The organism is Klebsiella grimontii (assembly GCF_900200035.1).
Lineage (GTDB): Bacteria > Pseudomonadota > Gammaproteobacteria > Enterobacterales > Enterobacteriaceae > Klebsiella > Klebsiella grimontii.
In genome coordinates this window covers 1-55,739 of the sequence record NZ_FZTC01000003.1, presented here as the reverse complement: position 1 = coordinate 55,739, position 55,739 = coordinate 1, and the positions used below count along the sequence as shown (strand labels likewise).

The 55,739-nt window shown below is 56.4% G+C and carries 57 protein-coding genes, 1 pseudogene and 1 other annotated feature (1 of these 59 running past the window's edge); of the genes and pseudogenes, 34 read left to right on the top strand and 24 right to left on the bottom strand.

Translation table 11 applies throughout. The annotated features are described in order from the left end of the window. The 3 genes in view from nanK to KOSB73_RS01135 are tightly spaced (at most 50 nt apart) and all read right to left on the bottom strand, a layout consistent with a single transcriptional unit that may run on beyond the window. Window positions 1-751: the 5' portion of an N-acetylmannosamine kinase gene (gene nanK / locus KOSB73_RS01145; RefSeq protein ID WP_049087039.1), read on the bottom strand. The gene continues 125 nt to the left of window position 1, outside the view; 751 of the gene's 876 nt are visible here — the first part of the coding sequence; its start codon is at window positions 749-751; its stop codon lies off the left edge, out of view. Next, complete coding sequence (locus KOSB73_RS01140) at window positions 748-1,437, bottom strand: N-acetylmannosamine-6-phosphate 2-epimerase (RefSeq protein ID WP_004871839.1); 690 nt, start codon at window positions 1,435-1,437, stop codon at window positions 748-750. Before KOSB73_RS01140 ends, nanK begins: the two co-directional genes overlap by 4 nt. A gap of 50 nt (window positions 1,438-1,487) precedes the next feature. After that, window positions 1,488-2,978 (bottom strand): MFS transporter, encoded by a 1,491-nt coding sequence (locus KOSB73_RS01135; RefSeq protein ID WP_064343360.1) that lies wholly within the window; start codon window positions 2,976-2,978, stop codon window positions 1,488-1,490. Window positions 2,979-3,304: 326 nt separating this feature from the next. On the opposite strand from KOSB73_RS01135, the gene KOSB73_RS01130 reads away from it, so the two are divergent. Together KOSB73_RS01130 and KOSB73_RS01125 are read left to right on the top strand one after the other, a co-directional pair. Beyond that, complete coding sequence (locus KOSB73_RS01130) at window positions 3,305-4,186, top strand: MurR/RpiR family transcriptional regulator (RefSeq protein ID WP_004871837.1); 882 nt, start codon at window positions 3,305-3,307, stop codon at window positions 4,184-4,186. Window positions 4,187-4,333: 147 nt separating this feature from the next. Further along, window positions 4,334-5,230 (top strand): dihydrodipicolinate synthase family protein, encoded by an 897-nt coding sequence (locus KOSB73_RS01125; protein ID WP_004871836.1) that lies wholly within the window; start codon window positions 4,334-4,336, stop codon window positions 5,228-5,230. A 57-nt stretch (window positions 5,231-5,287) separates the two neighbouring features. Here KOSB73_RS01125 and KOSB73_RS01120 read toward each other — a convergent pair whose 3' ends face one another. From KOSB73_RS01120 to KOSB73_RS31445, 7 genes are all read right to left on the bottom strand, one after another. After that, a complete protein-coding gene (locus KOSB73_RS01120; RefSeq protein ID WP_049087038.1) occupies window positions 5,288-5,695 on the bottom strand; it encodes a GNAT family N-acetyltransferase in 408 nt (135 codons plus the stop codon). Between the two features lie 133 nt (window positions 5,696-5,828). Further along, window positions 5,829-7,193 (bottom strand): tRNA uridine-5-carboxymethylaminomethyl(34) synthesis GTPase MnmE, encoded by a 1,365-nt coding sequence (gene mnmE / locus KOSB73_RS01115; RefSeq protein WP_024360546.1) that lies wholly within the window; start codon window positions 7,191-7,193, stop codon window positions 5,829-5,831. 93 nt (window positions 7,194-7,286) lie between these two features. Continuing rightward, window positions 7,287-8,933 carry a membrane protein insertase YidC gene (gene yidC / locus KOSB73_RS01110; protein ID WP_004871833.1) on the bottom strand — a complete coding sequence of 549 codons (1,647 nt, stop codon included), beginning with the start codon at window positions 8,931-8,933 and terminating at the stop codon, window positions 7,287-7,289. Between the two features lie 2 nt (window positions 8,934-8,935). Then, complete coding sequence (gene yidD / locus KOSB73_RS01105) at window positions 8,936-9,193, bottom strand: membrane protein insertion efficiency factor YidD (protein WP_004871831.1); 258 nt, start codon at window positions 9,191-9,193, stop codon at window positions 8,936-8,938. After that, window positions 9,157-9,516 (bottom strand): ribonuclease P protein component, encoded by a 360-nt coding sequence (rnpA, locus tag KOSB73_RS01100; protein WP_004871829.1) that lies wholly within the window; start codon window positions 9,514-9,516, stop codon window positions 9,157-9,159. The genes yidD and rnpA overlap by 37 nt, the downstream gene beginning before the upstream one ends. 15 nt (window positions 9,517-9,531) lie before the next feature. Beyond that, window positions 9,532-9,672, bottom strand: coding sequence for a 50S ribosomal protein L34 (gene rpmH / locus KOSB73_RS01095; protein WP_004871828.1), 141 nt, complete (start codon window positions 9,670-9,672; stop codon window positions 9,532-9,534). Between the two features lie 218 nt (window positions 9,673-9,890). Then, window positions 9,891-9,971, bottom strand: coding sequence for a hypothetical protein (locus tag KOSB73_RS31445; protein WP_418271147.1), 81 nt, complete (start codon window positions 9,969-9,971; stop codon window positions 9,891-9,893). 324 nt (window positions 9,972-10,295) lie between these two features. On the opposite strand from KOSB73_RS31445, the gene dnaA reads away from it, so the two are divergent. The 4 genes from dnaA (at window position 10,296) to gyrB (ending at window position 16,456) form a co-directional block, all read left to right on the top strand. Continuing rightward, the gene (gene dnaA, locus KOSB73_RS01085) at window positions 10,296-11,696 is read left to right on the top strand and encodes a chromosomal replication initiator protein DnaA (protein ID WP_004871826.1); all 1,401 of its coding nucleotides are present in this window, start codon (window positions 10,296-10,298) and stop codon (window positions 11,694-11,696) included. 4 nt (window positions 11,697-11,700) lie between these two features. Beyond that, window positions 11,701-12,801 (top strand): DNA polymerase III subunit beta, encoded by a 1,101-nt coding sequence (dnaN, locus tag KOSB73_RS01080; RefSeq protein WP_004107206.1) that lies wholly within the window; start codon window positions 11,701-11,703, stop codon window positions 12,799-12,801. 138 nt (window positions 12,802-12,939) lie between these two features. After that, entirely contained in the window at window positions 12,940-14,013 is a 1,074-nt protein-coding gene (recF, locus tag KOSB73_RS01075; RefSeq protein WP_024360547.1) for a DNA replication/repair protein RecF, read from the top strand. Between the two features lie 28 nt (window positions 14,014-14,041). Then, window positions 14,042-16,456 carry a DNA topoisomerase (ATP-hydrolyzing) subunit B gene (gyrB, locus tag KOSB73_RS01070; RefSeq protein ID WP_024360548.1) on the top strand — a complete coding sequence of 805 codons (2,415 nt, stop codon included), beginning with the start codon at window positions 14,042-14,044 and terminating at the stop codon, window positions 16,454-16,456. A 33-nt stretch (window positions 16,457-16,489) separates the two neighbouring features. Here gyrB and KOSB73_RS01065 read toward each other — a convergent pair whose 3' ends face one another. Continuing rightward, entirely contained in the window at window positions 16,490-17,425 is a 936-nt protein-coding gene (locus KOSB73_RS01065) for a LysR family transcriptional regulator (protein ID WP_024360549.1), read from the bottom strand. A gap of 109 nt (window positions 17,426-17,534) precedes the next feature. Here KOSB73_RS01065 and KOSB73_RS01060 point away from each other — a divergent pair, with 109 nt between their 5' ends. From KOSB73_RS01060 to KOSB73_RS01020, 9 genes are all read left to right on the top strand, one after another. Continuing rightward, entirely contained in the window at window positions 17,535-18,560 is a 1,026-nt protein-coding gene (locus KOSB73_RS01060; protein WP_024360550.1) for a zinc-dependent alcohol dehydrogenase family protein, read from the top strand. Window positions 18,561-18,674: 114 nt separating this feature from the next. Then, window positions 18,675-19,487 (top strand): sugar-phosphatase, encoded by an 813-nt coding sequence (gene yidA / locus KOSB73_RS01055; protein WP_004871821.1) that lies wholly within the window; start codon window positions 18,675-18,677, stop codon window positions 19,485-19,487. Window positions 19,488-19,730: 243 nt separating this feature from the next. Then, complete coding sequence (gene dgoR, locus KOSB73_RS01050) at window positions 19,731-20,420, top strand: D-galactonate utilization transcriptional regulator DgoR (protein ID WP_004126932.1); 690 nt, start codon at window positions 19,731-19,733, stop codon at window positions 20,418-20,420. Next, on the top strand, window positions 20,417-21,292 hold the full coding sequence (locus tag KOSB73_RS01045; RefSeq protein WP_024360551.1) for a 2-dehydro-3-deoxygalactonokinase: 876 nt from the start codon (window positions 20,417-20,419) through the stop codon (window positions 21,290-21,292). Before dgoR ends, KOSB73_RS01045 begins: the two co-directional genes overlap by 4 nt. After that, window positions 21,276-21,893 carry a 2-dehydro-3-deoxy-6-phosphogalactonate aldolase gene (locus KOSB73_RS01040; RefSeq protein WP_004871815.1) on the top strand — a complete coding sequence of 206 codons (618 nt, stop codon included), beginning with the start codon at window positions 21,276-21,278 and terminating at the stop codon, window positions 21,891-21,893. Before KOSB73_RS01045 ends, KOSB73_RS01040 begins: the two co-directional genes overlap by 17 nt. Then, window positions 21,890-23,038 carry a galactonate dehydratase gene (dgoD, locus tag KOSB73_RS01035; protein ID WP_098140173.1) on the top strand — a complete coding sequence of 383 codons (1,149 nt, stop codon included), beginning with the start codon at window positions 21,890-21,892 and terminating at the stop codon, window positions 23,036-23,038. Before KOSB73_RS01040 ends, dgoD begins: the two co-directional genes overlap by 4 nt. A gap of 94 nt (window positions 23,039-23,132) precedes the next feature. After that, window positions 23,133-24,443: an MFS transporter gene (locus tag KOSB73_RS01030; RefSeq protein WP_004871812.1), complete on the top strand. Its 1,311-nt coding sequence runs from the start codon at window positions 23,133-23,135 to the stop codon at window positions 24,441-24,443. 14 nt (window positions 24,444-24,457) lie between these two features. Further along, window positions 24,458-25,402 (top strand): 2-hydroxyacid dehydrogenase, encoded by a 945-nt coding sequence (locus tag KOSB73_RS01025; RefSeq protein ID WP_004871811.1) that lies wholly within the window; start codon window positions 24,458-24,460, stop codon window positions 25,400-25,402. 59 nt (window positions 25,403-25,461) lie between these two features. Next, the gene (locus KOSB73_RS01020) at window positions 25,462-26,688 is read left to right on the top strand and encodes a YidR family protein (RefSeq protein ID WP_049087036.1); all 1,227 of its coding nucleotides are present in this window, start codon (window positions 25,462-25,464) and stop codon (window positions 26,686-26,688) included. A gap of 1 nt (window position 26,689) precedes the next feature. Here the strand turns inward: KOSB73_RS01020 and KOSB73_RS01015 are convergent, their stop codons facing one another. Further along, window positions 26,690-27,022, bottom strand: a complete 333-nt coding sequence (locus KOSB73_RS01015) for a YceK/YidQ family lipoprotein (RefSeq protein ID WP_004871809.1) — start codon at window positions 27,020-27,022, stop codon at window positions 26,690-26,692. 298 nt (window positions 27,023-27,320) lie between these two features. After that, window positions 27,321-27,396: a sequence feature (ROSE (Repression Of Heat Shock gene Expression) occurs in the 5'-region of heat shock genes and acts as an RNA thermometer to modulate expression.), on the top strand. On the opposite strand from KOSB73_RS01015, the gene ibpA reads away from it, so the two are divergent. From ibpA to KOSB73_RS00995, 4 genes and pseudogenes are all read left to right on the top strand, one after another. Continuing rightward, a complete protein-coding gene (gene ibpA, locus KOSB73_RS01010) occupies window positions 27,390-27,803 on the top strand; it encodes a small heat shock chaperone IbpA (protein WP_004126917.1) in 414 nt (137 codons plus the stop codon). Its footprint overlaps the feature before it by 7 nt. 118 nt (window positions 27,804-27,921) lie before the next feature. Further along, entirely contained in the window at window positions 27,922-28,350 is a 429-nt protein-coding gene (gene ibpB / locus KOSB73_RS01005; RefSeq protein WP_004126915.1) for a small heat shock chaperone IbpB, read from the top strand. Between the two features lie 138 nt (window positions 28,351-28,488). After that, window positions 28,489-29,286 (top strand): annotated as a pseudogene (dinD, locus tag KOSB73_RS01000) (DNA damage-inducible protein D). A 101-nt stretch (window positions 29,287-29,387) separates the two neighbouring features. Then, window positions 29,388-31,049: a putative transporter gene (locus tag KOSB73_RS00995; protein WP_004126911.1), complete on the top strand. Its 1,662-nt coding sequence runs from the start codon at window positions 29,388-29,390 to the stop codon at window positions 31,047-31,049. Here KOSB73_RS00995 and KOSB73_RS00990 read toward each other — a convergent pair. Continuing rightward, window positions 31,017-31,763, bottom strand: coding sequence for a GntR family transcriptional regulator (locus tag KOSB73_RS00990; RefSeq protein WP_004871803.1), 747 nt, complete (start codon window positions 31,761-31,763; stop codon window positions 31,017-31,019). The two genes, KOSB73_RS00995 and KOSB73_RS00990, sit on opposite strands and share 33 nt — an antisense overlap. Before the next feature lie 341 nt (window positions 31,764-32,104). Between KOSB73_RS00990 and KOSB73_RS00985 the strand changes: the two genes are divergently transcribed. From KOSB73_RS00985 to KOSB73_RS00965, 5 genes are all read left to right on the top strand, one after another. Further along, window positions 32,105-33,727, top strand: coding sequence for an alpha-glucoside-specific PTS transporter subunit IIBC (locus KOSB73_RS00985; RefSeq protein WP_004871802.1), 1,623 nt, complete (start codon window positions 32,105-32,107; stop codon window positions 33,725-33,727). Further along, window positions 33,724-35,046 carry a 6-phospho-alpha-glucosidase gene (locus KOSB73_RS00980; RefSeq protein ID WP_049087034.1) on the top strand — a complete coding sequence of 441 codons (1,323 nt, stop codon included), beginning with the start codon at window positions 33,724-33,726 and terminating at the stop codon, window positions 35,044-35,046. The genes KOSB73_RS00985 and KOSB73_RS00980 overlap by 4 nt, the downstream gene beginning before the upstream one ends. Window positions 35,047-35,226: 180 nt before the next feature. Continuing rightward, window positions 35,227-35,574 (top strand): YidH family protein, encoded by a 348-nt coding sequence (locus KOSB73_RS00975; RefSeq protein ID WP_004126880.1) that lies wholly within the window; start codon window positions 35,227-35,229, stop codon window positions 35,572-35,574. After that, a complete protein-coding gene (locus KOSB73_RS00970) occupies window positions 35,564-35,926 on the top strand; it encodes a DUF202 domain-containing protein (RefSeq protein ID WP_049087033.1) in 363 nt (120 codons plus the stop codon). The genes KOSB73_RS00975 and KOSB73_RS00970 overlap by 11 nt, the downstream gene beginning before the upstream one ends. Then, window positions 35,923-36,453: a radical SAM protein gene (locus KOSB73_RS00965; protein WP_004871787.1), complete on the top strand. Its 531-nt coding sequence runs from the start codon at window positions 35,923-35,925 to the stop codon at window positions 36,451-36,453. The genes KOSB73_RS00970 and KOSB73_RS00965 overlap by 4 nt, the downstream gene beginning before the upstream one ends. A 53-nt stretch (window positions 36,454-36,506) precedes the next feature. On the opposite strand, the gene dsdA is transcribed toward KOSB73_RS00965, so the two are convergent. Both dsdA and dsdX read right to left on the bottom strand, forming a co-directional pair. After that, entirely contained in the window at window positions 36,507-37,835 is a 1,329-nt protein-coding gene (gene dsdA, locus KOSB73_RS00960; RefSeq protein ID WP_049099785.1) for a D-serine ammonia-lyase, read from the bottom strand. 17 nt (window positions 37,836-37,852) lie between these two features. After that, on the bottom strand, window positions 37,853-39,190 hold the full coding sequence (gene dsdX / locus KOSB73_RS00955; protein ID WP_004126868.1) for a D-serine transporter DsdX: 1,338 nt from the start codon (window positions 39,188-39,190) through the stop codon (window positions 37,853-37,855). A gap of 223 nt (window positions 39,191-39,413) precedes the next feature. On the opposite strand from dsdX, the gene dsdC reads away from it, so the two are divergent. Then, on the top strand, window positions 39,414-40,343 hold the full coding sequence (dsdC, locus tag KOSB73_RS00950) for a DNA-binding transcriptional regulator DsdC (RefSeq protein WP_098140172.1): 930 nt from the start codon (window positions 39,414-39,416) through the stop codon (window positions 40,341-40,343). A gap of 50 nt (window positions 40,344-40,393) precedes the next feature. Here the strand turns inward: dsdC and KOSB73_RS30760 are convergent, their stop codons facing one another. From KOSB73_RS30760 to tisB, 5 genes are all read right to left on the bottom strand, one after another. Then, the gene (locus KOSB73_RS30760; RefSeq protein WP_158414270.1) at window positions 40,394-40,570 is read right to left on the bottom strand and encodes a hypothetical protein; all 177 of its coding nucleotides are present in this window, start codon (window positions 40,568-40,570) and stop codon (window positions 40,394-40,396) included. Window positions 40,571-40,588: 18 nt separating this feature from the next. Beyond that, complete coding sequence (emrD, locus tag KOSB73_RS00945; protein ID WP_024360558.1) at window positions 40,589-41,773, bottom strand: multidrug efflux MFS transporter EmrD; 1,185 nt, start codon at window positions 41,771-41,773, stop codon at window positions 40,589-40,591. Between the two features lie 177 nt (window positions 41,774-41,950). Next, window positions 41,951-42,784 carry a DMT family transporter gene (locus KOSB73_RS00940; protein ID WP_024360559.1) on the bottom strand — a complete coding sequence of 278 codons (834 nt, stop codon included), beginning with the start codon at window positions 42,782-42,784 and terminating at the stop codon, window positions 41,951-41,953. 70 nt (window positions 42,785-42,854) lie between these two features. Further along, complete coding sequence (locus tag KOSB73_RS00935) at window positions 42,855-43,301, bottom strand: GNAT family N-acetyltransferase (RefSeq protein WP_004133098.1); 447 nt, start codon at window positions 43,299-43,301, stop codon at window positions 42,855-42,857. 70 nt (window positions 43,302-43,371) lie between these two features. Next, entirely contained in the window at window positions 43,372-43,461 is a 90-nt protein-coding gene (tisB, locus tag KOSB73_RS00930) for a type I toxin-antitoxin system toxin TisB (protein WP_064362772.1), read from the bottom strand. Window positions 43,462-44,043: 582 nt separating this feature from the next. Here tisB and ivbL point away from each other — a divergent pair. From ivbL to ilvN, 3 genes are all read left to right on the top strand, one after another. Further along, window positions 44,044-44,139, top strand: a complete 96-nt coding sequence (gene ivbL, locus KOSB73_RS00920) for an ilvB operon leader peptide IvbL (protein WP_004107123.1) — start codon at window positions 44,044-44,046, stop codon at window positions 44,137-44,139. Between the two features lie 102 nt (window positions 44,140-44,241). Further along, entirely contained in the window at window positions 44,242-45,930 is a 1,689-nt protein-coding gene (gene ilvB, locus KOSB73_RS00915; protein WP_049087029.1) for an acetolactate synthase large subunit, read from the top strand. 3 nt (window positions 45,931-45,933) lie between these two features. Next, complete coding sequence (gene ilvN, locus KOSB73_RS00910; RefSeq protein WP_004107116.1) at window positions 45,934-46,224, top strand: acetolactate synthase small subunit; 291 nt, start codon at window positions 45,934-45,936, stop codon at window positions 46,222-46,224. Between the two features lie 52 nt (window positions 46,225-46,276). Here ilvN and KOSB73_RS00905 read toward each other — a convergent pair whose 3' ends face one another. After that, window positions 46,277-47,149, bottom strand: coding sequence for a DUF6708 domain-containing protein (locus KOSB73_RS00905; RefSeq protein ID WP_024360561.1), 873 nt, complete (start codon window positions 47,147-47,149; stop codon window positions 46,277-46,279). 301 nt (window positions 47,150-47,450) lie between these two features. On the opposite strand from KOSB73_RS00905, the gene uhpA reads away from it, so the two are divergent. The 5 genes from uhpA (at window position 47,451) to KOSB73_RS00880 (ending at window position 53,073) form a co-directional block, all read left to right on the top strand. After that, complete coding sequence (gene uhpA, locus KOSB73_RS00900) at window positions 47,451-48,044, top strand: response regulator transcription factor UhpA (protein WP_004107112.1); 594 nt, start codon at window positions 47,451-47,453, stop codon at window positions 48,042-48,044. Window positions 48,045-48,061: 17 nt separating this feature from the next. Beyond that, complete coding sequence (gene uhpB / locus KOSB73_RS00895; protein ID WP_162685357.1) at window positions 48,062-49,543, top strand: signal transduction histidine-protein kinase/phosphatase UhpB; 1,482 nt, start codon at window positions 48,062-48,064, stop codon at window positions 49,541-49,543. 9 nt (window positions 49,544-49,552) lie between these two features. Further along, a complete protein-coding gene (gene uhpC, locus KOSB73_RS00890) occupies window positions 49,553-50,872 on the top strand; it encodes an MFS transporter (protein ID WP_004133107.1) in 1,320 nt (439 codons plus the stop codon). Between the two features lie 145 nt (window positions 50,873-51,017). Continuing rightward, entirely contained in the window at window positions 51,018-52,409 is a 1,392-nt protein-coding gene (gene uhpT, locus KOSB73_RS00885) for a hexose-6-phosphate:phosphate antiporter (RefSeq protein WP_004126843.1), read from the top strand. A gap of 211 nt (window positions 52,410-52,620) precedes the next feature. Next, window positions 52,621-53,073, top strand: a complete 453-nt coding sequence (locus KOSB73_RS00880) for a DUF1198 domain-containing protein (RefSeq protein ID WP_049087028.1) — start codon at window positions 52,621-52,623, stop codon at window positions 53,071-53,073. A gap of 84 nt (window positions 53,074-53,157) precedes the next feature. Here KOSB73_RS00880 and KOSB73_RS00875 read toward each other — a convergent pair whose 3' ends face one another. Then, entirely contained in the window at window positions 53,158-53,481 is a 324-nt protein-coding gene (locus KOSB73_RS00875; RefSeq protein ID WP_004116613.1) for a helix-turn-helix domain-containing protein, read from the bottom strand. After that, window positions 53,465-53,824, bottom strand: a complete 360-nt coding sequence (locus KOSB73_RS00870) for a type II toxin-antitoxin system RelE/ParE family toxin (RefSeq protein ID WP_004133114.1) — start codon at window positions 53,822-53,824, stop codon at window positions 53,465-53,467. The genes KOSB73_RS00875 and KOSB73_RS00870 overlap by 17 nt, the downstream gene beginning before the upstream one ends. A 212-nt stretch (window positions 53,825-54,036) precedes the next feature. Between KOSB73_RS00870 and nepI the strand changes: the two genes are divergently transcribed. Beyond that, window positions 54,037-55,218, top strand: coding sequence for a purine ribonucleoside efflux pump NepI (gene nepI / locus KOSB73_RS00865; RefSeq protein WP_004133116.1), 1,182 nt, complete (start codon window positions 54,037-54,039; stop codon window positions 55,216-55,218). Window positions 55,219-55,336: 118 nt separating this feature from the next. Here the strand turns inward: nepI and KOSB73_RS00860 are convergent. Next, window positions 55,337-55,739 (bottom strand): carbohydrate porin (locus tag KOSB73_RS00860; RefSeq protein ID WP_165774975.1); only part of this gene is annotated, 403 nt, incomplete at its 5' end.

Here is a 55,739-nt window from a genome sequence, read left to right as displayed (position 1 = left end):
GGAGATAGCCGGGCGCCAGCCCGATGCTGCCGCCCAGTACGGCACACTGGCAGTTAACGCTGGCCTTCATGTCGGCAATCAGCCGGGCGATGGTTTGCGCCGAACGGTGGACTAACGACGTTGCCTGCGGATGGCCGCTCTGCGCAAGAGCAAAAATGGATTTGGCCGTCATCCCCTGCAGATCGTCCGTCGCCAGCGCGGCGATCCCTCTGCCGGAGGCAATAGCCTCTACGCAGCCGGTGCGACCGCAGCCGCAGCGCGGACCGTGCGGATCGGCCAGCGTGTGGCCGATATGCCCGGCCAGCCCTTCGTTCCCGGACAGGAGCCGACCGTTGCAGATGATACCGCCGCCCACGCCCGTTGAGATGGTGATGAATACCATCTCGTCGGCATCGACAGACAGGGCGTGATATTCGGCCCAGGCCGCCGCCTGCGCATCGTTCACGACCAGGCACGGTCGCCCCGTCAGCTGCGCCAGCGTCTCCCGCAGGGGAAACTGCGCCAGTCCGCCAAGGTTATCCGGGTTTAACGCCGTCAGTACGCCGTGACGAATGATTCCCGTCGAAGCGGCCGCTACCCGCCGGGCCCGCCCCGCGAAAGGCGCGACCAGCGCGCTCAACGCCTCCGTCAGCGCCGCCGGCGTTTTGCTGGCGGGCGTCGGCAGCGCTCGTTTCTCCAGCACGTGATGCTGCGTGTCAATCAGCGCGGCGGCCAGCTTGGTGCCGCCGATGTCTATCGCCAGCGTTGTCATAGCGCAACCTCAGCCAGCGCATCGCGGTACCACTGGCAAATGTGTTCAATACGCGTAATCGCGGAACCGACGGTCACCGCCCATGCGCCTTGCTTTATGGCCTGTGCCGCCAGGGCCGGAGAGTTGAACCGCCCTTCGGCAATGACCCGGTATCCTTTGGCGCTAAGGGCCTGCACTAGCGGGAAATCCGGCTCATTGGGTACTGCTTCCGTGGTATACCCGGACAGCGTAGTGCCGATAATTTCTGCGCCCAGAGCGTGGCAGCGAGTACCGTCTTCAAGGTTCGAGCAGTCTGCCATCGCGACGCAGCCCTGCTGATGAATGCGCTCGATAGTTGCCTTCACGCTGGCCGGACGCGGGCGATCCGTGCCGTCAAAGGCGATAATATCCGCACCTGCCTGCGCCAACGCGTCCACATCCTCAAGGAACGGCGTGATGCGCACCGGCGAGTCCGGCAGGTCGCGCTTGATGATGCCGATAATGGGTACTGAAATAAGTTCGCGCGTGGCCTTCAGGTTATTAATGCCTTCAATACGTACCGCGACCGCACCCGTCTTGACCGCCGCCAGCGCCATCGCCGCGACGATTTCAGGCTTATCTAACGGGCTGCCCGGCACCGGCTGGCACGAGACAATGAGTCCGCCCAATTCTTTAACCTTCACATCCAAAGTATCAAATAAAGACATAGCGCTATCCCTTACTTCCGTTTGCGCCCGACAGCGCCGGGCGCATGAATTTAATGTTTACTGCAAAGCGGTGCGTCCGCTTTGTCGTGACGAACCTTTGCCCCACTGAATGGTTTGCCATCAATGGCGTCATGGGTTCGCAGCGCTTCCGGGCGAATCCAGCGCTGCACGCGGGACGGCATATCGAGGCCAATCAGCAGGATCACCACAAACGTCAGTCCGAAGGAGAGCGACCCCAGCGCCGTACCCAGATGCATATGCTGTGCGACCAGCGCGCCGAGGACCGGCGCCGCCGCCCCGCCCAGAGCGCCGACGTTGTAGGTGAAGCCCAGACCGGCAGCGCGCTGATCGGTGTCGAAGTAACCACCGATCAATTTCGGTAGTATTCCCGCGATCCCCTGGCCCAGCATCTGCTGGAAGAAGAGCAGGAGACCCAGGCCCCACAGGCTGGCGCCGCCGATGGCGAAAACAGGGATAATCAGGACCTGCGAGGCCAGCAGGCTGTAAACATAGGCTTTACGCGTACCCAGCCAGTCGCCGAGGAACCCGCCGACGATGCAGCCGACGGCCGCGCCGAATCCGCTGAAGAAAAGCACCTTCGCCACCGCTGCCGGATCGTATGCCAGCTCGGTTTTCAGGTAGGTCGGCAGCAGCGCCTGGATAGGCCAGGAATAGAGGAAGGCGAACAGAACGACAACCATCAGCATTACGCCGGTCGGCCAGCGTTTTCCGCTGCTCTGTACCATAAAGCTGATGAAAATAACGGTGCAAACGAGCGCCAGCGCAATCACTACCAGCGGGTTGTGCTGATTACCTGCGAAGCAGAACCACAGCGCCGCCGTTGCGATCAGCGTCGTTGCTATATTCATGGCGCGGTATTTACCGCGATAGAGGATATCCACCATCGTCCGTACTGGCGCTTTCTTCGTCTGCCGCTCTTTCCAGTCTTCCGTTTCCGGAATATTTTTACGCAGCCACAGCGCGAAAATAATCGGCAGAATGCCAAGGAAGAATAAGGCGCGCCAGCCCCAGAGGGGCACCACCAGGCTGTAAACCTGCGCCGCCACAACGGCGCCGACGGAAAAGCCGGATATCAGGAAGCCGCTGGCTTTGTTACGCAAATGTTTTGGCCAGCTTTCAATAACATAGGTTGCGCTGGAGCCGTACTCGCCGGCCATCCCCATTCCGATCACCATTCGGGCAATAAACATCGAGGTGTATCCCGGCGCAAAGCCGCAGGCCAGCGTACCGACGGAGAAAAGAATAATACTGCTGACCATCGCCAGGCGGCGGCCATAACGGTCGCCCATCGCCCCCAGCAGCAGGCCGCCGAACCAACGGGAGATAAACGCCGCGGAGATAATACTCGCCGCCTGGACCGTGGTGAGCTGAAATTCGCTTTGTACTTCGGTGAGCACCAGAGCGATTAAAACGAAATCAAAACCATCCAGTAAATAGCCCAGCCAGGCTGCAGAGAAAGCCCGCCATTGGGACTTATTGAGGTGCTTATACCATGGTTTGGTACTTATTATTTCACTCATATGCTCTCCTGTGATGAGCAGCGTTTTTATGCTGTCGGGCCTAAAACAGCAGGGAGGCGCACAGCCAAATGAAGTTAAACTCCATTTAATATATTTTTTAGAAGTTAAACACCACAAGAGCATTTCATGAAATGTGTGAACAAGATCATGGACACAGAAGAGGAGAAACGAAAAAAGGCGATCTGACTCACGCCATGAGACGTACAATGTTTGCGCCGCTCAGGATATAGCCGCGGCGTCACGGCGTTTTTAAAAATCCATATTGCCTGGTGATGCGCTGTACTCCATCATTAGCGCCTGATAATCGCGTAAACAGTAGGGAAGAGATGACGACTCCGACTTCGCCGGTCAAAGCCGGGAAAATACTTGATACCCTGGGAGCGATGCAAAGCAGTATGACCCGCGTCGGGAAAAGCATTGCGCAGTTTGTGATGACTTCCCCCCACAAGGTGACGCAGCTTTCCATCGCCGACCTCTCAGAGGAAGTGAACGCGGGCGAAGCGTCGGTGATCCGTTTCTGTCGACAGCTGGGCTATAAAGGCTTTCAGAATTTCAAAATGGAGCTGGCTATTGAGCTGGCCATGACCGATACCGATGACAACAGCACGCTTCTGGAGGCTGAAATTCAGAAAGCCGACGATGCGCACACCATTGGTCTCAAGCTCCAGGGCGCTATCTCGACTGTTCTCTCGGAAACGCTCAACCTTCTGGATATGGAGCAGGTTGAACGGGTCGTGGAGGCGCTGCATAGCTGCAATAGCACCTTTATTTTCGGCGTCGGCGCCTCCGGGCTGACCGCCGAAGAGATGAAGCACAAGCTGATGCGAATCGGGATGCGCGTCGATGCCTTAACGAATAATCACTTTATGTATATGCAGGCCGCGCTGCTCAAGGCTGGCGATGTCGCTATCGGTATCAGCCACTCCGGGCATTCGCCGGAAACCACCCACGCCCTTAGTCTGGCAAAGCAGGCCGGAGCCGTCACTGTCGCCTTAACGCATAACCTCGGGTCGCCATTGAGTAAAGTCGCGGATATTACGCTGATTAACGGCAACCGCCAGGGACGCCTGCAGGGCGACTCCATTGGCACCAAAACGGCACAGCTTTTCGTACTGGATCTCATTTATACGCTGCTGGTGCAGAAAGACCCGGAAGCCGCCCGAGCCAATAAACTGCGCACGATGGATGCCCTGTCCACGCTCAAATAGAGCGAGTTTTGTGCGATTCATCACAATCTGCTACTCCCGTTTTCCTCCCTGCCGGTATCCAGTTGCAACCGGCATGGTTACCTTTTAGAGTGGAGTAATACTTCAAAATAAATTTATTTAAGAAGAAAAACACCACTAGAGGTTTACATGACAAAGCTAACCGGCCTTATTGCCGCTCCCCACACGCCTTTTGATGCTAATGGCGAAGTCAACTATCCCGTTATCGATCGAATCGCCGAGCACCTGATTCGCCAGGGCGTTAAAGGCGCTTACGTCTGTGGGACAACCGGAGAAGGTATCCACTGTTCTGTTGAAGAGCGTAAAAAAATCGCCGAGCGCTGGGTCGCGGCAAGCCAGGGACAACTAAGCATTACGCTACACACCGGGGCGCTCAGCATCGCCGATGCGCTGGAGCTGAGCCGTCATGCTGAAACCCTGGATATTTTTGCCACCTCGGTCATCGGCCCGTGCTTCTTTAAACCGTCTACCGTCGACGATCTGGTGGAATATTGCCGCATTATCGCCGCCGCGGCGCCGTCAAAAGGCTTCTATTACTACCATTCCGGCATGTCGGGTCTAAGCCTCGATATGGAGCAGTTTCTGATCGCCGCGGCGGATAAAATTCCGAACCTGTCCGGTATGAAGTTTAACTCCGCGGATATGTATGAGTTCCAGCGCTGCCTGCGCGTCAACAATCGCCAGTTCGATATTCCGTTCGGCGTGGATGAGTTTTTACCCGCAGGCCTGGCCTGCGGCGCCGTCGGCGCAGTGGGCAGTACCTATAACTACGCGGCGCCGCTCTATCATCGTCTGATCGAGAGCTTCAACCGGGGGGATCATCAGGACGTTGCCGCCTGTATGGATAAAGTCATCGCGATTATTCGCATCCTGGTTCAGTACGGCGGCGTGGCGGCCGGGAAGCTGGCTATGCAGCTGCACGACATTGACGTCGGCGATCCGCGCCGCCCGCTGCGCCCGATGACCAGCGAGCAAAAGCGCGTCGCGCTGGAAGCTTTTCGCGCTGCCGACTTTATTAAATCCTGATAGCATCACCGGCATCCGGGAGACGCCGCAGCCCCGGATGCTTCTTTACCAGCGAAGTTAATTCCAGACCTTCGCCATACCCTCACTTTCCGGCCTGACGCTGGAAAACCCAAATTTTGCGTACAGCTCGGGAACATCCGCCACCAGCGAGACGTATGCCCCTTTAAACGCGTTGCCATCAAGCCAGGCGACGATTTTCTGCACGATCTGGCGACCGAGACCTTTTCCCTGATGGGCCGGGTCCACGGCGACGTCGACGATTTCAAAGTTCAGCGCGCCGTCGCCGACGATGCGCCCCATACCAACGGGCACGCCCTCATAGAGAATATGCACGCCGTAGCAGCTACGCGGCAGGCCAGCACGGGCGCCTTCCAGCGGTCGCGGCGACATACCTGATATGACGCGCAGGCGGCAAAAGTCTTCTGCAGAAGGAACGGTATCAATAAAGGTGTAATCGATGGTCATGGTTGCATCCGGTACGTTAAGAGCGGCGATGCCGATAAGGGTAATAAATAAACCAATCTACCGTGAAGATGATAAATAAAAACCCGCTTTAACAGGATGTTAAGGCGGGTTAGTCAATGCTCACAAACGGAGCTTACTTACCGATACAGAAACTGGAGAAAATGCGCCCCAGCAGGTCATCAGAGGTAAACTCGCCGGTGATTTCGCTCAGGTTCTGCTGGGCCAGGCGCAGCTCTTCCGCCAGCAGCTCGCCAGCCCAGGCGCCCAGCAGCTGCGCTTTCCCCTGCTGCAGATGCTCTGCGGCGTCCGACAGCGCCTGCAGATGGCGGCGGCGCGCCAGAAAACCGCCTTCCATATTGGTTTCAAAGCCCATGCTCTGCTTGAGATGATTGCGCAGCACGTCTACGCCCTCGCCGGTACGTGCCGAAAGGCGAACAAGTGAGTGGTCATTTACTTCGCTCAGCCCCAGCGTTTCGCCAGTGATATCCGCTTTGTTACGCACGACGGTAATCGGCAGGTTTTTCGGTAGACGGGCAATAAAGTCCGGCCAGATATCCGCCGGATCGGTCGCGTCGGTGGTGGTGCCATCGACCATAAACAGCACGCGGTCGGCCTGTTCAATCTCCTGCCAGGCGCGCTCGATACCGATGCGCTCAACCTCGTCGTTCGCATCGCGCAGGCCGGCGGTATCGATGATGTGCAGCGGCATACCGTCGATATGGATATGCTCGCGCAGCACGTCGCGGGTGGTACCGGCAATATCGGTGACGATAGCCGCTTCCCGGCCCGCCAGCGCGTTCAGCAGGCTTGATTTGCCGGCGTTCGGCCGCCCGGCAATGACGACCTTCATCCCTTCGCGCAGCAGGCTGCCCTGGCGCGCTTCGGCGCGCACGGCGTCAAGATCGGCGATCACGTTGTTGAGCTGGGCTTCGATTTTGCCATCGGAGAGGAAGTCGATCTCTTCGTCCGGGAAATCAATGGCCGCTTCCACGTAGATGCGCAGGTGCGTCAGCGCTTCCACAAGATGGTTTACGCGAGTAGAGAATGCGCCCTGCAGCGAATTCAGCGCAGAACGCGCCGCCTGCTCGGAGCTGGCGTCGATCAGGTCGGCTATCGCTTCAGCCTGGGCTAAATCGAGCTTGTCGTTCAAAAACGCGCGCTCGGAGAACTCGCCTGGCCTGGCGATGCGCACGCCCGGCAGCGTCAGAATGCGTTTCAGTAACAGGTCGAGGATAACGGGGCCGCCGTGGCCCTGCAGTTCCAGCACGTCTTCGCCGGTAAAGGAGTTCGGGCCGGGGAACCACAGCGCAATCCCCTGATCCAGCGCGCTGCCGTCGCTGTCTTTAAACGGCAGGTAGTCGGCGTAGCGCGGCTTCGGCAGCTTGCCCAGCACCGCCTGCGCAACGTCGCGCGCCTTCAGGCCAGAGATGCGCAGAATGCCCACACCACCGCGTCCCGGTGGGGTTGCCTGGGCGACGATAGTGTCGTTATGGCTCATGGTGACTCTCTATGTAGATGTAAAAAAGGCGGTCTATTGACCGCCTTCTCTGGCATTAACGTTACCGTAAATACTCAAAATAATTCAAGAGTATCAGGATTTTTTCTTCTCGCGGCTATGCAGGCCACGCTTCTCCAGACCACGGTAAATCAACTGCTGCTGAATAATGGTGACCAGGTTGCTGACGATATAGTAAACCACCAGACCGGACGGGAACCACAGGAAGAACACCGTGAAGATGACCGGCATAAAGGTCATGATCTTCTGCTGCATCGGGTCGGTCACGGTGGTCGGAGACATCTTCTGGATGAAGAACATCGTCGCGCCCATGATGATCGGCAGGATGTAGTACGGGTCTTGCGCAGACAGGTCGTGGATCCACAGGATAAACGGCGCATGACGCAGTTCAACCGAGGCGCTCAGCATATAGTACAGCGCAAGGAAGATTGGCATCTGGATAATCAGCGGGAAGCAGCCACCCAGCGGGTTAACCTTCTCAGCTTTATACAGGGCCATCATCTCCTGGCTTTGACGCTGCTTGTCGTCGCCCAGACGCTCGCGCATCGCCTGAATCTTCGGCTGCAGCATACGCATCTTCGCCATGGAGGTGTACTGCGCTTTGGTCAGCGGGTACATGATGCCACGAACGATAAAGGTGATAACGATGATGGAGAAGCCCCAGTTGCCCAGGAAGCTATGGATCCATTTCAGCAGTTTGAACAGCGGCTGAGAGATAAACCACAGCCAGCCGTAGTCGACGGTCAGGTCAAGATGCGGCGCAACGGCGGCCATTTTGTCCTGAATAGCCGGGCCGACCCACAGGGTGCTTTCCAGCTTATCGGTTTGACCCGGCTGCACCAGAACCGGCTGCGATTTGTAGCCGATCGCCACAATACCGTTGCCGAGATTCGCGGTGTAGAAGTTGTTAGTACCGTTGTTCTGCGGAACCCATGCGGTTGTGAAGTACTGCTGCAGCATGGCAACCCAACCGTTTTTGGTGCTGACGTTCAGGTTTTCGTTATCGACGATAGTATCGAATTTGTATTTTTCGTACTTCGTTTCAGACGTTGAGTACGCCGCGCCGCGGAATGTGTGCATCGTTGTCAGGCCGCCGGTCTGCGTGTCGCGATGCGTCGGCAGGTTGGCGGTTTGCTTCAGCTGGCCAAACGTAGACACTTCCAGCGGTTTTTCGCTGGCGTTCTGCACGCTATAGCCGACGTTTACCGCATATTCACCGCGCTTCAGGGTGAAGGTTTTGGTGAATACGTTGCCTGCTTTATCGGTGTACGTCAGAGGAATGACGATTTCGTTCTGGCCATCAGCCAGCACAAACGCATCTTTATCGACGTTATACAACGGACGCGGTCCGTTAGCCGGGTTGTCCGGGCCATCACGACCGGTCAGGCCGCTCTGCGCCTGATAGGTAAACTGCGGCGTGGTTTCCAGTAACTGGAACGGCTCAGTCGACTTCAGCTCTTTCGGATAATCCAGAAGCAGCGCTTGCTCAACATCACCACCGCTGGTGTTGATGGTCAGGTCAAGCACATCGGTTTTTACCGTAATCAGTTTCCCCTGGCCACTGGCCGGTACGCCCTGGTCGGCGGCGCTACCCGTTGCTGTGGTCGTTGTCTGCGTGGTCTGCTGCTGGGGTTGAGGATTGTTATCCTGCTCCCAGGCTTGCCAGATCATGAAAGACACGAACAACAAAGCGATGATAAGAAGATTGCGTTGCGAATCCATCGTTAGTGTTCTCTGGTATCAAATGGTCCAGGCGGGACGGGATCGTCACCACCAGGGTGTAAAGGGTGGCATTTTAATACGCGTTTCACCGTCAACCAACTGCCTTTTATCAATCCAAACCTGCGCAATGCCTCAATTCCGTATTGAGAACAGGTCGGCGTGAAACGGCAATGCGGCCCGAGTAGCGGACTAATCAGGCGCTGATAGACCCGAATCAGGCCTATCAGGACCCGCGAGCCAGGCGACAGTGGCGGCGCCATAATTTTTCCAACGCTTCCGAGAGAGCACGGTTATCGAGGTCGGCAACCCCTTTCTTCGCCACCACCACGAAATCCATTGGCGGGAGTTCATGTTGACGTAAACGGAAGCTTTCACGCGTCAGACGTTTAATCCGATTGCGCTCATGCGCTCGCTTGACGTTCTTCTTGGCGACGGTAAGACCGATGCGGGGATGCCCCAGCGAATTTTGGCGGCCGAGGATGGTGATTTGCGGCGTGCCAGCCCGTAATGGCTGCTGGAAGACGAAAGTGAAATGACTGGGAGTTAACAAGCGTAACTCCCTGGGAAATGCGAGCTTAACCACTCAGGGTTAGCTTTATTACTTGGAAACGGTCAGACGAGCGCGGCTTTTAGCACGACGACGTGCCAGAACCTGACGACCATTTTTAGTAGCCATACGAGCACGGAAGCCGTGAGAACGGTTGCGCTTCAGTACAGACGGTTGAAAAGTGCGTTTCATGGCGATTTCTACCTAAACTTGAATAATTTCACTGACTTTCGCGTAAATCCGAACGAATTTCGAACGGCCTACGCCTCAGCGTGGGTGATTAAAGAGGCCGGATTGTAATAATTGTACACTCCGGAGTCAATTCTCTTTCCTTATTTCTCGCACCTTGCCGCACAAAAAACAGGCGATGGCACGTTACGGAAAACGGGCATTACGCGCCGGGTGGTGGATTATACGACCTGGTGGATAAAGCGCAAGGATCGCAAAGGATCTTTGTTAGATCGATTAAGCCCAAAACCAGGATAGTTCATTAATTTTTCCAATATGCGGCTGAAATCGTGCTCCACTCCCGCCAGGATCGATTACACTTACCCAGCTTCGATCCTTCCTGTGGATAAATCGGGAAGAATCTGTTGAGAAACACAAGATCTCTTTCTCAGTTTAGGCTATGATCCCCGGTCCCGATCGGGATCCAGAGATCCGCATCGGGTAATAACCGCAGATAGCGGTTCGCACGTCACCCCTTTAGTGCAGGGGCTTTTCGGCTATGCAGGGTCTTGTCGACGTGTGCCAACAATCACGATTGTTTCAGTTTCTCTTTTTATATATCGATTTTTGTTCGAGTGGAGTCCGCCGTGTCACTTTCGCTTTGGCAGCAGTGTCTTGCCCGATTGCAGGATGAGTTACCAGCCACAGAATTCAGCATGTGGATACGCCCTTTGCAGGCGGAGTTGAGCGATAACACGCTGGCACTGTATGCGCCAAACCGTTTTGTGCTCGATTGGGTAAGGGATAAATACCTCAATAATATCAATGGACTCCTCAATGATTTTTGCGGTGCGGATGCCCCACAGCTGCGGTTTGAGGTAGGCGCTAAGCCAGCCGTTCAGATGCAGAGAGGTACGGTAAGCGTTGCGGCCGCAGCGCCCGCGCAGCAGATCCAGACGGCGCGCGTTGCGCCGACGATCGTGCGTCCGGGCTGGGATAACGTTCCGGCGCCGGCAGAACCGACCTACCGCTCTAACGTCAATGTAAAACACACGTTTGATAACTTTGTCGAAGGTAAATCCAACCAGCTGGCTCGCGCGGCGGCGCGTCAGGTTGCGGATAACCCCGGCGGCGCGTACAACCCGCTGTTCCTTTATGGCGGCACCGGCCTGGGTAAAACCCACCTTTTACATGCGGTTGGTAACGGAATTGTGGCGCGTAAACCCAATGCGAAAGTGGTTTACATGCACTCCGAGCGCTTTGTACAGGACATGGTAAAAGCCCTGCAAAACAACGCTATTGAAGAATTTAAGCGCTATTACCGCTCCGTTGACGCCCTGCTGATCGATGACATTCAGTTTTTCGCTAATAAAGAGCGCTCGCAGGAAGAGTTTTTTCACACCTTTAACGCCCTGCTGGAAGGCAATCAGCAGATCATCCTGACGTCGGATCGCTATCCGAAGGAGATCAACGGGGTTGAGGATCGTCTCAAATCACGCTTCGGCTGGGGGCTGACGGTCGCGATCGAGCCGCCAGAGCTGGAAACCCGCGTGGCGATCCTGATGAAAAAAGCCGATGAAAACGACATTCGCCTGCCGGGCGAAGTGGCTTTCTTTATTGCTAAGCGCCTGCGCTCTAACGTACGTGAGCTTGAAGGGGCGCTGAACCGCGTTATCGCCAACGCCAACTTTACCGGCCGGGCGATCACCATCGATTTCGTGCGCGAAGCGCTGCGCGATCTGCTGGCTTTACAGGAAAAACTGGTCACCATCGACAATATTCAAAAGACGGTGGCGGAGTATTACAAAATTAAGGTAGCGGACCTGCTGTCTAAACGCCGCTCCCGTTCGGTGGCGCGCCCCCGCCAGATGGCGATGGCGCTGGCAAAAGAGCTGACCAACCACAGTCTGCCGGAAATCGGCGACGCGTTTGGCGGCCGCGACCATACCACCGTCCTGCACGCTTGCCGCAAGATTGAGCAACTGCGTGAAGAAAGCCACGATATCAAAGAAGATTTTTCCAATTTAATCAGAACATTATCCTCGTGACGCTATGAAATTTACCGTAGAACGTGAACATTTATTAAAACCGCTGCAACAGGTGAGCGGTCCTTTAGGTGGTCGTCCGACGCTACCGATTCTTGGCAACCTGCTCCTACAGGTTACCGATGGCGCGCTGTCGCTGACCGGTACCGATCTGGAAATGGAAATGGTCGCGCGCGTTGCGCTGATTCAGCCGCACGAAGCGGGAGCTACAACCGTTCCGGCGCGTAAATTTTTTGATATCTGCCGCGGCCTGCCTGAAGGCGCGGAGATCGCGGTCCAGCTGGAAGGCGAGCGCATGCTGGTGCGTTCCGGACGCAGCCGCTTTTCGCTCTCGACGCTGCCTGCGGCGGATTTCCCGAACCTCGATGACTGGCAGAGCGAAGTTGAATTTACCCTGCCGCAGGCGACCATGAAGCGCCTGATCGAAGCGACGCAGTTTTCGATGGCGCACCAGGACGTTCGCTATTACTTAAACGGTATGCTGTTTGAAACCGAAGGTAGCGAACTGCGCACCGTGGCGACAGACGGCCACCGCCTGGCGGTCTGCTCGATGCCGCTGGAAGAGTCCCTGCCCAATCATTCGGTGATCGTGCCGCGTAAAGGCGTGATTGAGCTGATGCGTATGCTCGACGGCGGCGATACGCCGCTGCGCGTGCAGATCGGCAGCAATAATATTCGCGCTCACGTTGGCGACTTTATCTTCACTTCAAAGCTGGTGGATGGTCGTTTTCCTGACTATCGCCGCGTACTGCCGAAGAATCCGGATAAGCATCTGGACGCCGGCTGCGATATTCTCAAGCAGGCCTTTGCCCGCGCGGCGATTCTTTCTAACGAAAAATTCCGCGGCGTGCGCCTGTACGTCAGTGAAAATCAGCTGAAAATCACCGCCAATAACCCGGAACAGGAAGAAGCGGAAGAAATTCTTGATGTCACCTATGCCGGAACCGAGATGGAAATCGGCTTTAACGTCAGCTATGTGCTGGACGTCTTGAACGCGCTGAAGTGTGAGAACGTGCGCATTCTGCTGACCGATTCCGTTTCGAGCGTGCAGATTGAGGATGCGGCCTCCCAATCCGCAGCATACGTCGTCATGCCTATGAGGCTGTAGAAAATATCGGGCTATCTTACTTGTTATTCTGGCTCCGGGCAGTGCTCGCAATCCTCACGTACTTTAGTACGCTCCGGTTGCTGCGCGCTGGCCGTGACCAGACTAACTGCGCCGATAACGCCCTGCTTATGAGCTGATATGTCGCTATCCCGACTTCTAATCAAAGACTTCCGCAATATTGAAAATGCGGATCTCGCCCTCTCTCCCGGCTTTAATTTCCTGGTTGGCGCCAACGGCAGCGGCAAAACCAGCGTACTTGAAGCTATCTATACGCTCGGCCATGGTCGGGCGTTTCGTAGTTTGCAGATTGGCCGCGTGATTCGTCACGACCAGGAGTCCTTTGTCCTGCACGGTCGCCTGCAGGGCGAAGAGCGTGAAGTATCTATCGGCCTGACGAAAGATAAGCAGGGCGACAGCAAGGTGCGTATCGACGGTACCGACGGGCATAAAGTGGCTGAGCTGGCGCACCTGATGCCGATGCAGCTGATTACGCCGGAGGGGTTTACTTTACTCAACGGCGGCCCCAAATACAGAAGAGCGTTCCTTGACTGGGGATGCTTTCACAACGAATCCGGATTCTTTACCGCCTGGAGCAACCTGAAGCGCCTGGTGAAGCAGCGCAACGCCGCGCTGCGTCAGGTCAGCCGCTATGCCCAGCTGCGGCCATGGGATCTGGAGCTGATCCCGCTGGCAGAGCTTATTAGCCGCTGGCGGGCCGAATATAGCGCCGCTATCGTCGAAGACATGGCGGATACCTGTCGGCAGTTTTTGCCGGAGTTCGCTCTCACCTTTTCTTTCCAGCGCGGCTGGGAGAAAGAAACGGATTATGCCGAGGTGCTGGAGCGAAATTTCGAACGCGATCGCATGCTAACCTATACCGCCCACGGCCCGCATAAAGCGGATTTCCGCATTCGTGCCGACGGCGCGCCGGTAGAGGATACATTGTCACGCGGGCAGCTTAAGCTGCTGATGTGCGCCCTACGACTGGCGCAAGGCGAGTTTCTGACCCGCGAAAGCGGGCGGCGGTGCCTGTACCTGATAGATGATTTTGCCTCGGAACTTGACGACGCGCGGCGCGGGCTGCTTGCCAGCCGCTTAAAAGCCACGCAGTCGCAGGTTTTCGTCAGCGCCATTAGCGCTGAACACGTTATGGACATGTCGGACGAAAATTCGAAGATGTTTACCGTGGAAAAGGGTAAAATAGCGGATTAACCTAAGATAAAATGAGCGAGAAACGTTGATGTCGAATTCTTATGACTCCTCCAGTATCAAAGTCCTGAAAGGGCTGGATGCGGTGCGTAAGCGCCCGGGTATGTATATCGGCGACACGGATGACGGCACCGGTCTGCACCACATGGTATTCGAGGTTGTGGATAACGCTATCGACGAAGCGCTCGCAGGTTACTGTAAAGACATCGTTGTTACTATCCACAGCGATAACTCCGTCTCCGTCCAGGATGATGGTCGCGGTATTCCGACCGGTATTCACCCGGAAGAGGGCGTGTCGGCGGCGGAAGTGATCATGACCGTTCTGCACGCGGGCGGCAAATTCGATGATAACTCGTATAAAGTTTCCGGTGGTCTGCACGGCGTAGGCGTTTCCGTGGTTAACGCCCTGTCGCAGAAGCTGGAGCTGGTCATTCAGCGCGATAACAAAATTCATCGTCAGATGTATGCGCACGGCGTGCCGCAGGCGCCGCTGGCGGTGACCGGCGAAACCGAAAAAACCGGCACCATGGTGCGTTTCTGGCCGAGCTACGAAACCTTCACCAACGTGGTCGAATTCGAATACGAGATTCTGGCAAAACGCCTGCGCGAGCTGTCGTTCCTGAACTCCGGGGTGTCGATTCGCCTGCGCGACAAGCGCGACGGTAAAGAGGATCATTTCCACTACGAAGGCGGTATTAAAGCGTTCGTAGAATATCTGAATAAAAACAAAACGCCGATCCACCCGAATATCTTCTATTTCTCCACCGAAAAAGACGGCATCGGCGTTGAAGTTGCGCTGCAGTGGAACGATGGTTTTCAGGAAAACATCTACTGCTTTACCAACAACATTCCGCAGCGCGACGGCGGTACCCACCTTGCAGGCTTCCGTGCGGCGATGACCCGTACCCTGAACGCCTACATGGATAAAGAAGGCTACAGCAAGAAAGCGAAAGTCAGCGCCACCGGCGACGATGCCCGTGAAGGCCTGATCGCTGTGGTCTCCGTGAAGGTGCCGGATCCGAAATTCTCCTCGCAGACCAAAGACAAGCTGGTCTCCTCTGAGGTGAAATCGGCGGTCGAACAGCAGATGAACGAACTGCTGAACGAATACCTGCTGGAAAACCCGTCTGACGCCAAAATCGTGGTCGGTAAAATCATCGACGCGGCGCGCGCGCGCGAAGCCGCACGTCGCGCGCGTGAGATGACCCGCCGTAAAGGCGCGCTGGACCTGGCGGGCCTGCCGGGCAAGCTGGCGGATTGTCAGGAACGCGACCCCGCGCACTCTGAACTGTACTTAGTGGAAGGGGACTCGGCGGGCGGTTCTGCGAAGCAGGGGCGTAACCGTAAGAACCAGGCGATTCTGCCGCTGAAGGGTAAAATCCTCAACGTTGAGAAAGCGCGCTTTGACAAAATGCTCGCGTCTCAGGAAGTAGCGACGCTGATTACCGCGCTGGGCTGCGGCATTGGCCGCGATGAGTACAACCCGGACAAACTGCGCTACCACAGCATCATTATCATGACCGATGCGGACGTCGACGGCTCGCACATTCGTACGCTACTGTTGACCTTCTTCTATCGCCAGATGCCGGAAATCGTCGAGCGCGGCCACGTCTACATCGCCCAGCCGCCGCTGTATAAAGTGAAGAAAGGCAAGCAGGAACAGTATATTAAAGACGATGAAGCGATGGATCAGTACCAAATCTCCATCGCGCTGGATGGCGCAACCCTGCACACCAACGCCAACGCGCCGGCCTTAGCCGGCGAGCCGCTGGAGAAACTGGTTGCCGAGTATAACGCCACGCAGAAAATGATCGGTCGTATGGAGCGTCGCTTCCCGAAAGCGCTGCTGAAAGAGCTTGTCTATCAACCGACGCTGGCGGAAGCCGACCTGAGCAACGAGCAGGCGGTGACTCGCTGGATCAATACCCTGGTGAGCGAGCTGAATGAGAAAGAGCAGCACGGCAGCCAGTGGAAATTTGATATCCGCGAGAACGCAGAGCTGCAGCAGTTTGAGCCGATTGTTCGCGTGCGTACCCATGGCGTGGACACCGACTACCCGCTGGATCACGAGTTCATTACCGGGCCGGAATACCGCCGTATCTGCGCGCTGGGCGAAACGCTGCGCGGCCTGATTGAAGACGATGCCTTTATCGAGCGCGGCGAGCGCCGCCAGCCGGTTGCCAGCTTCGAGCAGGCGCTGGACTGGCTGGTAAAAGAGTCCCGTCGCGGCCTCTCTATCCAGCGCTATAAAGGTCTGGGCGAGATGAACCCGGATCAGCTGTGGGAAACCACTATGGACCCGGATAGCCGCCGCATGCTGCGCGTGACCGTGAAGGATGCGATTGCCGCTGACCAGCTGTTCACCACCCTGATGGGTGACGCCGTTGAACCGCGCCGCGCCTTTATCGAAGAGAACGCCCTTAAAGCGGCGAACATCGACATTTAATCGTTGTTACACCGCCAGACTCAGGCCGCGCGTTTAGCGCGGCTTTTTTATGGGCGCAGGCATATCCAGCGACATCGCGGACGGTAAACGGCTGGCGAGCGTATCGACGGCAATTCGCACCCTCAGCGGTAGATGCGGCGTCTGTTGCCAGACCGCGTGAATGTCGAAGCGCACATCCGGCGCCTGCTTTAACAGCGGGACGAGTTTTCCCTCATGAATGTCTTTGCTGACCATCCAGCAGGGCAGCCATGCAATGCCGTGTCCGGCCAGCGCAGCGTCGCAGATCGCCTGCAAATCATCCATATTGAGCGATGAATGGGGTGTAAAGGTATGCGAGGCACCTTCGTTATCCATCAGCTGCCAGGATAGCACTCTGCCTGCCTGCAGATAGTTAATGGCCGCATGATGGGGCAAATCATCAACGCTTTGCGGGGTACCCTTCTTCTGCAGATAATCCGGCGCGGCGCACAGTACCATGCGGTGTTCTCCCAGCCTTCTGGCGACCAGAACGCTGCTGTCCTGAAGCGTGCCGTTACGTACCGCCATATCAAACCCTTCCTCGACGAGATCCACGACCCGGTCGCTGAATGACATCTCCAGCTCAAGGCCTGGATGTTCCTGCGCCAGCGCGATCAGCAGCGGGGCGACGCACTGGCGACCAAACAGCACCGGCATGGCAACGCGCAGGCGGCCGCTGACCTGCTGTTTGCCCGTTTCCAGCAGCGATTCTGCGCCCCGAATTTCCTCCAGCGCCCGCAGGCAACGTTCATAAAAAAGGGCGCCGTTGTCGGTCAGGCTTTGGCTGCGGGTCGTACGTTGAAACAGACGTACCCCCAGTCGTTCCTCAAGGCGAGCGATGCTCTTTCCCACCGCCGAGCGCGACAAATGTAAACGGATTGCGGCCTGCGCAAAACTGCCCGCCTCAACGGCGGCTACAAAAACCGGAATATCCTTCAGCGTATTGGACATAGATTGTTTCTTTTCTGGCGTCAATAGTGGGAAAAGTTATCGCCACTGGTGACGCTGAGTCAACGGTAGACTGTCGATACTGAAGCTTATTTGATGCCAGGAGAAAAAAATGACAGAGACAATGCAGCGCTGGTCGATGAACGCCCTCGGGCGCGAGAATCTCAAACTCACCCAGGCGCCCGTGCCGCAGCCAGGGCCAGGAGAAGTCCGCGTACGGGTGAATGCCGTTGCGCTCAACTACCGCGATAAAATGGTTATCGAAGGCTCCATGCCGATCGCGCTTTCCTTCCCGTTTACCCCGGCATCCGATATGGCAGGCGTGGTGGAAAGTACGGGAGAGGGCGTCACGCGTTTTAAACCCGGCGCTCGCGTCATCTCGACCTTTTTCCCTGAGTGGATCGACGGTAGGCCAACAGCGGACGCCCGCACTTTGCCCTATAAAACGACCGGCGGTTACTTTCAGGGGATGCTGGCTGAGTACGTGATTGTGAATGAAAACGGGCTGGTGGCCGCCCCGGAAACCCTGGATGACGCAGAGGCCAGCACCTTACCCTGCGCCGGGCTTACCGCATGGTTCGCGCTGGTGGAGCGCGGTCATTTGCGCGCCGGACAATCGGTGCTGGTGCAGGGCACGGGCGGTGTGGCGATATTCGCTTTGCAAATTGCCAAAGCGCAGGGGGCGGAGGTTTTTGTCACGTCGGGAAGCGATGAAAAACTGGCGCGGGCCAAACAACTCGGCGCCGATTATGGCATCAACCGGCTTAAAGGCGACTGGGCTGAAGGGATATACGAACTGACAAACGATCGCGGCATTGACCATATTATTGAAACCGTTGGTGGGGAGAACCTGAGGCATTCCCTGCGCGCCGTGGCGGTTCATGGGCGTATTTCGGTCATCGGCGTGCTGGCCGGCAGTGAAATCTCGCTGTCCGCGGGCGAACTGTTGCTGAAATCCCCCGTGATTCAGGGGATTGGCGTCGGGCACCGTCGTGCGCTGGAAGATTTCGTTCGCGCCGTTGACGTGACCGGGTTGAAACCTGTGATCGAGCACCGTTACCGCTTTAACCAGCTTGAACAGGCGCTAGAACACCTCGATCGCGGCGCGTTTGGTAAAATTGTCCTCACCCGCGAGTAATATCTCGTCCCCGGGTTTTGCCTAAAAGGGGGGATTCTGCTGTGCAATGTAGCTCTATTTTTGTGGGCTTAATCGCGTTAGCATGAGTAAGGACTCATCTTACCCGGGGATTTCATGGCTATTAAACTGATTGCAATCGATATGGACGGCACGCTGCTGCTGCCTGACCATACTATCTCTCCTGCGGTGAAAACTGCGATTGCCGCAGCCCGTGAACGCGGCGTCAACGTGGTACTGACCACCGGCCGCCCTTACGCTGGCGTGCACAGCTATCTGAAAGAACTGCATATGGAGCAGCCAGGAGATTACTGCATCACCTATAACGGCGCTTTAGTGCAGAAGGCGAGCGACGGCAGTACCGTTGCGCAGACCGCGCTGGGCTACGACGACTACCGCTATCTGGAACAGCTGGCCCGCGATGTCGGCTCCCACTTCCACGCGCTCGATCGCAACACTCTGTACACCGCGAACCGCGATGTGAGCTATTACACGGTACATGAATCCTATGTGGCGACGATCCCGCTGGTTTTCTGCGAAGCCGAAAAGATGGATCCGAATATCCAACTGCTGAAAGTGATGATGATCGATGAGCCGGCGATTCTGGACAAGGCTATCGCCCGCATTCCGGCTGAAGTGAAAGAGAAATACACCGTGCTGAAAAGCGCGCCGTACTTCCTTGAAATTCTTGATAAACGTGTCACCAAAGGCACCGGCGTGAAATCGCTGGCCGATGCGTTGGGTATCAAAGCGGAAGAGGTGATGGCGATTGGCGATCAGGAAAACGACATTGCGATGATTGAATACGCTGGCGTCGGCGTGGCGATGGACAACGCGATTCCGGCCGTCAAAGAAGCGGCAAACTTTATCACCAAATCCAACCTGGAAGACGGTGTGGCATATGCTATTGAAAAGTATGTCTTAAACTAAAGATCTCTTTCTGAAAAACCCGCGTTTATCGCGGGTTTTTTTATGCGCTGAGTTTACCCCACCGCAAAATCCCCAAACCGGATTGTCGTTTTTGTGATCTAAATTGTAGTACAACATGTTTGTGTTGTACTACATTGTGTCCATGGCGATGACGAGTGGTATCACGTTAGTACTACAAAGTTGCGGTTAAATCCGCCGGTCGCGGTAAAGTAGAGGGAGATATCCAGAGCACAAGGACTCTCCATGACTCTCAATAAAACCGATCGCATCGTCATCACGCTGGGCAAGCAGATTGTCAGCGGCAAATACGTTCCCGGCTCTGCGCTGCCCGCGGAAGCCGACCTGTGTGAGGAGTTTGCCACCTCGCGCAATATCATTCGCGAAGTGTTCCGTTCGTTGATGGCTAAGCGGCTGATTGAAATGAAGCGCTATCGCGGCGCGTTCGTTGCGCCGCGTAACCAGTGGAATTATCTCGACACCGACGTTTTACAGTGGGTGCTGGAGAGCGATTACGACCCGCGGCTGATTAGCGCGATGAGCGAGGTACGTAACCTGGTTGAACCCGCGATTGCCCGCTGGGCGGCCGAGCGCGCGACGTCGAGCGACCTGGCGCAAATAGAAGAAGCGCTCAACGACATGATCGCCAACAACCAGGACAGGGAGGCGTTTAACGAAGCGGATATTCGCTATCACGAGGCGGTGCTGCAGTCGGTGCATAACCCGGTTCTGCAACAGCTCAACGTGGCGATCAGTTCGCTACAGCGGGCGGTATTTGAAAGGACCTGGATGGGCGATGAGGCCAACATGCCGAAAACGCTCCAGGAACATAAGGCGCTGTTTGACGCCATCCGGCATCAGGACAGCGAAGCGGCGGAGCAGGCGGCGCTCACCATGATCGCCAGCTCGACACGAAGGTTAAAGGAAATCACATGACATCTCGCTACATCGCAATTGACTGGGGATCGACCAACCTGCGCGCCTGGCTTTATCAGGACGACCAGTGCCTGGAGAGCAGGCAATCGGCAGCAGGCGTCACGCGTTTGAACGGAGAATCCCCCGCGGCGGTGTTTAGCGAAATAACCCGGGGCTGGCGCGACGGCGCGACCCCGGCGGTGTTGGCAGGAATGGTCGGTAGCAACGTCGGCTGGAAGGTGGCGCCCTATTTGCCCGTTCCCGTTGATTTCTCCGCCATTGGCCAACAATTGACGTCCGTTGGCGACAAAGTCTGGATTATTCCCGGGCTGAGCGTCTCCCGCGACGCTAACCAGAATGTGATGCGCGGCGAAGAGACTCAGCTCCTCGGCGCGCGGATGATTGCCCCTTCTTCCGTCTACGTGATGCCCGGCACCCACTGCAAATGGGTGCAGGCCGACCGCCAACAAATTAACGACTTTCGCACGGTGATGACCGGCGAACTGCATTATCTGCTGCTGCGCCACTCGCTGGTCGGCGCCGGGTTACCGGAGCAGGTCTCCGCTCCCGGCGCGTTTAACGCCGGGCTTGAGCGCGGCCTGCATTCGCCAGACATCCTGCCGCGGCTTTTTGAGGTGCGCGCTTCGCACGTGCTGGGGTCGCTGCCGCGCGAGCAGGTCGGCGAGTTTCTGTCGGGGCTGCTGATTGGCGCGGAAGTCGCCACCCTGAGCGAACGCTTTCGCGACCCGCAGGTCACCATTGTCGGCGGCGAGGCGCTGGCGAACCGCTATCAGCAGGCCCTGAGCGCCATTGGCCGTCAGACCACCGTGGTGTCAGGTGATAACGCATTTCAGACAGGAGTAAGGAGCATCATCCATGCAGTGGCAAACTAACTTACCGCTTATCGCTATCCTGCGCGGGATTACGCCGGAAGAGGCGCTGGCGCATGTGGGGGCGGTGATTGACGCCGGATTTGACGCCGTTGAAATTCCGCTCAACTCACCGCAGTGGGAAAAGAGTATTCCCGCCGTTGTTGAGGCTTATGGCGATAAAGCCCTGATTGGCGCAGGCACCGTGCTTAATACAGAACGGGTGGACCAGCTTGCCCAAATGGGCTGCAGGCTTATCGTCACGCCCAATATTCAGCCCGAGGTCATTCGTCGTGCGGTGAGCTACGGCATGACGGTTTGTCCGGGATGCGCGACGGCGACGGAAGCGTTCGCCGCGCTGGACGCCGGGGCTCAGGCGTTGAAAGTCTTCCCTTCTTCGGCTTTTGGCCCTGACTACATCAAAGCGTTAAAAGCCGTTTTGCCGCCGGAGGTTCCCGTTTTTGCGGTGGGCGGCGTGACGCCGGAAAATCTGGCGCAGTGGATAAAAGCAGGCTGTACCGGCGCCGGGCTGGGCAGCGATCTTTATCGCGCCGGCCAATCCGTAGAGCGTACCCAACGGCAGGCGGCAGCATTTGTTAAAGCGTATCGAGAGGCAGTGCAATGAAAATAACTAAACTCACCACGTATCGTTTACCCCCGCGCTGGATGTTTTTAAAAATTGACACCGACGAAGGCGTGGTTGGCTGGGGCGAGCCCGTGATTGAAGGGCGCGCGCGCACCGTAGAGGCGGCGGTGCATGAGCTCGGCGATTATTTGATAGGCCAGGATCCGGCGCGGATTAACGACCTGTGGCAGGTGATGTACCGCGCGGGCTTTTACCGCGGCGGTCCGATTTTAATGAGCGCCATCGCCGGTATCGATCAGGCGCTGTGGGATATTAAAGGCAAAGTGCTGAACGCGCCGGTCTGGCAGCTGATGGGCGGCCTGGTGCGCGACAAAATCAAAGCCTACAGCTGGGTTGGCGGCGACCGTCCGGCAGAGGTGATTGATGGCATCAAGAAGTTGCGCGGTATTGGTTTTGACACCTTTAAACTCAACGGCTGCGAAGAGCTGGGGCTTATCGATAACTCTCGCGCGGTGGATGCGGCGGTGAATACCGTCGCGCAAATTCGCGAAGCGTTCGGCAATGAAATTGAGTTCGGCCTCGATTTCCACGGCCGCGTTAGCGCGCCGATGGCGAAAGTACTCATTAAAGAGCTGGAACAGTATCGTCCGCTGTTTATTGAAGAGCCGGTGCTTGCCGAGCAGGCAGAATATTATCCCCGGCTGGCGGCGCAAACCTCGATTCCTATTGCGGCGGGCGAACGTATGTTCTCGCGCTTCGAGTTTAAGCGCGTGCTGGAAGCCGGTGGGCTGGCTATTCTGCAACCCGACCTGTCGCATGCCGGCGGTATTACCGAGTGCTATAAAATCGCCGGAATGGCCGAAGCCTACGACGTGGCGCTGGCGCCGCACTGTCCGCTGGGACCCATTGCGCTTGCCGCCTGCCTGCACGTCGATTTTGTCTCTTATAACGCTGTCTTCCAGGAGCAAAGTATGGGTATTCACTATAACAAGGGCGCGGAATTACTCGACTTTGTGAAAAATAAAGAGGACTTCAATATGGAAGGCGGTTTCTTTAAACCATTAATGAAGCCCGGACTTGGCGTAGAAATAGATGAAGCGTGGGTTATGGAATTAAGTCAGAACGCGCCGGACTGGCGTAATCCATTGTGGCGTCTGGAAGACGGTGTTGTTGCTGAATGGTAGTATCTTAATTAGTTCATTAGTTTCTCAATATCAATCTCTGCCTTCTGTCAGAGGGATTCTTACTGCTGAAGGCAGGATGATGAGGTAATAATTTATGAGCATTGAACTCTATACATCTACACTAAAAAAACTCAATAGCAAAATAATACCTTTTGTGATTATTTGCTATTTTGTTGCAAACCTTGATAAAACCAATATTTCTATTGCGGCCTTACAAATGAATGCGGATTTAGGTCTGACAGCCAGCATGTATGGTCTCGGGGTGGGGATGTTCTATATCTCCTATATTATTTTTGAAATTCCCAGCAATGTTATTATGACCCGCATAGGTGCCCGTATTTGGATTGCGAGAATAATGATAACCTGGGGTATTGTAAGCGCAGGAATGTCGCTGGTACATACCCCAACGCAGCTCTATGTGATGCGCTTTTTGTTGGGAATGGCAGAGGCTGGGTTTACCCCCGGGATTATTTATTATATTTCCTGCTGGTTCCCTAAAAGTAATCGAGCTCGCGCTATGTCATTCTTTTATATGGGGTCGGTTCTGGCATCAATTATTGGTTTACCAATATCCGGGTTTATTTTGAATATGCACGGTATTGCTGATATCGCTGGTTGGCGTTGGTTATTTGCGATAGAAGGAATCCCGGCTATTATCCTTGGTGTGATGGTTTTATGGTTGCTGCCATCGAGTCCTGAAAAAGCACACTGGTTAACGGGTTCAGAAAAAGAATGGTTAGTATCACAATTAGAGGAAGATAATCGAAATGTAATGGTCAATAAAAATCATTCGTGGCTGAGCGCTTTGAAAAATAAAGTTGTGCTCTTATTAAGTTTGGTGTGGTTTTTACAAGCTTTCGGTTCTATTGGTATTACCTTGTTTTTACCTTTGATTCTAAAAAGCATCGCCAGCGAGCAAAGCAATTTTGTTATTAGCTTACTATCCGCGGTGCCGTTTATTTTTGCCTGCTTATTTATGTATCTTAACGGCCGGCATTCCGATCTCACCAAAGAGCGATCGTTGCATATGGGGTTACCATTGATTCTTGCCGGCGTATCGCTGGGGGTGGCTATCTATTCAGATAACCTACTGATCTCTTATATCCTGCTGGTGCTTACCGTTGGGTTCAACTTTGCTCTGACCCCCGTTTTTTGGGCGGTCACCACTGAAAAGCTTGCTGGCGTTGCAGCAGCAGCCTCAATTGCTTTTATTAACACTATCGCGAATTTTGTTGGCTTAGGCCTGCCTCCTGTTTTAGGCAAGATTAAAGATGTGACCCATAGCTATCACTACGGCCTGCTTATTGTTGCTATCGCACTGGTATTAGGAGGAATTATCGGTATAGCCGTTTCGCGTACTGGTAAAGATACCTCCTTAAAGCACTCTGCCCACTCTTCCTTATAAGCGAATAGATAAGTATGAAACTGAAAATATTAAAGCAAGCATCATTGCCTGACCAACTTACGGCGGAGCTGAACAGTCTGTATGAAGTTTATGAATATGAGGCGCTTACACGCGAAGAGTTGGCAGTCCTGGCTGAACAATTCACTATTATGATCACCAATGGTGAGGCCACCGTAACGCGCCAGCTGATTTCCAGCCTACCCTCTCTGGAGCTTATTGCTGTGTTTGGCGTGGGTTATGATGGGGTTGATGTTCGTGCTGCGGCAGATCATCGTGTGGCTGTCAGCCATACGCCGGGCGTATTAACGGATGATGTTGCTGATTTAGCGATGGGGCTGATGTTGGCGACATCGCGACAAATCGTTTCTGCACAGAAGTTTATTGAGGCGGGAGGCTGGCGTCAGGGGGGCTTTCAGTGGACGCGTAAGGTCTCGGGCTCGCGTGTTGGGATCGTTGGGATGGGGAGAATTGGGCAGGCAATAGCCCGACGCTGCGAAGGGTTTGCGATGCAGATTGCTTATAGCGATCGGAAAGCAATACCGGGGCTGGATTATCCGTGGATTGAGGATATTTCAACACTGGCGTCACAAACAGATTTTTTAGTGATATGTACGCCAGGAAGTGCGGAAAACCAGGCGCTTATTGATGAACGGGTACTCTCGGCTCTGGGCGCGAGCGGCATTTTAATCAACATTTCTCGCGGCAGCGTTGTTGATGAATTTGCTCTGATAAAAGCCCTCGAACAAGGAATTATCGCCGGAGCAGGATTGGATGTTTTTAGCCAGGAGCCAGAAGTGCCGCAGGCGCTCCTGCGCCGCGCGAACGTGGTGGTCACGCCACATATGGCAAGCGCGACCTGGAGTACCAGGGAGGCTATGTCCAGGTTAGTTCTTGAAAACGTGTCGGGATGGGCAAAAAATAAGACTTTGGTTACGCCTGTTCCCGCGCTTGAACCATAGTCATTTTTTGGCGGATCAACTACTCTGAAGCGCAACTTAGGCTTCAGAGTTTATCTCCCATGAAACAAGTCACTTTTGCTCCCCGCCATCATCAGCTTACCAACACCCACACCTGGACGGCGGACAGCCGGTGGCTGGTTTTTGACGTTCGTCCCTCTGGCGCCTCTTTTACCGGCGAAACGATCGAGCGGGTGAATGTCGAGACGGGAGAGGTTGAGATCCTCTACCGTGCCGGACAAGGCGCGTACGTTGGCGTGGTGACCGTTCATCCATCGGTAGATAAATATGTCTTCATCCACGGTCCGGAAAACCCGGATAAGCGCTGGCATTACGATTTTCACCATCGCCGCGGCGTGGTGACGTATCAGGGGGAAACGCGCAACCTTGATGCGATGGATATCACTCCGCCCTATACCCCTGGCGCGCTGCGCGGCGGCAGCCATGTACATGTTTTCAGCCCGAACGGCGAGCTCGTCAGTTTTACCTATAACGACCACGTGCTGCATGAACGCGATCCGGCGCTGGATTTACGCAACGTTGGCGTGGCGGTTCCCTATGGCCCGGTAATACCCCGTGGGGATCATCCACGGCAATACGGCGGCAGCCACTGGTGCGTGCTGGTCAGCCGCACAACGTCGTCCCCCGCGCCGGGCAGCGACGAGATTAATCGCGCCTATGAAGAGGGCTGGGTCGGTGACCGGGCGCTGGCGTTTATTGGCGATACGCGAGCGATAAACGGCGACAAAGTGCCGGAGCTGTTTATTGTCGAGCTGCCGCAGAGCGAGCAGGGCTGGAAGCAGTCTGGCGATGCGCCGCTTGCTGGAACGGACGCCACGATGCCGGCTCCCCCCGCCGGCGTGGTCCAGCGCCGCTTAACGTTTACCCATGAACGTCGTTACCCGGGGCTGGTGAATACGCCGCGACATTGGGTGCGGGCCAACCCGCAGGCAACGGAGATGGCTTTTCTGCTGCGCGACGATGCCGGGGTGGCGCAAATGTGGCTTATCTCGTCGCAGGGTGATGGGCTGCGGCAGCTGACCCACAACCGCTCTGATATCCAGTCGGCGTTTAACTGGCATCCGTCGGGGAAATGGCTGGGCTTTGTGCTGGAAAACCGAATCGCGCTTTGTGATGCGCTGAGCGGGGACATCCTCTTTTTGACCGACGAACATGCCAATCCGCCATCGGCCGATGCGATCGTCTTTTCGCCAGACGGCAAACAGCTTGCCTGGATGGAGGAGGTAGACGGTTACCGCCAGCTATGGGTAACCGCAACGGGGCGCTAAATTACTGATTAGTCATCCGCGCTGGCGGGATCACGGAGTTGGTCGCCAGCGTCTCTTTCTCGCTCTTTTCAACGCGCGATTTGACCGAGCTGTCGGTGCGGAACATATCCCACGGCAGCAGCAGCGTGTCCATTACCGCCGTAAGGGGCATATCCAGCGCCACAAGGGATTTCGTTCCCCAGTTGGCATCGCTATCTCCCAGCATTTGCGCGCTGGCGCGCGTTCCCGGATAGGTTCCTTCCTTACCGCCGGTATGTGACATCACGCTGGAGCAACCGCCTAAACTTATCATCCCGCTAAACAGGACCAGCTTTAACAGACCGTTTTTCATCATTTTTCCGTCATCGTTACGGGCGTTGATAGAACCTTCAATGTACAAAAATTTCAGAGCGCCGCCGGTAAAGACGCGGTCTGAAGAATGGCGTACATATCGGTTATATCGGGCCATTCCATGGATGCATAGTGCGATTGCGCCGCACTGTGGCAGGCGTCGCACTTTGCCTTTTGTGCTGTCACTCCAGTCTAAGCAATAGACCGCAAACTGCAAAAAAAATTGCCCTCTTCACCTTGAAAAGGGCATGGATATACCCATTTTAGGAATGTGTCACTCAGAGAATACGCCGAATGGGTATTCCGCTTAATAACGACCTGTCCATGATGGAAGGTCAGATAATTCTCGCTGATTTCAGGAGCTATGTATTATGCGTAATTTCGATCTCTCCCCGCTGTATCGTTCTGCTATTGGTTTCGACCGCCTTTTCAATCTGTTAGAAAATAATCAAAGCCAGAGTAATGGCGGCTACCCTCCGTACAACGTTGAGTTAGTAGACGAGAACAACTACCGCATCGCGATTGCGGTGGCCGGTTTTGCCGAGAGCGAACTGGAAATTACCGCTCAGGATAATCTGCTTATCGTGAAAGGCGCCCATGCCGCCGAACAGAAAGAGCGTACTTACCTCTATCAGGGCATCGCTGAACGCAATTTTGAGCGTAAATTCCAGCTGGCGGAAAATATCCATATTCGCGGCGCCAACCTGGTAAACGGCCTGCTGTATATCGACCTCGAGCGAGTGATTCCCGAAGCGAATAAACCGCGCCGTATCGAGATCAACTAATTTCCTTGGGCCGCCAACGCGGCCCGGTATTAATGCAAAAATCTGCCTGCCGTCAGGGGGCAAATGCGAATCCGCAGGATTTGCAGCTAACCACTCGCTTCTTAGAAGGAGAAACACAATGCGTAACTACGATTTATCCCCGCTGCTGCGTCAATGGATCGGTTTTGACAAACTGGCCAACGCGCTGCAAACCGCCGGTGAAAGCCAGACCTTCCCGCCTTATAACATCGAAAAAAGCGACGATAACCACTATCGCATTACCCTTGCGCTGGCCGGTTTCCGTCAGGAAGATTTGGATATCCAGCTTGAAGGCACGCGCCTGACGGTAAAAGGCGCGCCGCAGCAGCCGGAAAAAGAGACCAAATGGCTACACCAGGGGCTGGTTAACCAGGCGTTTAGCCTGAGCTTCACGCTCGCCGAAAATATGGAAGTCTCCGGGGCTACCTTTACCAACGGCCTGCTGCATATCGATCTGACCCGCAACGAGCCGGAACAGATCGCCCCGCAGCGCATCGCCATCAGCGAGCGCCCCGCGTTAGATAGCTAATTAAGCGAACCACTCATAAGGCCCCGATTTTCGGGGCTTTTTTGTGCGCGGGAGCGCATTAAATCCCCTTGCTGCAACGGATGTTTCAGTTTAAAAAATAATCAGATTTTATAGGCTCACTGAAACAAAGGATCTGTAATGAACGAACAGCAGCCATTCGAAGCGATCAAAAATAGAGATGAGGCGGGGAGAGAATATTGGTCTGCCCGAAACCTTGGCCATTACTGGACTATAAAGAGTGGAGAAATTTTCAAAAGGTAATCTCAAAAGCGATAATTTCATGTGAGGCGAGCGGTCAGCTACCCTCAGACCATTTTGTTGAGTCCAACAAAATGGTCGAATTGGGTTCCGGTTCCAGCAGGAATCTTGAAGACATTCATCTATCCCGCGACGCCTGCTATCTGGTTGTGCAAAATGGCGATCCGTCGAAACCGGTCATTGCCGCGGGGCAAACCTACTTTGCGTTGCAAACCCGGCGTTAGGAACTGAAGGACGATCAAACCTTTAAATCTCTACGAGAGGATGAGAAGCGGCTATTTTTGCGCAATGAGCTGAAAGAACATAATAAACACCTTGTTGAAACGGCCCAGCTAGCGGGCGTACAGACAACGCTGGATTTCGCTATTTTCCAGAACCATGGCTATAAAGGCCTCTACGGTGGTCTGGATCAACAAGCGATTCATGAGCGTAAAGGGCTAAAGAAAAGCCAAAAAATTCTCGACCATATGGGGTCTACTGAGCTTGCAGCCAACCTTTTCCGCGCTACCCAAACGGAAGAAAAACTGCGCCGGGATGAGGTCGATACGAAGCAGCTGGCCAAAAACTGCGTCAGACGATTAACGATCTGGCGGTACGATGCCTGAAGCGCTCCCTTCCCCGGAGAAAAGTATTCAGCAGCTGAAAATTGCGGCGAAAAATAAAGGCGTGCCTGAATAGCGAACCCGATCCCGTGATTATTGTGCGCCAGGCGGCATACAGCCTGGTCGCTACCGGTCATAATCCTCTTTATTCGTAATGTTATTCACAGGGAAGAGACGATGAGTGATATAGCATTGACCGTTAGCGTATTGGCGCTGGTGGCGGTCGTTGGATTGTGGATCGGCAATGTAAAAGTGCGCGGCGTCGGCTTCGGTATCGGGGGCGTGCTGTTTGGCGGCATCATCGTCGGCCACTTTGTGGACCAGGCGGGCATTACGCTCAGCAGCCCAATGCTGCACTTTATTCAGGAATTCGGCCTGATTCTCTTTGTGTATACCATAGGTATCCAGGTCGGGCCGGGCTTCTTCGCCTCGCTGCGCGTCTCCGGCCTGCGGCTGAACCTCTTCGCTATTCTGATCGTCATTCTCGGCGGCCTGGTCACCGCGGTCCTGCATAAACTGTTCGATATCCCTCTTCCCGTGGTGCTCGGTATCTTCTCCGGCGCGGTAACCAACACGCCTGCGCTGGGGGCCGGACAGCAGATCCTGCGCGACCTTGGCGTACCGCTTGATACCGTCGATCAGATGGGGATGAGCTACGCCATGGCCTATCCATTCGGCATCTGCGGCATTTTGCTGACCATGTGGCTGGTGCGACTGTTTTTCCGCATTAACGTCGAGAAAGAGGCCCAGCAGTTTGACGAGATCAGCGGCAACGGCCATGCGCATCTTCAGACCATCAACGTGCGGGTCGAAAACCCGAACCTGAACAATATGGCGATTCAGGATGTGCCGATGCTCAACAGCGACAAGCTGATCTGCTCGCGCCTCAAGCGTGAGGAGATGCTGATGGTGCCCGCGCCAAATACCCTGATTCAGCTTGGGGACCTGCTGCATCTGGTCGGGCGGCCGGAGGATTTGCACAATGCCCAACTGGTGATTGGCAAGGAAGTTTCCACTTCGCTCTCCACGCGCGGTACCGATCTGAAAGTCGAGCGCGTGGTGGTCACCAACGAAAAAGTGTTAGGTAAAAGGATTCGCGATCTGCACTTTAAACAGCGCTATGACGTGGTGATCTCGCGCCTCAATCGCGCCGGGGTTGAACTGGTGGCCAGCAGCCATGCCAGCCTGCAGTTCGGTGATATTCTCAACCTGGTCGGCCGTCCGGAGGCGATTGACGCGGTGGCCGCCGAGCTTGGCAACGCCCAGCAAAAACTGCAGCAGGTGCAGATGCTGCCGGTATTTATCGGCATTGGCTTAGGCGTGCTGCTGGGCTCTATTCCGCTGTTTATTCCGGGGTTCCCGGCGGCGCTGAAGCTGGGTCTGGCCGGAGGGCCGCTGATTATGGCGCTGATCCTCGGGCGTATCGGCAGCATCGGTAAGCTGTACTGGTTTATGCCGCCCAGCGCCAACCTCGCGCTACGCGAGCTGGGTATTGTGCTGTTCCTGGCGGTGGTTGGGCTGAAATCCGGCGGCGACTTTGTGGCGACGCTGATTGAAGGCGATGGTATGAGCTGGATTGTCTACGGCATTTTTATCACCGCGATCCCGCTGCTGGCGGTCGGTATTCTGGCGCGCATGTTGGCGAAGATGAACTACCTGACCCTGTGCGGCATGCTGGCCGGTTCAATGACCGACCCTCCGGCGCTGGCTTTTGCCAACAACCTGCATGCCACCAGCGGCGCGGCGGCCCTTTCATACGCGACGGTTTATCCCCTGGTCATGTTCTTACGTATTATCACGCCGCAGCTACTGGCGGTGCTGTTCTGGGGGATAGGTTAACGGATTCTCCGCGCGGACGCGCCGCAGGTGGTAGTCCACCTGATAGACGCTGGCGTTACGGAACATCACCGAATAGTTAAGAAACTCGCCGCTGTCGCTGTAGGAAAGAGAGGTAATACGCAGCAGCGGCGTCTGTTCCGGCACGTTCATCGACTGCGCCAGCTGCCTGTCCGCCAGCACCGGCGACAGCGTTTCATAGTTACCGCTGATGGTTAACCCGCACTCCTTCTCGATGTAATCGAACTTCGATCCCTCCAGATGCGCCAGCGACAGATTGCGAAACAGCTTTACCGGCATATAGCTGTCTTCGAGCATGAGCGGCTTGCCATCGACATAGCGCACCCGGCGCGAGAAGTAGATCCGTTCATCAATTTGTATCCGCAGCAGGCTGGCGATAGCCGGAGGGGCGGGCATGACCTCGAAAACCAATACCCGGCTGATCACCTCTTTACCCTGCTTGCGCAGCACTTCGGCCAGCCCGGTCAGATTGGTGGTTTCATGATGCAGGTCTTTACGGGCGACATAGGTGCCGGAGCCGTGCCGACGCACCACCAGCCCCCAGGCGACCAGCAGATCTATCGCCTTGCGGATGGTCATGCGCGCGACGCCAAACTCTTCCGCTAGTTTTTTTTCCCCAGGAAGCGGGCTGCCGACCTCGAAATCGGAGGAATTCAGCCGCAGACGCAATCTGTCGGCGATGGATTTGTAGATCACCAGTAGACCTCTATTCACTCAGTTGAAAACGATTGAGCATGAATTATTCACTATAAAAATACAGTAAATACATGTGAATAAAGACTATTCGTTATAGCGCCTTAAACAGCGCAATTCATCATGTCTAATTTTTAATTAAAAAGTAGACAACATTGGCGTAATTAAAACCATGAAAGCGATCACGAATCGCAACGGCGCCGCATGTTGTTGGAGGGGCAAATTTCTATTCTCATCTCAGGCCAGTACAAATAGTTACCCTGAATAATTCACCGCGGCAGGTGAAGCATGGCGGGTATGAATAAGGCCACTCACCCTATGAGTTGTTACATGAGGATTATCAAATGCTCAGTCAAATACAACGCTTTGGCGGCGCCATGTTTACCCCGGTTTTACTCTTTCCTTTCGCCGGGATCGTGGTGGGTATCGCCATTATGTTGCGCAACCCGATGTTCGTCGGCGAAGCGCTCACAGCACCCGACAGTTTATTTGCTCAGATCGTTCACATTATTGAAGAGGGCGGCTGGACCGTCTTTCGTAATATGCCGCTGATTTTCGCCGTCGGTCTACCGATCGGCCTGGCGAAACAGGCCCAGGGCCGTGCCTGCCTGGCGGTGCTGGTTAGCTTCCTCACCTGGAACTACTTTATTAACGCGATGGGGATGACCTGGGGCCACTTCTTCGGCGTCGACTTTTCCGTTGAGCCAACGGCAGGCAGCGGCCTGACTATGATGGCCGGGATTAAAACGCTTGATACCAGCATTATTGGCGCGATCGTCATTTCCGGGCTGGTGACCGCCCTGCATAACCGCTATTTCGATAAGCCGCTGCCGGTGTTTCTGGGGATTTTCCAGGGCTCCTCGTTTGTGGTGATTGTTGCCTTCCTGGCAATGATCCCCTGCGCCTGGCTGACCCTGCTGGGCTGGCCAAAGGTGCAGATGGGTATTGAATCGCTGCAGGCCTTTTTACGCTCGGCCGGCGCGCTGGGCGTCTGGGTATACATTTTCCTTGAGCGCATTCTGATCCCGACCGGGTTACACCATTTCGTCTATGGCCCGTTTATCTTCGGCCCGGCGGTGGTGGAAGGGGGGATTCAGGTTTACTGGGCGCAGCATTTACAGGCGTTCAGCCAGAGCACCGAGGCGCTGAAAACCCTGTTCCCGGAAGGCGGATTCGCGCTGCACGGTAACTCGAAGGTCTTTGGTTCGGTGGGGATTGCGCTGGCGCTCTACTTTACCGCCGCGCCGGAAAATCGCGTCAAAGTTGCCGGGCTGCTGATCCCCGCCACGCTGACCGCCATGCTGGTAGGTATCACCGAGCCGTTAGAGTTCACCTTCCTGTTTATTTCGCCGCTGCTGTTTGCCGTCCATGCGGTACTGGCGGCCACTATGGCAACGGTGATGTATATCTGCGGCGTGGTAGGCAACTTCGGCGGCGGCCTGCTGGACCAGTTCCTGCCGCAAAACTGGATCCCGATGTTCCACAACCACGCGTCGATGATGTTTATCCAGATCGGCGTTGGCGTGTGCTTCACCGCACTCTACTTCGTCATCTTCCGCACGTTGATTCTGCGCCTGAACCTGAAAACGCCTGGCCGTGAAGAGAGCGAAATTAAGCTCTACAGCAAAGCGGATTACCAGGCCGCGCGCGGTAAAACTAGCGCCGCCGGGGCAGCGGACACCAAACTGGGCCAGGCCGCCGGCTTCCTGCAGGCGCTGGGCGGAGCGGGCAATATCGAAAGCATCAATAACTGCGCCACCCGACTGCGCATCGCGCTGGTCGATATGGCGAAGACCCAAAGCGACGACGTTTTTAAAGCGCTGGGCGCCCACGGCGTAGTCCGCCGCGGCAACGGGATTCAGGTCATCGTCGGCCTGCACGTTCCCCAGGTCCGCGACCAGCTCGAAACCCTGATGAAAGATTCTCTACAGACCGAACAAACCACCATGACGGAGGCAGTATCATGAAAAAATTCTCAGTTGTTATCGCAGGCGGCGGCAGTACCTTTACCCCGGGCATCGTGCTGATGCTGTTAGCGAACCAGGATCGCTTCCCGCTGCGGGCGCTGAAATTTTACGACAACGACGGCGCGCGTCAGGAGACCATCGCCGAGGCGTGCAAGGTGATCCTTAAAGAGCAGGCGCCGGAGATCGCGTTCAGCTACACCACCGACCCGCAGGCGGCCTTTACCGACGTTGATTTCGTGATGGCGCATATCCGTGTGGGCAAATACCCGATGCGTGAAAAAGATGAAAAAATCCCGCTGCGCCACGGCGTGCTGGGCCAGGAAACCTGTGGCCCTGGCGGGATCGCCTACGGTATGCGCTCCATCGGCGGCGTCCTGGAGCTGGTGGACTATATGGAAAAATATTCGCCGAACGCCTGGATGCTGAACTACTCCAATCCGGCGGCCATTGTGGCGGAAGCGACCCGTCGCCTGCGTCCGAACGCTAAAATTCTCAACATCTGCGATATGCCGATCGGTATCGAAGGACGGATGGCGCAAATCGTCGGCCTTAAGGACCGTAAGCAGATGCGCGTGCGCTACTACGGGCTGAACCACTTCGGCTGGTGGACCTCGATTGAAGATCTGCAGGGTAACGATTTGATGCCGAAACTGCGCGAATATGTGGCGAAATACGGTTATGTTCCGCCGTCAAACGACCCGCACACCGAAGCCAGCTGGAACGACACTTTCGCCAAGGCGAAAGACGTACAGGCGCTGGACCCGGATACGATGCCGAATACTTACCTCAAGTACTACCTGTTCCCGGACTACGTCGTGGCGCACTCCAATCCGGAACGCACCCGCGCCAATGAGGTGATGGATCATCGTGAGAAAAACGTCTTTAGCTCCTGCCGGGCGATTATTGCGGCGGGCAAATCCTCCGCCGGCGATCTGGAAATTGACGAACACGCTTCCTACATCGTCGATCTGGCGGCGGCGATTGCCTTTAATACCCAGGAACGGATGCTGCTGATTGTGCCGAACAACGGCGCGATTCATAACTTTGACGCCGATGCGATGGTCGAAATTCCGTGCCTGGTGGGCCACAACGGACCGGAGCCGCTGACGGTCGGCGACATTCCTCACTTCCAGAAAGGGATGATGAGCCAGCAGGTGGCGGTGGAAAAACTGGTGGTGGATGCCTGGGAACAGCGCTCTTACCATAAGCTGTGGCAGGCCATCGCGCTGTCGAAAACCGTGCCGAGCGCATCGGTTGCCAAAGCGATTCTTGATGATCTGATCGCGGCCAATAAAGCGTACTGGCCGGAACTGCATTAATCCCGCTGACCGGCATCCGTGCGGTGACGGTCATTCATTTATCGGCCTGATAACCTGATGTTAAACGGTTATCAGGCCTGAACTTTTTCTGCAACGGGGCGATTATTGATGCCTTCCGCTTTGGCTGTCAGGTAGAATCGGCGGTATTTTACGCAATCGGCAACCCATCACGGAGTCATGATGAAAATATCCCGCCTTGGCGAAGCGCCGGATTACCGCTTCTCGCTGGCGAATGAACGTACCTTTCTGGCGTGGATCCGCACTTCGCTTGGCTTTTTAGCCGGCGGCGTCGGCCTGGACCAGCTGGCGCCGGATTTCGCGACGCCGCTGATCCGCGAAATTCTCGCTCTGCTGCTGTGCCTGTTTGCCGGCGGCCTGGCGATTTACGGCTATATACGCTGGCTGAGCAATGAAAAGGCGATGCGGCTTAAACAGGACCTTCCCTATACCCGCACCCTGCTGCTGATCAGTATTCTGCTGACTATCGTTATCGTGGTGGTCATGGCGCTGGTGCTCTATGCCGGATAATCGCCGGGCGCGCCGCGAGAACGACCCGGGCCTACAGCCGGAGCGCACGTCGCTGGCCTGGTTTCGCACCCTTTTAGGCTATGGCGCGCTGCTGGCGCTGGCGATTAAGCACCACTGGCATCAGGCGGGGCTTCCGTTCTGGATTTCGCTGTGCATATTGCCGTTCGTCGCCGTCATCCTCTGGCGCTATACCCGCAGCCGCAATGTGATGGACGTTGAGCACAGTGATTTCGTCCAGCGGCAGGCGGTTCGTGACAAATTTTTGATCGCATTCGCAGTACTTTCCCTGTCATTGTTGTTTGCTGTAACCCATATACGACAAGTGATTTTGTTTATTAAGGATGTGATATGACAGGATGTCAGGCCGATTACGGTGACGATCGGCACTGCGGTAACTGCCAGTCTCTGGCGAGCGATATCCCGGTACGGGAAGTGATTATCCATCGTCAGGAGTGTGAGCGCCCAGAACGCGTCTACCACCAGCTCAGCGCGCAGGGGGCAGCGGCTATCAAGTTTATTCCCCATCTGCAACCTTCCGACGCCCGGCTGTGGGGGGATTTTCTCTGCGCGGTGTTTGCTATTTGGATCAAAGAAGACGCTAACCGCATCGTCGTGCCGCTGTTTGAGGCCACGCTGCGCGCCTGGCGCGGTGAGACAGTACGTTATGAGAATAATCCGCCGGGACCGGCCTGCGCGGGCTGCGCCTGGCTAAGATTATGCGGTGGCGGCTGCCCGCAGCTGCGACTGGAGGATGGCTCCAACGCGCTATGCGAAGGATACCGGCAGTTTTATAGCTGGAGCGCCCCCTATATGCGCGTTCTTCGCGATTTACTCAACCAGCACCGCTCGCCGGTTGAGCTCATGCATCTGCTGCGCTAAAAAAATGGCGACGAGAGAGCCTTCGTCGCCATGGTGTTTACCTGCCGGGAGGCTTACCGCCCCTTCGCCAGATACTGCGCCATCTCCTCTTCCGGCACCATGCCGCCGCCGGTCGCCCACACCAGATGGGTCGCATTGCGCATCTGCTCCGCGGTGAAACCGTGCATCCGCTGATACGCCTCGCTGGCGCAGACCCGCTGCGGCCCGGCCATGCCGGCCAGCGCGGATGGCTCCAGGCGAATACCTTCTTCTTCGGCTAACCAACCCAGCATATCGTACATAGTCTGGTCATCGAGAGAGTAGAACCCGTCCAGCAGGCGCTCCATTGCCCGGCCCACGAAACCGGAAGCGCGGCCGACCGCCAGACCGTCGGCGGCGGTCAGATTATCGATCCCCAAATCCTGAACTGAAATCTGGTCATGCAGGCCGGTATAGACCCCCAGCAGCATGCAAGGGGAGTGGGTCGGCTCGGCGAAGAGGCAGTGGACGTGGTCGCCAAATGCCAGCTTCAGGCCGAACGCCACCCCGCCGGGGCCGCCGCCCACGCCGCACGGCAGATAAACAAACAGTGGATGACCGGCGTCCACCACGCGCCCTTCGCGGGCAAACTGCGCCTTTAGCCGCTCGCCGGCCACGGCGTAGCCGAGGAACAGGGTGCGCGAGTTCTCATCATCGATAAAGAAGCAGTTCGGGTCAGACTCGGCGGCTTTGCGCCCCTGCTCAACCGCCACGCCGTAATCCTCTTCGTACTCCACGACCGTCACGCCGTGGCTGCGCAGTTTGGCCTTTTTCCACGCCCTGGCGTCGGCGGACATATGGACCGTCACCTTAAAGCCGATGCGCGCGCTCATAATGCCAATCGACATCCCCAGATTACCGGTGGAGCCGACGGCGATGCTGTACTGGCTAAAGAAATCCCTGAACTCAGGAGTCAGCAGCTTGCGATAGTCGTCGGAAGTTTTTAATAACCCCGCGCCGATCGCCAGTTTCTCCGCATGGGTCAGCACCTCATAAATGCCGCCGCGGGCCTTAATAGAGCCGGAAATCGGTAGGTGGCTGTCTTTTTTCAGCAGCAGATCGCCGCTAATCGGCTGGCTAAAAGTTTTTTCCAGCCGGGCCTTCATTACCGGAATAGCCACCAGCTCAGACTCGATAATACCGCCGGTGGCCGCGGTTTCCGGAAAGGCTTCCGCCAGATAGGGCGCAAAGCGATCGAGCCGGGCGTGGGCGTCCTGAACGTCTTCTGTCGTCAGGCCAACGTAGGGTAACCCTTCCGCCAGCGACGTCGTTGACGGGTTAAACCAGGTAGTTTCTTTCAGGGCAATCAGCTCCTCCAGTAGAGGAAACTGTGCGAGTAAAGTGGTCATGTCAGCGTTTTTCATATTACGTCTCTTTGCGCTCAGATGATGAAAGAAAGCAGGAATGTACCGGCCAGTGCAAGCAGCGAAGCGATAAAGGTCGCCGTGGTATAGTATTTGAACGTTTCGTTAAGGCTTGCCCCGCAGTATTGTTTAACCAGCCAGAACAGGGAATCCGTTACGATAGTGCAGCCAATCGCGCCGGAGCCGATGGCGATAGCGATGATTTCCGGGCTCACGCCGGGATAGAGCGGCAGCATCGGCGCGACGATGGCGGTTGCGCCCATCATTGCGACGGTGGCGGAACCGACCGCGGCGTGCAGAATCAGCGCCACCAGCCAGGCCAGCAGAATCGGGTGCATATCGAGGTTCGATAGAATTACCGCCAGCGTATCGGCCAGGCCGCTGGTTTTCAGGATGGCGTTGAAGGCCCCGCCTGCGCCGATAATCAGCAGAATGTTGGCAATCGACCCGAAGCAGTTTTCCGTATGCGTCAGCAGGGTACTCATCCCCATATCCTGGCGGATACCCAGCACGTAGTAGGCCACGAAGACGGCGATAAACATGGCGGTGATCGGGTTGCCGATAAACTCCAGCAGCATATACAGCGTGCCGCCTTTGGTCATATTCAGTTCGGCGATGGTTTTGACCAGCATCAGGCCGATCGGCAGCAGCACCGTAAACAGCGTGGCGCCCAGCGACGGCAGGGTCTCTTCTTTGCGCACTTCGAGGTTAGCAAATTCAGCCGGAACCGCTTTAAACGGCAGGCGGTTGCCGAGCAGCCGCAGGAACAGCGGGCCGCCGACCAGCGAAGCCAGCAGGCCCACCAGCAGACCGTATACGATCACCGTGCCGATATCCGCGCCCAGCTTATTGGCGACAAACAGCGCCGCCGGATGCGGCGGCACCACGCAGTGCACCGCCATCAGCGCCGTACACAGCGGGATGGCCAGCTTGAGTAGCGACGTGTTGGTTTTTTTGGCAATGGAAAACGCCAGCGGGATCAGCAGCACCACGCCCACTTCAACGAACAGCGTGATCCCGCAAATCAGGCCCACCAGCACCATAATGACGTCAGCGGACAGCCAGCGGCAGCGCTGGAGCGTCAGGCCGATACGCTCAGCCGCGCCGGAGACCTCCATCATTTTGCCGAGAATCGTCCCCAGCCCAATCACCGCCGCCAGGAAGCCCAGCGTGCCGCCAATCCCGCTCTCGATGGCGTTAACCATATCCAGCGGGCTCATTCCCATCATGGCGCCGACGAAAAAGCTGGCCAGCAGCAGCGCCAGAAACGGGTGAAACTTCAGTTTAACGATAGTTAACACAATCAACACGATGCTAATCAGCAGCGTGCTCACAACCCAGATCTGAGATTCCATACCCCACCTCGCCTGTGAATAATCTATGGGTATTGAACAGAAAAACGGCACGTGCTGACAAACGATATAAACGGCTCTTCAGGTGAATCAAATTGAATCAAAAAGGTGATTTCGCTCTAATGTTGCCTATTTATTGTGCTATGAATCACTTTTTTTCATCTTTAAGCGCTCGGCAAGGCGATAATTTTCTTACACTCGGCGAGGAAAATTAAAGGAGTAGGTGATGGAGACGCTAAAAGATCTGGGTAATCGGCTGCTCAACGGCTGGCAGCTTTCGAAGCTGTATACGTTTGAAGTCGCCGCCCGCCATGAGTCGTTCGCCCTGGCGGCGGAGGAGCTGTCGCTGACGCCCAGCGCGGTGAGCCACCGTATCAATCAGCTGGAAGAAGAGCTGGGGATTCAGCTGTTTGTGCGCTCGCACCGCAAGGTGGAGCTGACGCATGAGGGCAAACGGGTGTTCTGGGCGCTGAAGTCCTCGCTGGACAGCCTGAACCAGGAGATTCTGGATATTAAAAACCAGGAGCTGTCGGGAACGTTAACGGTCTATTCGCGCCCGTCCATCGCCCAGTGCTGGCTGGTGCCCGCGCTCGGCGATTTTACCCGCCGCTATCCGTCGATCTCGCTTACCGTGCTGACCGGCAACGATAACGTCAACATGCAGCGCGCGGGCATCGAACTGGCGATCTACTTTGATGACGCGCCTTCCTCGCAGCTTAGCCATCATTTTTTGATGGATGAGGCTATCGTGCCGGTGTGTACGGCGGATTACGCGCGCCAGCATCAGCTGCAGCAGAATCCCGCCAACCTTCGCCACTGCACGCTGCTGCACGATCGTCAGGCCTGGAGCAACGATTCCGGCACCGACGAGTGGTTCAGCTGGGCGCAGAAATTTAGCATCGATTTGCCGCAATCGTCGGGTATTGGCTTCGATCGTTCGGATTTGGCAGTCATTGCGGCGATGCACCATGTCGGCGTGGCGATGGGGCGTAAGCGGCTGGTGCAAAAGCGCCTGGAGAGCGGCGAGCTGATTGCGCCGTTCGGCGAGATGACCCTGGAGTGCCATCAGCACTACTACGTAACGACCCTGCCGGGCCGTCAATGGCCGAAAATCGATGCCTTTATCAACTGGCTGCAGGGTCAGGCGCAATTATGATGACCGGCTTAGTTTCATCCCGGTGGCGCTGCGCTGACCGGGCTACGGGTTTACCGCTGTCTGCCGGTCGGTAGCCCGGACAGGCGCGTCAGGCGCCGCCTCCGGGAAATATGCCGGGACTGATACTTCGCCACCGCTTCCCGGCTCGCGCTGCGCTTAGCCGGGCTACAGAGTCCCGGCAGCCTGCCAATCCGGTAGCCCGGACAAGGCGCGTCAGGCGCCGCCACCGGGATGTCCACGAGGCCTTAAACCGGCTGCTGGTGTTGATGAAAGCGCGACGCCAGCGGCAGCCAGCATAGCAGAATCAGCAATCCCATCAGCATCATCAGCAGGCCAAGGCTGCCCTGGCCGGTTTGCGGCATCATTGCCGACAGCCACGCCAGCACGCCGGAACCAATATTCTGCAGTCCGCCCACCAGCGCCCCGGCGGTACCGGCGAGGAACGGGAAGGGCTCCATCGCGCCGCTGGTCGCCAGCGGGAACAGCATCCCGGCGCCAAAAAAGAACAGCGCGGCGGGAACCAGTAGGGTCCAGACGGTCATCACGCCCAGCAGGCCAGGGATCCACATCAGCACGCCCGCCAGCAGGCAGCAAATCACCGACTGCCACATCAGCGTCGGGAAGCGTTTGTTCGGCCGGCCGGCAAACCAGGCGCCAAAGAACGCCGCCGGAATCGGTAGAATAAACAGAATGCTGACCGACATGCTGCTCAGACCCAGCACCGCGCCCATCAGTACGCCGGAACAGGCTTCGAATACGGCAATGCCCGCCAGGCCGCCGATCAGCATCAGCAGATAGCAGTTGAACGCGCCGGTACCGAACAGCGTTTTATAGTTGGTGATGAGCCGGGTACGCGGTGCGCCGGTGGGCCGGGTTTCCGGCATCCAGCGCGCCATGCTGAAGGTGACGCCGGCGCAAAGCACCAGCAGGAACACGAAACAGGCCCGCCAGTTCCACAGAGTATCGAGAATGCCGCCAATCAGCGGCGCCAGCAGCGGGCTGACCAGAATCCCCATATTCAGCAGACTATTGGCGTGCCTGAGCTGCGCGCCTTCATACAGATCGCGCGGCAGGGTACGCGCCATGACGCCGCCGACGCCGGTGCCCATGCCCTGCATCGCGCTGGCGGCAATCAGCACCGGCAGGCTATGGGTGGTGATGGCAACCAGCGTCGCCAGCATAAAAATAGACATCCCAACGAGGATCACCGGGCGGCGGCCAACGCGATCGGACAGCGGGCCGTAGAAGAGCTGCGAGACGCCGTAGGTCAGCAGATAAGCGGCCATCACGCTCTGCACCGCGCCTTCGCGAACGTTTAGCGATACCGCCATATCGGCAATCGCCGGAATATAAATGGTCTGCGCCATCTGGCCTACGGCCACCAGCAGTACCAGCATCAACAACAAATTGAAGTTCTTATGCCGTTTCATGTCGATGAATACTTTGTATAAAGTTGAGTATAGAGAATATGTGACTGGCACACCCGCAAAACGATGGAGGAATCTACCACATAATAATGACAGGACAACCACGTGACGGTGATTGTGGGAGGATTTTCAGGCAGGTTTTGTAAACAACAATCGGCAACTAATGTTGCCATGTATTGCTTATGACAGTCGCAGCAAAATCGCCCCGGCGGCGATACCGCAGGCGGCAACGATACGCACTGGAACCATCTTCTCTTTCAACAGGATAAATGCGATAACCGCGCCGAAAAGAATCGAGGTTTCGCGCAGGGCGGCAACCACCGCCAGCGGCGCCTGGGTCATTGCCCACAGCGCCAGACCATAGGAGCCCATGGTGCCGACGCCGCCGACCATGCCTTTCTTCCAGTGCTGGCGCAGATAGCGGCTGGCCTGCGGGCGTCGGGCAATCATCGCCCAGCCCAGCAGGCAGAAGCCGTTCATAAAAAAGGTCCACAGGGTATAGCCCAGCGCGGTTTCTGAAAGCCGTACCCCGGTTCCGTCAACCAGCGTGTAGCCGGCAATGAAGCAGGCGTTGATTAGCGCCAGTACGATACCCTGGCTTGAACTGGCGCGGCCGTTAAAAGCCATCGCCAGAATCGCCAGACAGATGACGCCGATGCCCAGCCACGCCAGCGGGGAAAGATGGTCGCCCAGGAAGATGACGCTGATTATTGCCACCAGTAGCGGCGCGGTCCCGCGCATCAGCGGATAGGTCTGGCTCATATCCGAGACCTGATAGGTTTTTGCCACCAGCACCGTATACACCACCTGCAGCGCGCAGGAAACCGCAAGAAACGGCACGCTGGCCAGCGTCGGCTGGGGAGAAAAGGGGAGCAGAATCAGGGCGATGAGCGACGCTGAGCCACTAACGCCGACCGCCGCGTACAGCTTATCGCCGCTGGCTTTTACGATAGCGTTCCAGCTGGCGTGAAGCAGGGCGGCGAACAGCAAAATAGAGAATACGGTAATGGTCATTGCGGCCTGGCGCTGAGGAAAAAATCGTCACCGGACTGTAACATGCGTGCTTGTCGTCAGCCAGCGGCGGCTAGAGCGAACAGAAGAGACGATGCGTAACCCGGGGCTCATCATGCACCGGGCGAAACCCCAGATTTTCATAAAACGACCAGGCCGTTGACGGCGCATGGGTGTTGAGAAAATCAAAGCTAGCACCGGAATGGGTGATAACCGAGACCAGCAGCTGATGCCCGATCCCCTGTCGACGGTGGCGTTCGCCGATGTATAAATGACGAATGCGGCCAGCCCGTAGCTGCTGGCTAAACGGGTCGGCATTCAGCCCGCACACGCCGACCAGCTGCCCGTAGGCAAAGGCCCCCAGTAGCTTTTCTCCGGGGGCGTTAAAGCGATTTTCCCCATTTTGCCAGTTCTCCGCCAGGCGGCGCAGCATATTCAGGTTTTGCGCCTGGCTTTCGGCGCGCAGTGCCGAAAAACCGGGTTCGTCCGGGGTGATGGCGGCAATCAACAGCGGTGGCATGGTTTTCTCCATCGGGTTAGCCTGTAGAGGGGCGGTTTCCCGCCCCTCCCAGGTGCGACTTGAACCTGAATCAGCGGAACTGCTTCAGGACTGCATCAAGTAGTTGCAACACGGCAACCATGAGTTTCAGGATCAGAACAATGATATCCACTCCGCCCATACGCGTCTCCTCTGGTTCAGGAGCACGACCGGCTGGCGTACCTTTCCGCCGCCTGTTGCCAGCCAGGGATACCCGTCATATTTCAGGCGCCGGCTTGTCGGCGGCGGGCTAAACTATTCGGGGTACTTGTTGACGTAACACAGTGTGCTCTTCTGGGGTTAAGGCGCTGACGGCACCACCCGTTTCAGCCAGGACTTCTTTGCGCCGGTAAAAGTGCGGCCCCAGATTCACCCTGCGTACCCCCTCAGTATAGAATGAATACTGTATGCATGAACAGTATTTTTTGGACAAATTTACGTGGACGATCCATACTCTACATCAGCTAAAACCGTCGTGAAAATTGCGCCTTCTTCGCCGATCGCGTATACTTTTTTCGTTGACGTAATACAGTGTGCTTGCGGCTACCAACCGTAAAAACACCGAACAGAAAACCTCGCCGCGGCGGGGTTTTTTGTTTTTCATCCCTCCGCAAATTAATGTGATCCTTAACGCAGTTTCTTGTGGTTGAAAATAAATCGATTGTGAAATGACACAAGCTGTGTTTGTATAAATTCATTCACTTTTTGAGACAACAGGTCCCTCATGAACGCTACCACGCTGACTTCGACCCTACTACTAACCGCGCCTGCCGCGGTGGTCGTCGTGTCTGTGGTGGTCGTCGTCGGCAACGCGCCGTAGGGTCCGGAACAACACGAATTCCAAACCCCGCCGGCGCAAACCGAGCGGGGTTTTTCGTTTCATGCCCCCCGGTAAGTCGGCCCAGAATAAAAGGACTGGAGCATGGCAAGTTCGGGCACAACATCAGAAAAAATGCGCTTCACTGGCGCACAGTTAGTCGTTCATTTACTGGAGCGTCAGGGGATCACCACGGTCAGCGGCATTCCGGGCGGCTCCATTCTTCCCATTTACGACGCGTTAAGCCAAAGCACGCAGATCCGCCATATTCTGGCGCGTCACGAGCAGGGGGCGGGATTCATCGCCCAGGGCATGGCGCGCACCGAAGGCAAACCCGCCGTCTGTATGGCCTGTAGCGGACCGGGGGCAACCAACCTGATCACCGCGATCGCCGACGCCCGCCTGGATTCGATTCCGCTGGTGTGCATTACCGGCCAGGTTCCGGCCTCGATGATCGGCACCGACGCTTTCCAGGAAGTCGACACCTACGGTATCTCTATCCCCATCACCAAACATAACTACCTGGTGCGCAATATTGCTGAACTGCCGCAGGTGATGAGCGACGCGTTTCGCATCGCGCAGTCCGGGCGACCAGGGCCGGTGTGGATAGATATTCCTAAGGATGTTCAGGCGGCAACCATTGAGCTCGACGCCCTGCCGGAACCCGGCGCCCGCATGGCAGCCCCGGAATTCGATAGCGCCAGCGTACGTGAAGCGGCGGCGATGATTAACGCCGCGCAGCGTCCGGTGCTCTACCTGGGCGGCGGGGTGATCAACGCGCCTGAGCATATTCGCCAGCTGGCGGAAAAGGCCAACCTGCCGACTACCCAGACCCTGATGGCGCTGGGGATGCTGCCGAAAGCGCATCCGCTGTCGCTGGGCATGCTGGGGATGCACGGCGCGCGCAGTACCAATTTTATTCTGCAAGAGGCTGATTTACTGGTTGTTTTAGGCGCGCGTTTTGATGACCGGGCGATTGGTAAAACCGAGCAGTTCTGCCCGAACGCGAAAATTATCCACGTTGATATCGACCGTTCAGAGCTGGGTAAAATCAAGCAGGCGCACGTGGCGATTCAGGGCGACGTTGGCGAAGTGCTGGAACAGCTGATCCCCCAGGTTGAGGCGCAGCCGCGCAGCGCATGGCTGCAGCTGGTGGCCGATCTGCAGCGGGAGTTCCCCTGCACCATCCCGCAGGAGCAAGACCCGCTTTCCCATTATGGCCTGATTAACGCCGTCGCCGCCTGCGTTGACGACGAGGCTATCGTCACCACAGACGTGGGCCAGCACCAGATGTGGGTCGCGCAGGCGTACCCGTTGAACCGCCCGCGCCAGTGGCTGACCTCCGGCGGTCTCGGCACCATGGGCTTTGGCCTGCCTGCCGCGGTCGGCGCGGCGCTGGCCAACCCGCAGCGCAAGGTCATCTGCTTCTCCGGCGACGGCAGCCTGATGATGAACATTCAGGAAATGGCTACCGCGGCGGAAAATCAGCTGGATGTGAAAATCATCCTGATGAATAACGAAGCGCTGGGGCTGGTTTATCAGCAGCAGAGCCTGTTCTACAAGCAGGGCGTGTTCGCCGCGACCTATCCGGGGATGGTTAACTTTATGCAGATTGCCTCCGGTTTTGGTCTGCAAACCTGTGATTTAAATAACGAAGCCGATCCGCAGGCGGCGCTGCAGGCGATTATCGACCGCCCGGGTCCGGCGCTGATCCACGTGCGTATCGATGCCGAAGAAAAAGTGTATCCGATGGTACCGCCGGGTGCGGCCAATACTGAAATGGTGGGGGAATAAGCCATGCAACAAGCGACTCATGAAAACGTTATTCTACAGCTCACCGTGCGCAACCATCCCGGCGTGATGACCCACGTTTGCGGCCTGTTTGCCCGTCGCGCTTTCAACGTGGAAGGCATTCTTTGTCTGCCGATTCAGGACAGCAACCAGAGCCGCATCTGGCTGCTGGTCAACGACGATCAGCGCCTCGGGCAGATGATTAGCCAGATCGAAAAGCTGGAAGATGTTGAGAAAGTGGTGCGTAACCAGTCCGATCCCTCTATGTTCAGCAAAATCGCGGTCTTTTTTGAGTAACTAGTCTTCCCGGCGGGAATATTCTTGCCGGGAAGTAAAGCCTACTCTGAGTTTATTCAGAGCAGATTTTACTGTACTCATTCAAAGATGATGCTTTAGATTTCTTATCCATATCATCAGGCCACTTCACTTCGCGTCCATAAATACCTGGTTTCGTGTTAACGGACATATCTAATAACTCATCGTTAAATTTCATATAATTACTAATCCATAACCACAGCTTGTAGTTAGGCATAAACAGCGCATCCGTACCCGCGTCCGTCGATATCAGGTTAAAGGAATCGATCATAGTGGTACTGATGCTAGAGTCATAAACGACGCAGCGAATTGTGGAGTATGATGAGTGCTTATTGCGTGAATATATACTGATGGCTTGAATCTGGCTCCAGTCATACTCTTTGCATTCAGGTTTAGTTCGTTTATAAAAAGGATGATGCCACCAGAAAGTATAGGTTAATTTATAAGTGATACTATACATAACGTAATCGTAAACATAAACCTTGCCGGTTTTTCTATTAAAACGAACCGGATAATGCTGGGGCGCGAAGATAAAATAGTTTACGATGGCTGCGAAAATAAACGTCATGAAAAATGAAATAAAAAATCCAAAACATAGTAAAAGATAATCGCCCGACCTGGAATTCCAGCTTTCAACATGTCGTTCAAAATTGAATGTTATATCATATAAGGAAAATAAAATACCCACAAAACACAAAATAACAACAGGCAAGAAAAGCACAATGCCCAGGATGTTCATCCCATAAAATGAAGTGTAATTACGCGTTATCTCACAGTAGTCATCGTTGATATAAGCTAATTTTTCGCTGTGCGATAACTTCTCCGTTTTACTCTGCGTTTTTGTATTTAGCTGGTTAAGCAAACGTGCATCGATCGTTTGCTTAGCTAAATGAGGTCGTTGGTGCATATATATTCCCTTGCTGATTTTACAGGGACGATATCATTTAGGTTACTTCCTGTACATAATGGATGTAGTGATCTTAGGCAATAATGGCATCAATATATTTTACATGTGAATAATTGGCAGCGTTATATTGCGATTGTAGCCATAACACATAGAGATTAAATATCTCACCCGCCGTTGTGAATGACTTGCTGGCAACTCAATCAGTCGTGCCATCAAGGCGGCAAGTCTGCGCAGAGGCAGCTTGAAGGATGAAGTGTATATCGTTAAGGTAAGCGCGTTTTTTAACCCGTCAGGAAACGCCATGACTACTATCGCCCTTATTGACGATCACCTTATCGTCCGCTCCGGCTTTGCCCAACTGCTGGGGCTGGAAGCCGATTTTCAGGTCGTTGCCGAATTCGGTTCCGGGCGCGAGGCGCTGGCGGGGCTGCCCGGTCGCGGCGTGCAGGTCTGCATCTGCGATATCTCGATGCCGGATATCTCCGGGCTTGAATTATTAAGCCAGCTGCCGAAAGGGATGGCGATCGTCATGCTGTCGGTACACGACAGCCCGGCGCTGGTGGAGCAGGCGCTGAACGCCGGGGCGCGCGGTTTTCTCTCCAAGCGCTGCAGCCCGGATGAGCTGATCGCCGCCGTGCGCACCGTGGCGGCTGGCGGCTGTTACCTGACGCCGGATATCGCCATGAAGCTGGCGGCCGGACGACGGGACCCGCTGACCAAACGCGAACGCGAGGTGGCGGAAAAGCTGGCACAGGGGATGGCGGTAAAAGAGATTGCCGCCGAGCTGGGCCTGTCGCCGAAAACCGTCCACGTTCATCGCGCTAACCTGCTGGAAAAGCTGGGCGTCAGCAACGACGTCGAGCTGGCGCGCCGCATGTTCGATAGCTGGCAATGAAAGCCTTTTTCTCGCGGCTGCTCTCGGTTGTCGGCTGTTGCTTTATCTTTTCCGCCGCGTGGTTTTGCCTGTGGAGCATCAGCCTGCACCTGGTGGAGCGCCCCGATCTTGCGGTGCTGCTTTTCCCCTTTGGCCTGCGGCTTGGCCTGATGCTGCAGTGCCCGCGCGGCTACTGGCCGGTTCTGCTGGGCGCGGAGTGGCTGCTGATCCTCTGGCTGGCGCAGGAAGTGGCGCTGGCGCACCCGATAATATTGATGACCGGAAGCCTCTTGACCCTGCTGCCGGTGGCGCTGATTTCCCGCTATCGCCAGCAGCGCGACTGGCTCACCCTGCTGCGTCAGGGGGGCGCGCTGATCGCCGCCGCGCTGCTCCAGTCGCTGCCGTGGCTGCTGGAGGGCAAAGAGGGACTGAACGCGCTGCTGCTGACCCTGACCGGCGGCCTGACGCTGGCGCCCACCTGTCTGGTTATCTGGCACTATCTCACCAGCACCGTCTGGCGGCCGCTGGGGCCATCGCTGGTCTCGCAGCCGGTGAACTGGCGCGGGCGGCATCTTATCTGGTACCTGCTGCTGTTCAGCGTCAGCCTCTGGCTCCAGCTGGGGCTGCCCGCCGAGCTCTCACGATTTACGCCCTTCTGCCTGGCGCTGCCGATTATCGCTCTGGCCTGGCACTACGGCTGGCAGGGAGCGCTGATCGCGACCCTGATGAACGCTATCGCGCTGATCGCCAGCCAGACCTGGCACGATCATCCGGTGGATTTACTGCTTTCGCTGCTGGCGCAAAGCTTGACCGGCCTGCTGCTGGGCGCCGGAATACAGCGGCTGCGCGAGCTGAATCAGTCGCTGCAAAAGGAGCTGGTGCGTAACCAGCGGCTGGCGGAACGCCTGCTGGAAACCGAGGAGAGCGTGCGCCGCGAAGTGGCTCGCGAGCTGCACGATGATATCGGCCAGACCATTACCGCCATCCGCACCCAGGCGGGGATCGTCCAGCGGCTGGCGCCGAATAGCGCCAGCGTCAGGCAGAGCGGCCAGCTGATTGAGCAGCTTTCGCTCGGCGTCTACGATTCCGTGCGCCGCCTGCTGGGCCGCCTGCGCCCGCGCCAGCTGGACGACCTGACGCTTGAGCAGGCGGTGCGCTCGCTGATGCGCGAAATGGAGCTGGAGGATCGCGGTATGGTCAGCCATCTGGCGTGGCGTATCGATGAGTCGCTGCTGAGCGAAAACCAGCGCGTCACTCTGTTCCGCGTCTGCCAGGAGGGGCTGAATAATATCGTCAAACACGCCAGCGCTAGAGCCGTCACGCTGCAAGGCTGGCAGCAGGAGCAGCGGCTGATGCTGGTGATCGAGGACGACGGCTGCGGCCTGCCACCGGGCTCCGGTCAGCAGGGCTTTGGCCTCACCGGCATGCGCGAGCGCGTCACCGCCCTGGGCGGCACCCTGACCATCTCCTGCACCCACGGCACTCGCGTTTGCGTCAGCCTGCCGCTGCGCTACGCTTGAGGAACGATAATGTTTGCCTTTTTAAAATCCCCGCCCGATGCTCCGCCGATTACCGACAAACAGGCGCTGGACGAGCGCTACCGCTACTGGCGTCGGCATATTCTGCTGACCATCTGGCTGGGCTATGCGCTGTTTTACTTCACCCGCAAAAGCTTTAACGCGGCGGTGCCGGAAATCCTCGCCAGCAACGTTTTGACCCGCAGCGATATCGGTCTGCTGGCGACGCTGTTCTACATCACCTATGGGCTATCGAAATTTTTCTCCGGTATCGTCAGCGATCGCTCTAACGCCCGCTATTTTATGGGCATCGGCCTGGTCGCTACCGGCGTAGTGAATATTCTGTTTGGTTTTTCCACTTCCCTGTGGGCCTTCGCGCTGCTGTGGGCGCTGAACGCCTTCTTCCAGGGCTGGGGCTCGCCGGTATGCGCCCGCCTGCTGACGGCCTGGTATTCGCGTACCGAGCGCGGCGGCTGGTGGGCGCTATGGAACACGGCGCATAACGTCGGCGGGGCGCTGATCCCAATGGTGGTTGGCGCGGCGGCGCTGCACTACGGCTGGCGAACGGGGATGATGATTGCCGGGACGCTGGCGATCCTCGCCGGGCTGTTTCTCTGCTGGCGGCTGCGCGACCGGCCGCAGGCGGTCGGGCTGCCCGCAGTGGGCGACTGGCGGCATGATGAGCTGGAGATTGCCCAGCAGCAGGAGGGCGCTGGCCTGACCCGCAAAGAGATCCTCACCAAATACGTGCTGCTGAATCCCTATATCTGGCTGCTCTCGCTGTGCTACGTACTGGTATACGTGGTGCGCGCGGCGATTAACGACTGGGGCAACCTGTATATGTCGGAAACGCTCGGCGTCGATCTGGTGACGGCGAATTCGGCGGTCACCATGTTCGAAGTGGGCGGTTTTATCGGCGCGCTGGTGGCGGGCTGGGGCTCGGATAAACTCTTCAACGGCAACCGCGGGCCGATGAACCTGATTTTCGCCGCCGGGATTTTGTTGTCAGTTGGCGGGCTGTGGCTGATGCCGTTCGCCAGTTACGTGATGCAGGCGGCCTGCTTCTTTACCGCCGGCTTTTTCGTTTTTGGCCCACAGATGCTGATCGGCATGGCGGCGGCGGAGTGCTCGCACAAAGAGGCGGCGGGGGCGGCAACCGGCTTTGTTGGCCTGTTTGCCTATCTTGGCGCATCGCTCTCCGGCTGGCCGCTGGCGCAGGTGATGGAGATCTGGCACTGGAGCGGATTTTTCGTGGTCATCGCCATTGCCGCCGGTATTTCCGCCCTGCTGCTGCTGCCGTTTTTAAACGCCCAGGCGCCGCGAGAAGCGTGACCGACTTCACCTTTCTTCGCCGAATGGCGTAAAACTAAGAAATTTTCCCGGTTTCGCCTGGACGCTGTCTCAGGCGAGTCTCCCGGCTGATTTTTACAATGCCTGCCATTCGCAGGTATTAAATCAGCTCAGGAGTCACCCAATCATGCTGGCCTTCTTAAACCAGGTGCGCAAGCCAACCCTGGACCTGCCGCTCGAAGCGCGGCGCAAAATGTGGTTCAAACCGTTCATGCAGTCGTATCTGGTGGTTTTCATCGGCTATCTGACCATGTACCTGATCCGCAAAAACTTTAATATCGCGCAGAACGACATGATCTCCACCTACGGGTTGAGCATGACGCAGCTGGGGATGATCGGCCTCGGCTTTTCTATCACCTACGGTGTGGGTAAAACGCTGGTCTCCTACTACGCAGACGGTAAGAACACTAAGCAGTTCTTGCCGTTTATGCTGATTCTCTCGGCCATCTGTATGCTCGGCTTCAGCGCCAGCATGGGCGCGGGGTCGACCAGCCTGTTCCTGATGATCGCCTTCTACGCTCTGAGCGGCTTCTTCCAGAGCACCGGCGGCTCGTGCAGCTATTCGACCATTACCAAGTGGACGCCTCGCCGTAAGCGCGGCACCTTCCTCGGCTTCTGGAATATCTCCCACAACCTCGGCGGCGCCGGCGCGGCGGGCGTGGCGCTGTTTGGCGCCAACTACCTGTTCGACGGCCACGTGATTGGCATGTTTATCTTCCCGTCGATTATTGCGTTAATCGTCGGTTTTATCGGCCTGCGTTTTGGTAGCGACTCCCCGGAATCCTACGGCCTCGGTAACGCCGAAGAGCTGTTTGGCGAAGAGATCAGCGAAGAGGATAAAGAGACGGAAGAGAATGCCATGACCAAATGGCAGATCTTCGTCGAATATGTGCTGAAGAATAAAGTCATCTGGCTGCTGTGCTTCTCCAACATCTTCCTGTACGTGGTGCGCATCGGTATCGACCAGTGGTCCACCGTTTACGCTTTCCAGGAGCTGAAGCTCTCCAAAGAGGTGGCGATTCAGGGCTTTACCCTGTTTGAAGTGGGCGCGCTGGTCGGCACGCTGCTGTGGGGCTGGCTGTCGGATCTGGCAAACGGTCGCCGCGCGCTGGTGGCCTGCGTTGCGCTGGCGCTGATTATCGCCACGCTGGGTGTTTATCAGCATGCCAGCAATCAATACGTTTATCTCGCATCGCTGTTTGCGCTGGGTTTCCTGGTGTTTGGCCCGCAGCTGCTGATCGGCGTCGCCGCGGTAGGCTTCGTGCCGAAAAAGGCGATTGGCGCTGCCGACGGGATCAAGGGCACCTTCGCCTATCTGATCGGCGATAGCTTCGCCAAGCTGGGACTCGGGATGATTGCCGACGGTACGCCGATTTTCGGCCTCACCGGCTGGGCGGGCACCTTTGCGGCGCTGGATGCGGCGGCAATTGGCTGCATCTGTCTGATGGCCATCGTTGCGGTGTTTGAAGAACGTAAAATCCGCCGCCAGAAAAAGACGCAAACTTTGCAGACTGCCTGAGTCATTGGGTGTGAGTCACTTTGCCCGGCCTCTGCGCCGGGCTTTTTTATGCTTCTTGCCGGGCGGTTTGATGTAGCCGCTCCCCGGGTGGGATCGGTGATTTCATGAACGCGCCAGGGGGCCGCGATAAGTCACATTCTGGTATTTCCGACAGTCGACAGCGGGCAATTTCCCATTATGATAGTGGGGCTGCGATTGAGTGAGAGGATGCATGATCTGGTTAGGACTGGCCACGCTGATAGTGGTATTTTTTGTGGGATTTCGGGTGCTTACCTCTGATTCACGCCGTGCGATTCGCCGTCTGAGCGAACGATTAGGCATTACGCCGGTACCGCTGGAATCGATGATCGATCAGCTAGGAAAAACCGCCGGTAACGAGTATTTACGCTACCTGGAACGGCCTAATGAGGCGCATTTGCAAAATGCCGCGCAGGTGCTGCTGATCTGGCAGGTCGCTATCGTCGATGGCAGCGAGCAGAACCTGCACTACTGGTACCGGTTGATGAAAAAGTCCCGCCTCGGGGCGCCGATTACCGAAGCGCAAATCCGCCTCGCGCAAGGTTTCCTTCGCGAGCTGGAGCCGGAAGTGAGCGAGCTGCACGCTTTGCAGGAGCGCTATAACGCGCTGTTTTTGCCGGAGGATGGCGTCCACTGGCTGCACTGATATCACTTCCCGGTGTACTGTTGGCTTCGTTAAACGTCACGCTGACGAGGCCAACTGTGCAAAAGTCATCACCTCAAAGTGGCATCATGCCAGCACTTCTAACCCATGTTTTTGCACGATATTGAGTAATTTCAATGCCAGCCCACCGGGGCGTTTTGCCCCGCTTTCCCATTTTTGGACCGTGGACACGCTGGTGTTCAGATAGCGGGCAAAAACCGGCTGACTGACGTTGAGTTGGTCACGTAGAGCCTTAATTTCACCAGGTTGGAAATCGCTTACGCGGCTGATGCATGTTTCATCAAAGCTGCGCATCGTCTCCTGCGCGATCGCATCAACACTGTATAAACCTGCGGCAGCGCTATGGATAGCTTCAAAGGCGGGGCTTTTGAATTTAGTTTTTGCAGTCATGACAAATCTCCACCAATTCTTTTCTCTTAACCAATGCCGCCATTTTCTCCTCGCTGAGAAGGGAATAATGCCTGGCTAACTCACGGAACGCCGCGAGTTCTCGGTTATCGATATTGGCGATATCCTGTTTGGCGTATAAAAATGTGTAAAACCAATGCTCAGAACCCTTTGCCAGGATGATTGCGCGATCGCGATTTTTATTGAGGCGTTTTTTGTAAACGCCGCCACCAAGGTTATCTACTTTTCCCTGGAGAGTGGCTTCAATCGCTTTGCAAAGTTCGTCGTCATCAATCGCATGAGCCCGGGCTTCCCTGGTAAACCATTTTGTTTTAAAAATACGCATTGGCTGACATCCTGTAACCATAAATATAGCACCAAGTGCTATGTTATTTCTTCCTCTTACTGTTACGGAATACCTAAAAACGTGATTTTCCGGTTATGCGAGCAGCTACGCAGGTACTTTGCAAAGCCTGAAAAGTTGTCAAAACGTTAAATTCGTCACATTTTAAATGTTACACTGCGCGGCTCCTCCGTATTCAACCATGCAGGTAACTTATGACTCCTTCGAATGCCTCTGCGCCGCAGGCTAATCAGGCGGCGCGACCCAACTGGTCGGCGGTTTTTGCGGTGGCCTTCTGCGTTGCCTGCCTGATTACCGTTGAGTTCCTGCCGGTCAGCCTGCTCACGCCGATGGCGCAGGATTTAGGCATCTCCGAAGGCGTTGCCGGGCAGTCGGTTACCACCACGGCGTTCGTGGCGATGTTCGCCAGCCTGTTTATCACCTCGATCATCCGCAATACCGATCGCCGCTACGTGGTGATTCTGTTTTCCGTCCTGCTGACCCTTTCCTGCCTGTTGGTCTCGTTTGCCAACAGCTTTTCGTTATTGCTGCTGGGCCGCGCCTGCCTTGGTCTGGCGCTGGGCGGCTTTTGGGCGATGTCGGCGTCGCTCACCATGCGGCTGGTGCCGATGCGCGTGGTGCCCAAAGCGCTATCGGTTATTTTCGGCGCGGTATCGATAGCGCTGGTGATCGCCGCGCCGCTGGGCAGTTTCCTTGGCGGTATTATCGGCTGGCGTAACGTCTTTAACGGCGCGGCGGTCATGGGCGTGGTCTGTACGATTTGGGTGCTGAAGGCGCTGCCTTCTCTACCGGGCGAGTCGACCTCGGCGCAGCAAAATATGTTCGGCCTGCTGAAGCGGCCCGGCGTGATGGCCGGGATGTGCGCCATCTTTATGGCCTTCGCCGGCCAGTTTGCCTTCTTTACCTATATCCGCCCGGTGTATATGACCCTGGCGGGCTTTGACGTCGACGGTCTGACGCTGGTGCTGCTCAGCTTCGGCATCGCCAGCTTTGTCGGCACCTCGCTCTCCTCAATGCTGCTCAAGCGCTCGGTGAAAGCGGCGCTGGCGATTGCCCCGGTAGTGCTGGCTATCAGCGCCGCGGTGCTGGTGCTGTGGGGGGAGAGTAAAATCGTGGCGTCGACGGTGGCGGTGATCTGGGGCTTTGCCTTCGCGCTGGTGCCGGTTGGCTGGTCAACGTGGATTACCCGCTCCCTGTCCGATCAGGCGGAAAAAGCCGGGTCGATTCAGGTGGCGGTGATCCAGCTGGCTAACACCTGCGGCGCAGCGGTTGGCGGCGTGGCGCTGGATCACCTCGGTTTGCTCTCGCCGCTGGTCCTCTCCGGTACGTTGATGCTGATTACCGGCCTGCTGGTGGCGACGAAAGTGCGGGTGTAATGGGGCTACGGGTTCACCGCAGTCTGCGGTCGGGTTGCCCGGACAGGCGCGCAGCGCCACCTTCGGGAATGCGCACCCGGGTCTGGCTCTTACACCGCGACCCGGGATGGTTTCACTCTTAGAACCACGCTTCAAACATGCCGCCGACGTTCAGCGAATCCAACTGTTCGTCTTTGGTGCCGTTGACCTTCGCGGTGCGCTTGTTATCCACCTGGCCGCCGGTCACGTAGAAACGCAGCATCGGGCGGAACTCCGGCCCCATTCCGATGGCGATGTTCTGCGACAGCGTCAGCTTCCAGCCGTGGTTATCGCCGCCCTGGTCGTAGTCGACGCGCTGGTAGCCCGCTTCCAGCCAGGTGGAGTGAACGTCGTTCCAGAAGTACATCGGGCGGACGATGGCGCCGTAGTTTTTACGGTTGTCGGTGTTGTCCTTGCCGTTGTCATAGTCGTGGAAGGCCAGCAGATATTCGATCTGCGCCTGCCGGGTAAATTTATGCAGACCTTCAAAGCTGGCGTAGATA

What these genes read in the sequence shown, in the direction of transcription:
- KOSB73_RS01140 (WP_004871839.1), bottom strand. Translation starts at nt 1,437, where the DNA reads ATGTCTTTATTTGATACTTTGGATGTGAAGGTTAAAGAATTGGGCGGA.
- KOSB73_RS01135 (WP_064343360.1), bottom strand. Translation starts at nt 2,978, where the DNA reads ATGAGTGAAATAATAAGTACCAAACCATGGTATAAGCACCTCAATAAG.
- KOSB73_RS01130 (WP_004871837.1), top strand. Translation starts at nt 3,305, where the DNA reads ATGACGACTCCGACTTCGCCGGTCAAAGCCGGGAAAATACTTGATACC.
- KOSB73_RS01125 (WP_004871836.1), top strand. Translation starts at nt 4,334, where the DNA reads ATGACAAAGCTAACCGGCCTTATTGCCGCTCCCCACACGCCTTTTGAT.
- KOSB73_RS01120 (WP_049087038.1), bottom strand. Translation starts at nt 5,695, where the DNA reads ATGACCATCGATTACACCTTTATTGATACCGTTCCTTCTGCAGAAGAC.
- mnmE (WP_024360546.1), bottom strand. Translation starts at nt 7,193, where the DNA reads ATGAGCCATAACGACACTATCGTCGCCCAGGCAACCCCACCGGGACGC.
- yidC (WP_004871833.1), bottom strand. Translation starts at nt 8,933, where the DNA reads ATGGATTCGCAACGCAATCTTCTTATCATCGCTTTGTTGTTCGTGTCT.
- yidD (WP_004871831.1), bottom strand. Translation starts at nt 9,193, where the DNA reads ATGGCGCCGCCACTGTCGCCTGGCTCGCGGGTCCTGATAGGCCTGATT.
- rpmH (WP_004871828.1), bottom strand. Translation starts at nt 9,672, where the DNA reads ATGAAACGCACTTTTCAACCGTCTGTACTGAAGCGCAACCGTTCTCAC.
- KOSB73_RS31445 (WP_418271147.1), bottom strand. Translation starts at nt 9,971, where the DNA reads ATGAACTATCCTGGTTTTGGGCTTAATCGATCTAACAAAGATCCTTTG.
- dnaN (WP_004107206.1), top strand. Translation starts at nt 11,701, where the DNA reads ATGAAATTTACCGTAGAACGTGAACATTTATTAAAACCGCTGCAACAG.
- recF (WP_024360547.1), top strand. Translation starts at nt 12,940, where the DNA reads ATGTCGCTATCCCGACTTCTAATCAAAGACTTCCGCAATATTGAAAAT.
- gyrB (WP_024360548.1), top strand. Translation starts at nt 14,042, where the DNA reads ATGTCGAATTCTTATGACTCCTCCAGTATCAAAGTCCTGAAAGGGCTG.
- KOSB73_RS01065 (WP_024360549.1), bottom strand. Translation starts at nt 17,425, where the DNA reads ATGTCCAATACGCTGAAGGATATTCCGGTTTTTGTAGCCGCCGTTGAG.
- KOSB73_RS01060 (WP_024360550.1), top strand. Translation starts at nt 17,535, where the DNA reads ATGACAGAGACAATGCAGCGCTGGTCGATGAACGCCCTCGGGCGCGAG.
- yidA (WP_004871821.1), top strand. Translation starts at nt 18,675, where the DNA reads ATGGCTATTAAACTGATTGCAATCGATATGGACGGCACGCTGCTGCTG.
- dgoR (WP_004126932.1), top strand. Translation starts at nt 19,731, where the DNA reads ATGACTCTCAATAAAACCGATCGCATCGTCATCACGCTGGGCAAGCAG.
- KOSB73_RS01045 (WP_024360551.1), top strand. Translation starts at nt 20,417, where the DNA reads ATGACATCTCGCTACATCGCAATTGACTGGGGATCGACCAACCTGCGC.
- KOSB73_RS01040 (WP_004871815.1), top strand. Translation starts at nt 21,276, where the DNA reads ATGCAGTGGCAAACTAACTTACCGCTTATCGCTATCCTGCGCGGGATT.
- dgoD (WP_098140173.1), top strand. Translation starts at nt 21,890, where the DNA reads ATGAAAATAACTAAACTCACCACGTATCGTTTACCCCCGCGCTGGATG.
- KOSB73_RS01030 (WP_004871812.1), top strand. Translation starts at nt 23,133, where the DNA reads ATGAGCATTGAACTCTATACATCTACACTAAAAAAACTCAATAGCAAA.
- KOSB73_RS01025 (WP_004871811.1), top strand. Translation starts at nt 24,458, where the DNA reads ATGAAACTGAAAATATTAAAGCAAGCATCATTGCCTGACCAACTTACG.
- KOSB73_RS01020 (WP_049087036.1), top strand. Translation starts at nt 25,462, where the DNA reads ATGAAACAAGTCACTTTTGCTCCCCGCCATCATCAGCTTACCAACACC.
- KOSB73_RS01015 (WP_004871809.1), bottom strand. Translation starts at nt 27,022, where the DNA reads ATGATGAAAAACGGTCTGTTAAAGCTGGTCCTGTTTAGCGGGATGATA.
- ibpA (WP_004126917.1), top strand. Translation starts at nt 27,390, where the DNA reads ATGCGTAATTTCGATCTCTCCCCGCTGTATCGTTCTGCTATTGGTTTC.
- ibpB (WP_004126915.1), top strand. Translation starts at nt 27,922, where the DNA reads ATGCGTAACTACGATTTATCCCCGCTGCTGCGTCAATGGATCGGTTTT.
- KOSB73_RS00995 (WP_004126911.1), top strand. Translation starts at nt 29,388, where the DNA reads ATGAGTGATATAGCATTGACCGTTAGCGTATTGGCGCTGGTGGCGGTC.
- KOSB73_RS00985 (WP_004871802.1), top strand. Translation starts at nt 32,105, where the DNA reads ATGCTCAGTCAAATACAACGCTTTGGCGGCGCCATGTTTACCCCGGTT.
- KOSB73_RS00980 (WP_049087034.1), top strand. Translation starts at nt 33,724, where the DNA reads ATGAAAAAATTCTCAGTTGTTATCGCAGGCGGCGGCAGTACCTTTACC.
- KOSB73_RS00975 (WP_004126880.1), top strand. Translation starts at nt 35,227, where the DNA reads ATGAAAATATCCCGCCTTGGCGAAGCGCCGGATTACCGCTTCTCGCTG.
- KOSB73_RS00970 (WP_049087033.1), top strand. Translation starts at nt 35,564, where the DNA reads ATGCCGGATAATCGCCGGGCGCGCCGCGAGAACGACCCGGGCCTACAG.
- KOSB73_RS00965 (WP_004871787.1), top strand. Translation starts at nt 35,923, where the DNA reads ATGACAGGATGTCAGGCCGATTACGGTGACGATCGGCACTGCGGTAAC.
- dsdA (WP_049099785.1), bottom strand. Translation starts at nt 37,835, where the DNA reads ATGAAAAACGCTGACATGACCACTTTACTCGCACAGTTTCCTCTACTG.
- dsdX (WP_004126868.1), bottom strand. Translation starts at nt 39,190, where the DNA reads ATGGAATCTCAGATCTGGGTTGTGAGCACGCTGCTGATTAGCATCGTG.
- dsdC (WP_098140172.1), top strand. Translation starts at nt 39,414, where the DNA reads ATGGAGACGCTAAAAGATCTGGGTAATCGGCTGCTCAACGGCTGGCAG.
- emrD (WP_024360558.1), bottom strand. Translation starts at nt 41,773, where the DNA reads ATGAAACGGCATAAGAACTTCAATTTGTTGTTGATGCTGGTACTGCTG.
- KOSB73_RS00940 (WP_024360559.1), bottom strand. Translation starts at nt 42,784, where the DNA reads ATGACCATTACCGTATTCTCTATTTTGCTGTTCGCCGCCCTGCTTCAC.
- KOSB73_RS00935 (WP_004133098.1), bottom strand. Translation starts at nt 43,301, where the DNA reads ATGCCACCGCTGTTGATTGCCGCCATCACCCCGGACGAACCCGGTTTT.
- tisB (WP_064362772.1), bottom strand. Translation starts at nt 43,461, where the DNA reads ATGGGCGGAGTGGATATCATTGTTCTGATCCTGAAACTCATGGTTGCC.
- ivbL (WP_004107123.1), top strand. Translation starts at nt 44,044, where the DNA reads ATGAACGCTACCACGCTGACTTCGACCCTACTACTAACCGCGCCTGCC.
- ilvB (WP_049087029.1), top strand. Translation starts at nt 44,242, where the DNA reads ATGGCAAGTTCGGGCACAACATCAGAAAAAATGCGCTTCACTGGCGCA.
- ilvN (WP_004107116.1), top strand. Translation starts at nt 45,934, where the DNA reads ATGCAACAAGCGACTCATGAAAACGTTATTCTACAGCTCACCGTGCGC.
- KOSB73_RS00905 (WP_024360561.1), bottom strand. Translation starts at nt 47,149, where the DNA reads ATGCACCAACGACCTCATTTAGCTAAGCAAACGATCGATGCACGTTTG.
- uhpA (WP_004107112.1), top strand. Translation starts at nt 47,451, where the DNA reads ATGACTACTATCGCCCTTATTGACGATCACCTTATCGTCCGCTCCGGC.
- uhpC (WP_004133107.1), top strand. Translation starts at nt 49,553, where the DNA reads ATGTTTGCCTTTTTAAAATCCCCGCCCGATGCTCCGCCGATTACCGAC.
- uhpT (WP_004126843.1), top strand. Translation starts at nt 51,018, where the DNA reads ATGCTGGCCTTCTTAAACCAGGTGCGCAAGCCAACCCTGGACCTGCCG.
- KOSB73_RS00880 (WP_049087028.1), top strand. Translation starts at nt 52,621, where the DNA reads ATGATCTGGTTAGGACTGGCCACGCTGATAGTGGTATTTTTTGTGGGA.
- KOSB73_RS00875 (WP_004116613.1), bottom strand. Translation starts at nt 53,481, where the DNA reads ATGACTGCAAAAACTAAATTCAAAAGCCCCGCCTTTGAAGCTATCCAT.
- KOSB73_RS00870 (WP_004133114.1), bottom strand. Translation starts at nt 53,824, where the DNA reads ATGCGTATTTTTAAAACAAAATGGTTTACCAGGGAAGCCCGGGCTCAT.
- nepI (WP_004133116.1), top strand. Translation starts at nt 54,037, where the DNA reads ATGACTCCTTCGAATGCCTCTGCGCCGCAGGCTAATCAGGCGGCGCGA.